The organism is Stenotrophomonas capsici (assembly GCF_034961085.1).
GTDB lineage: Bacteria > Pseudomonadota > Gammaproteobacteria > Xanthomonadales > Xanthomonadaceae > Stenotrophomonas > Stenotrophomonas capsici.
On the sequence record NZ_JAYFUH010000085.1, the window covers coordinates 1 to 56,166 of the forward strand.

General features: G+C 63.1%; 48 protein-coding genes, 9 tRNA genes and 1 other RNA gene. 35 read left to right on the forward strand and 23 right to left on the reverse strand.

Going from position 1 to position 56,166, the window contains the following annotated elements:
- Positions 1-137: 137 nt before the first annotated feature.
- From VA603_RS07190 to VA603_RS07250, 13 genes are all read left to right on the forward strand, one after another.
- Positions 138-213, forward strand: a tRNA-Lys gene (locus tag VA603_RS07190).
- A 110-nt stretch (positions 214-323) separates the two neighbouring features.
- Positions 324-399: transfer RNA gene (locus VA603_RS07195), tRNA-Lys, on the forward strand.
- 111 nt (positions 400-510) lie between these two features.
- A tRNA-Leu gene (locus VA603_RS07200) sits at positions 511-595 on the forward strand.
- 181 nt (positions 596-776) lie between these two features.
- Positions 777-2,072 carry a trigger factor gene (gene tig, locus VA603_RS07205; protein WP_323438372.1) on the forward strand — a complete coding sequence of 432 codons (1,296 nt, stop codon included), beginning with the start codon at positions 777-779 and terminating at the stop codon, positions 2,070-2,072.
- Positions 2,073-2,139: 67 nt separating this feature from the next.
- Positions 2,140-2,766 (forward strand): ATP-dependent Clp endopeptidase proteolytic subunit ClpP, encoded by a 627-nt coding sequence (gene clpP / locus VA603_RS07210; RefSeq protein ID WP_132862571.1) that lies wholly within the window; start codon positions 2,140-2,142, stop codon positions 2,764-2,766.
- Between the two features lie 127 nt (positions 2,767-2,893).
- Positions 2,894-4,183 (forward strand): ATP-dependent Clp protease ATP-binding subunit ClpX, encoded by a 1,290-nt coding sequence (gene clpX, locus VA603_RS07215; RefSeq protein WP_132862572.1) that lies wholly within the window; start codon positions 2,894-2,896, stop codon positions 4,181-4,183.
- 140 nt (positions 4,184-4,323) lie between these two features.
- Positions 4,324-6,777 carry an endopeptidase La gene (lon, locus tag VA603_RS07220; protein WP_192286547.1) on the forward strand — a complete coding sequence of 818 codons (2,454 nt, stop codon included), beginning with the start codon at positions 4,324-4,326 and terminating at the stop codon, positions 6,775-6,777.
- Positions 6,778-6,983: 206 nt separating this feature from the next.
- Positions 6,984-7,256, forward strand: coding sequence for an HU family DNA-binding protein (locus VA603_RS07225; protein WP_132862574.1), 273 nt, complete (start codon positions 6,984-6,986; stop codon positions 7,254-7,256).
- 12 nt (positions 7,257-7,268) lie between these two features.
- Positions 7,269-7,343 (forward strand) — tRNA-Val (locus tag VA603_RS07230).
- Positions 7,344-7,370: 27 nt separating this feature from the next.
- Positions 7,371-7,447, forward strand: a tRNA-Asp gene (locus VA603_RS07235).
- Positions 7,448-7,528: 81 nt separating this feature from the next.
- Positions 7,529-7,605, forward strand: a tRNA-Asp gene (locus VA603_RS07240).
- Between the two features lie 63 nt (positions 7,606-7,668).
- Positions 7,669-7,745, forward strand: a tRNA-Asp gene (locus VA603_RS07245).
- A gap of 130 nt (positions 7,746-7,875) precedes the next feature.
- Complete coding sequence (locus VA603_RS07250; RefSeq protein WP_192286546.1) at positions 7,876-9,846, forward strand: peptidyl-prolyl cis-trans isomerase; 1,971 nt, start codon at positions 7,876-7,878, stop codon at positions 9,844-9,846.
- Positions 9,847-10,090: 244 nt separating this feature from the next.
- On the opposite strand, the gene VA603_RS07255 is transcribed toward VA603_RS07250, so the two are convergent.
- Positions 10,091-11,278: a lytic transglycosylase domain-containing protein gene (locus VA603_RS07255; protein ID WP_132864877.1), complete on the reverse strand. Its 1,188-nt coding sequence runs from the start codon at positions 11,276-11,278 to the stop codon at positions 10,091-10,093.
- Positions 11,275-12,039, reverse strand: a complete 765-nt coding sequence (gene gloB, locus VA603_RS07260) for a hydroxyacylglutathione hydrolase (RefSeq protein WP_323438373.1) — start codon at positions 12,037-12,039, stop codon at positions 11,275-11,277. Before gloB ends, VA603_RS07255 begins: the two co-directional genes overlap by 4 nt.
- A gap of 200 nt (positions 12,040-12,239) precedes the next feature.
- Here gloB and VA603_RS07265 point away from each other — a divergent pair, with 200 nt between their 5' ends.
- The 3 genes from VA603_RS07265 to dnaQ are packed head-to-tail and all read left to right on the forward strand — an operon-like array spanning position 12,240 to position 13,908.
- Entirely contained in the window at positions 12,240-12,704 is a 465-nt protein-coding gene (locus VA603_RS07265) for a class I SAM-dependent methyltransferase (RefSeq protein WP_323438374.1), read from the forward strand.
- Between the two features lie 17 nt (positions 12,705-12,721).
- On the forward strand, positions 12,722-13,174 hold the full coding sequence (gene rnhA / locus VA603_RS07270; protein ID WP_132864874.1) for a ribonuclease HI: 453 nt from the start codon (positions 12,722-12,724) through the stop codon (positions 13,172-13,174).
- 8 nt (positions 13,175-13,182) lie between these two features.
- A complete protein-coding gene (gene dnaQ / locus VA603_RS07275; protein WP_323438375.1) occupies positions 13,183-13,908 on the forward strand; it encodes a DNA polymerase III subunit epsilon in 726 nt (241 codons plus the stop codon).
- A gap of 21 nt (positions 13,909-13,929) precedes the next feature.
- Here dnaQ and VA603_RS07280 read toward each other — a convergent pair whose 3' ends face one another.
- Complete coding sequence (locus tag VA603_RS07280) at positions 13,930-14,634, reverse strand: PP2C family protein-serine/threonine phosphatase (RefSeq protein ID WP_323438376.1); 705 nt, start codon at positions 14,632-14,634, stop codon at positions 13,930-13,932.
- Between the two features lie 201 nt (positions 14,635-14,835).
- On the opposite strand from VA603_RS07280, the gene VA603_RS07285 reads away from it, so the two are divergent.
- Positions 14,836-14,926 (forward strand) — tRNA-Ser (locus VA603_RS07285).
- 115 nt (positions 14,927-15,041) lie between these two features.
- Here VA603_RS07285 and VA603_RS07290 read toward each other — a convergent pair.
- Both VA603_RS07290 and VA603_RS07295 read right to left on the reverse strand, forming a co-directional pair.
- Positions 15,042-16,055 (reverse strand): glycoside hydrolase family 16 protein, encoded by a 1,014-nt coding sequence (locus tag VA603_RS07290; RefSeq protein ID WP_323438377.1) that lies wholly within the window; start codon positions 16,053-16,055, stop codon positions 15,042-15,044.
- Between the two features lie 32 nt (positions 16,056-16,087).
- The gene (locus tag VA603_RS07295) at positions 16,088-18,664 is read right to left on the reverse strand and encodes a glycoside hydrolase family 3 protein (protein WP_323438378.1); all 2,577 of its coding nucleotides are present in this window, start codon (positions 18,662-18,664) and stop codon (positions 16,088-16,090) included.
- A gap of 205 nt (positions 18,665-18,869) precedes the next feature.
- On the opposite strand from VA603_RS07295, the gene VA603_RS07300 reads away from it, so the two are divergent.
- The 4 genes from VA603_RS07300 (at position 18,870) to VA603_RS07315 (ending at position 25,283) form a co-directional block, all read left to right on the forward strand.
- The gene (locus tag VA603_RS07300; protein WP_323438379.1) at positions 18,870-19,937 is read left to right on the forward strand and encodes a LacI family DNA-binding transcriptional regulator; all 1,068 of its coding nucleotides are present in this window, start codon (positions 18,870-18,872) and stop codon (positions 19,935-19,937) included.
- A gap of 411 nt (positions 19,938-20,348) precedes the next feature.
- Positions 20,349-23,360: a TonB-dependent receptor gene (locus tag VA603_RS07305; protein WP_323438380.1), complete on the forward strand. Its 3,012-nt coding sequence runs from the start codon at positions 20,349-20,351 to the stop codon at positions 23,358-23,360.
- A 212-nt stretch (positions 23,361-23,572) separates the two neighbouring features.
- Entirely contained in the window at positions 23,573-24,286 is a 714-nt protein-coding gene (locus tag VA603_RS07310) for a SapC family protein (protein ID WP_323438381.1), read from the forward strand.
- The gene (locus tag VA603_RS07315; protein WP_323438382.1) at positions 24,270-25,283 is read left to right on the forward strand and encodes a cupin-like domain-containing protein; all 1,014 of its coding nucleotides are present in this window, start codon (positions 24,270-24,272) and stop codon (positions 25,281-25,283) included. The genes VA603_RS07310 and VA603_RS07315 overlap by 17 nt, the downstream gene beginning before the upstream one ends.
- 115 nt (positions 25,284-25,398) lie before the next feature.
- Here the strand turns inward: VA603_RS07315 and VA603_RS07320 are convergent, their stop codons facing one another.
- Positions 25,399-26,859 (reverse strand): MFS transporter, encoded by a 1,461-nt coding sequence (locus VA603_RS07320; protein WP_323438383.1) that lies wholly within the window; start codon positions 26,857-26,859, stop codon positions 25,399-25,401.
- Between the two features lie 659 nt (positions 26,860-27,518).
- Between VA603_RS07320 and VA603_RS07325 the strand changes: the two genes are divergently transcribed.
- Positions 27,519-27,917 (forward strand): DUF6165 family protein, encoded by a 399-nt coding sequence (locus VA603_RS07325; RefSeq protein WP_323438384.1) that lies wholly within the window; start codon positions 27,519-27,521, stop codon positions 27,915-27,917.
- A gap of 61 nt (positions 27,918-27,978) precedes the next feature.
- Here VA603_RS07325 and VA603_RS07330 read toward each other — a convergent pair whose 3' ends face one another.
- A complete protein-coding gene (locus VA603_RS07330; protein WP_323438385.1) occupies positions 27,979-29,025 on the reverse strand; it encodes a glycosyltransferase family 9 protein in 1,047 nt (348 codons plus the stop codon).
- A gap of 22 nt (positions 29,026-29,047) precedes the next feature.
- Here VA603_RS07330 and VA603_RS07335 point away from each other — a divergent pair, with 22 nt between their 5' ends.
- Genes VA603_RS07335 through VA603_RS07345 form a run of 3 tightly spaced genes read left to right on the forward strand, consistent with a single transcriptional unit; the run spans position 29,048 to position 30,949 of the window.
- Entirely contained in the window at positions 29,048-29,797 is a 750-nt protein-coding gene (locus VA603_RS07335; RefSeq protein ID WP_323438496.1) for a 3-deoxy-D-manno-octulosonic acid kinase, read from the forward strand.
- Position 29,798: 1 nt separating this feature from the next.
- Positions 29,799-30,566: an MBL fold metallo-hydrolase gene (locus tag VA603_RS07340; protein ID WP_323438386.1), complete on the forward strand. Its 768-nt coding sequence runs from the start codon at positions 29,799-29,801 to the stop codon at positions 30,564-30,566.
- Complete coding sequence (locus VA603_RS07345) at positions 30,563-30,949, forward strand: nuclear transport factor 2 family protein (RefSeq protein WP_425603676.1); 387 nt, start codon at positions 30,563-30,565, stop codon at positions 30,947-30,949. The genes VA603_RS07340 and VA603_RS07345 overlap by 4 nt, the downstream gene beginning before the upstream one ends.
- Before the next feature lie 27 nt (positions 30,950-30,976).
- On the opposite strand, the gene ffs is transcribed toward VA603_RS07345, so the two are convergent.
- An RNA gene (gene ffs, locus VA603_RS07350) (signal recognition particle sRNA small type) lies at positions 30,977-31,073 on the reverse strand.
- A 311-nt stretch (positions 31,074-31,384) separates the two neighbouring features.
- On the opposite strand from ffs, the gene VA603_RS07355 reads away from it, so the two are divergent.
- Positions 31,385-31,702 (forward strand): DMT family transporter, encoded by a 318-nt coding sequence (locus VA603_RS07355; protein WP_132864811.1) that lies wholly within the window; start codon positions 31,385-31,387, stop codon positions 31,700-31,702.
- Between the two features lie 6 nt (positions 31,703-31,708).
- On the opposite strand, the gene VA603_RS07360 is transcribed toward VA603_RS07355, so the two are convergent.
- Together VA603_RS07360 and VA603_RS07365 are read right to left on the reverse strand one after the other, a co-directional pair.
- Complete coding sequence (locus VA603_RS07360) at positions 31,709-32,197, reverse strand: GNAT family N-acetyltransferase (protein WP_323438388.1); 489 nt, start codon at positions 32,195-32,197, stop codon at positions 31,709-31,711.
- Entirely contained in the window at positions 32,194-34,557 is a 2,364-nt protein-coding gene (locus VA603_RS07365) for a GH92 family glycosyl hydrolase (RefSeq protein WP_323438389.1), read from the reverse strand. The genes VA603_RS07360 and VA603_RS07365 overlap by 4 nt, the downstream gene beginning before the upstream one ends.
- Before the next feature lie 264 nt (positions 34,558-34,821).
- Here VA603_RS07365 and VA603_RS07370 point away from each other — a divergent pair, with 264 nt between their 5' ends.
- The 3 genes from VA603_RS07370 (at position 34,822) to VA603_RS07380 (ending at position 36,950) form a co-directional block, all read left to right on the forward strand.
- A complete protein-coding gene (locus VA603_RS07370; RefSeq protein ID WP_323438390.1) occupies positions 34,822-35,076 on the forward strand; it encodes a hypothetical protein in 255 nt (84 codons plus the stop codon).
- Between the two features lie 349 nt (positions 35,077-35,425).
- A complete protein-coding gene (locus VA603_RS07375; RefSeq protein ID WP_323438391.1) occupies positions 35,426-36,175 on the forward strand; it encodes a DUF5343 domain-containing protein in 750 nt (249 codons plus the stop codon).
- A 496-nt stretch (positions 36,176-36,671) separates the two neighbouring features.
- On the forward strand, positions 36,672-36,950 hold the full coding sequence (locus VA603_RS07380; protein ID WP_323438392.1) for a DUF6953 family protein: 279 nt from the start codon (positions 36,672-36,674) through the stop codon (positions 36,948-36,950).
- 54 nt (positions 36,951-37,004) lie between these two features.
- On the opposite strand, the gene VA603_RS07385 is transcribed toward VA603_RS07380, so the two are convergent.
- From VA603_RS07385 to VA603_RS07405, 4 genes are all read right to left on the reverse strand, one after another.
- Entirely contained in the window at positions 37,005-37,508 is a 504-nt protein-coding gene (locus VA603_RS07385) for a hypothetical protein (protein ID WP_323438393.1), read from the reverse strand.
- Positions 37,509-38,873: 1,365 nt separating this feature from the next.
- Positions 38,874-39,212 carry a hypothetical protein gene (locus VA603_RS07395; protein ID WP_323438394.1) on the reverse strand — a complete coding sequence of 113 codons (339 nt, stop codon included), beginning with the start codon at positions 39,210-39,212 and terminating at the stop codon, positions 38,874-38,876.
- Positions 39,209-39,520 (reverse strand): hypothetical protein, encoded by a 312-nt coding sequence (locus VA603_RS07400; RefSeq protein WP_323438395.1) that lies wholly within the window; start codon positions 39,518-39,520, stop codon positions 39,209-39,211. The genes VA603_RS07395 and VA603_RS07400 overlap by 4 nt, the downstream gene beginning before the upstream one ends.
- 68 nt (positions 39,521-39,588) lie before the next feature.
- Positions 39,589-40,362, reverse strand: coding sequence for a hypothetical protein (locus VA603_RS07405; protein ID WP_323438396.1), 774 nt, complete (start codon positions 40,360-40,362; stop codon positions 39,589-39,591).
- Between the two features lie 111 nt (positions 40,363-40,473).
- On the opposite strand from VA603_RS07405, the gene VA603_RS07410 reads away from it, so the two are divergent.
- The 3 genes from VA603_RS07410 to VA603_RS07420 all read left to right on the forward strand — a co-directional run bounded on the left by VA603_RS07410 (position 40,474) and on the right by VA603_RS07420 (position 42,190).
- On the forward strand, positions 40,474-40,815 hold the full coding sequence (locus tag VA603_RS07410) for a helix-turn-helix domain-containing protein (protein ID WP_323438397.1): 342 nt from the start codon (positions 40,474-40,476) through the stop codon (positions 40,813-40,815).
- Positions 40,812-41,063 (forward strand): hypothetical protein, encoded by a 252-nt coding sequence (locus VA603_RS07415; RefSeq protein ID WP_323438398.1) that lies wholly within the window; start codon positions 40,812-40,814, stop codon positions 41,061-41,063. Before VA603_RS07410 ends, VA603_RS07415 begins: the two co-directional genes overlap by 4 nt.
- A gap of 71 nt (positions 41,064-41,134) precedes the next feature.
- Positions 41,135-42,190, forward strand: a complete 1,056-nt coding sequence (locus tag VA603_RS07420) for a DUF3800 domain-containing protein (protein ID WP_323438399.1) — start codon at positions 41,135-41,137, stop codon at positions 42,188-42,190.
- On the opposite strand, the gene VA603_RS07425 is transcribed toward VA603_RS07420, so the two are convergent.
- On the reverse strand, positions 42,187-43,677 hold the full coding sequence (locus VA603_RS07425; RefSeq protein WP_323438400.1) for a hypothetical protein: 1,491 nt from the start codon (positions 43,675-43,677) through the stop codon (positions 42,187-42,189). The genes VA603_RS07420 and VA603_RS07425 overlap by 4 nt on opposite strands.
- Before the next feature lie 198 nt (positions 43,678-43,875).
- Here VA603_RS07425 and VA603_RS07430 point away from each other — a divergent pair, with 198 nt between their 5' ends.
- Positions 43,876-44,022 carry a hypothetical protein gene (locus VA603_RS07430; protein ID WP_323438401.1) on the forward strand — a complete coding sequence of 49 codons (147 nt, stop codon included), beginning with the start codon at positions 43,876-43,878 and terminating at the stop codon, positions 44,020-44,022.
- A gap of 451 nt (positions 44,023-44,473) precedes the next feature.
- On the forward strand, positions 44,474-45,412 hold the full coding sequence (locus VA603_RS07435; protein WP_323438402.1) for a hypothetical protein: 939 nt from the start codon (positions 44,474-44,476) through the stop codon (positions 45,410-45,412).
- A gap of 523 nt (positions 45,413-45,935) precedes the next feature.
- Here the strand turns inward: VA603_RS07435 and VA603_RS07440 are convergent.
- Genes VA603_RS07440 through VA603_RS07455 form a run of 4 tightly spaced genes read right to left on the reverse strand, consistent with a single transcriptional unit; the run spans position 45,936 to position 49,930 of the window.
- Positions 45,936-47,294, reverse strand: coding sequence for a 5-methylcytosine restriction system specificity protein McrC (locus VA603_RS07440; protein ID WP_323438403.1), 1,359 nt, complete (start codon positions 47,292-47,294; stop codon positions 45,936-45,938).
- Complete coding sequence (locus VA603_RS07445) at positions 47,291-48,292, reverse strand: McrB family protein (RefSeq protein WP_323438404.1); 1,002 nt, start codon at positions 48,290-48,292, stop codon at positions 47,291-47,293. The genes VA603_RS07440 and VA603_RS07445 overlap by 4 nt, the downstream gene beginning before the upstream one ends.
- Entirely contained in the window at positions 48,289-48,846 is a 558-nt protein-coding gene (locus tag VA603_RS07450) for a hypothetical protein (RefSeq protein ID WP_323438405.1), read from the reverse strand. The genes VA603_RS07445 and VA603_RS07450 overlap by 4 nt, the downstream gene beginning before the upstream one ends.
- On the reverse strand, positions 48,791-49,930 hold the full coding sequence (locus VA603_RS07455; protein WP_323438406.1) for a site-specific DNA-methyltransferase: 1,140 nt from the start codon (positions 49,928-49,930) through the stop codon (positions 48,791-48,793). The genes VA603_RS07450 and VA603_RS07455 overlap by 56 nt, the downstream gene beginning before the upstream one ends.
- A 406-nt stretch (positions 49,931-50,336) precedes the next feature.
- On the opposite strand from VA603_RS07455, the gene VA603_RS07460 reads away from it, so the two are divergent.
- Positions 50,337-51,869, forward strand: coding sequence for a MobA/MobL family protein (locus VA603_RS07460; RefSeq protein WP_323438407.1), 1,533 nt, complete (start codon positions 50,337-50,339; stop codon positions 51,867-51,869).
- Between the two features lie 104 nt (positions 51,870-51,973).
- Here VA603_RS07460 and VA603_RS07465 read toward each other — a convergent pair whose 3' ends face one another.
- The 4 genes from VA603_RS07465 to VA603_RS07480 all read right to left on the reverse strand — a co-directional run bounded on the left by VA603_RS07465 (position 51,974) and on the right by VA603_RS07480 (position 56,165).
- Positions 51,974-53,128, reverse strand: a complete 1,155-nt coding sequence (locus VA603_RS07465; protein ID WP_323438408.1) for a phospholipase D family protein — start codon at positions 53,126-53,128, stop codon at positions 51,974-51,976.
- Between the two features lie 584 nt (positions 53,129-53,712).
- Complete coding sequence (locus VA603_RS07470; protein WP_323438409.1) at positions 53,713-54,480, reverse strand: NYN domain-containing protein; 768 nt, start codon at positions 54,478-54,480, stop codon at positions 53,713-53,715.
- Positions 54,480-55,988 (reverse strand): site-specific integrase, encoded by a 1,509-nt coding sequence (locus VA603_RS07475; RefSeq protein WP_323438410.1) that lies wholly within the window; start codon positions 55,986-55,988, stop codon positions 54,480-54,482. The genes VA603_RS07470 and VA603_RS07475 overlap by 1 nt, the downstream gene beginning before the upstream one ends.
- An 84-nt stretch (positions 55,989-56,072) precedes the next feature.
- Positions 56,073-56,165 (reverse strand) — tRNA-Ser (locus VA603_RS07480).
- Position 56,166: the final 1 nt, after the last annotated feature.

Sequence of the window (56,166 nt, forward strand, 5' to 3'; positions counted from 1 at the left end):
TTAGAGTACCGGATTGTGATTCCGGTGGTCGGGGGTTCGAATCCCCTCAGCCACCCCACTGAATGAAGAAGCACCGAAGTGAAATTCGGGGTTTCAAAAAAAAGAAGGATGCGTTAAGATTCGCCTCCTGATTTTCAGGGCTGTTAGCTCAGTTGGTAGAGCAGTTGACTCTTAATCAATAGGTCCAAGGTTCGAATCCTTGACAGCCCACCATTTTGAAAGGCCACCGGAGCGATCCGGTGGCTTTTTCTTTAAGTGTAAGCCCCGTGTTTTCGGGCTGGTGCGAAAAACACCGCTGGTGTACAATTCGCGCCGAAGTTTCAGGGCTGTTAGCTCAGTTGGTAGAGCAGTTGACTCTTAATCAATAGGTCCAAGGTTCGAATCCTTGACAGCCCACCAAATTGAAGCCATCGGAGCAATCCGGTGGCTTTTTTCTTGCCGGTTGCCGCGTTCGTCCCGGCTTCCGCTTTCGGGGTTGGCCTGCAACAATGGCGCCCCTGAACCGGCCTTGCGAAAGTGGCGGAATTGGTAGACGCCCTGGATTTAGGTTCCAGTGCCGCAAGGCGTGGGGGTTCGAGTCCCCCCTTTCGCACCATTGCCCGGTTCACCGCGCCCACCGCCGGGCGCGCTTCCTGCCGCCCTGAATGGCCCCCCACTGCTGGCGGTGCCGGCCGTTATCGGCCAAACTAGAGGGCTGCGGCGGAAATCCGCCGCCTGGGATCGTTTCAACCACCACATCGTGCCGGGGGCCGTCGCCACCGGTGGCAGGAGTCAACATGCAAGCTTCGATCGAATCCACCGGCAACCTGGAACGCCGCCTGAGCTTCTCGCTGCCGGCCGAACGTCTGCAGACCCACATCAACGGGCGTCTGGGCGAAATCGCGCGTACCGCGCGTATCAAGGGCTTCCGCCCGGGCAAGGTGCCGGCCAAGGTGATCGAGCAGCGTTTCGGGCCGCAGGTGCGCGCCGAGGCGATGGACGGCCTGCTGCGTGAAACCTTCGACGCCGCCCTGCGCGAGCACGAGCTGCGCATCGCCGGCAACCCGCGCATCGACAAGGCCGGCGAAGGCGAGTTCGACTTCGTGGCCACCGTCGAGCTGATCCCGGATTTCGGTGACGTCGACGTGACCAAGCTGACCGTGGTCCGCCACACCGCCGAGATCACCGACGCCGACATCGACCAGATGATCGAGAACCTGCGCCAGCAGCGCCGTACCTGGAAGCCGGTCACCCGTGGCGCCCAGGAAGGTGACCTGGTCGGCCTGGAAACCTGGTCGCAGGCCGGTGACGAGCGCCTGCCGGCCGAAGGCACCGAGAAGGGCACCATCATCATCGGCCAGGGCATGATGTTCGACCAGATCGAGAAGGGCCTTGTCGGCCTGGCCAAGGGCGAGGAAAAGGTCCTGGACGTCGAGTTCCCGGCTGACTGGCGCGTGCCGGCGCTGGCCGGCAAGTCGGTCAATGTCACGGTCAAGGCCGTGGAAGTGTCCGAGCAGGACGTGCCGGAAGTGGACGCCACCTTCATCAAGAGCTTCGGCGTGAAGAACGGCGACCTGGAGCAGTTCCGCAAGGACATCCGCTCCAACCTGGAGCGCGAGCTCAAGGGCGCGCTGATGAACCGCCTGCGCCGCGAAGTCGGCGAGCAGCTGATCGCCGCCTATTCCTCGGTCGAGCTGCCGCCGCGCTTGGTCGAGGGTGAAGCCCGCTCGATGCTGGCCCAGCAGATCGATGCCATCCGCCGCCAGGGCGGCAACCCGGGCGATGTCCCGGCCGATGCCCATGAAGGCTTCAAGGATGCGGCTGGCAAGCGCGTGCTGGTCGGCCTGCTGGTCGGCGAGGTGGCCCGCAGGAACGAGCTGCGCCTGGACCCGAAGCGCCTGAACGAAACCATGCGCCTGATCGCCTCGACCTACGAAGAGCCGGAACAGGTCATTGAGATGTACCGTAATGATCCCCAGCTTATGGCTGGCCTGCAGAACCGCGTGATGGAAGAGCAGGTCATCGACTGGATCGCCGAGCGTGCCCAGCACACCGAGCAGGCGCTGTCGTTCCAGGAAGCCATCCGCCAGTAAACCGGCGGGCGTTCCGTCCCCGCGCTCCGGCGCGGGGGTTACTTCTCAAGAATAGGTGCCTCACGAAATGGACAACCGAGCCAAAGCCCTGAACATGGTTCCGATGGTGGTCGAGCAGACCAGCCGTGGCGAGCGCGCCTATGACATCTATTCGCGCCTGCTCAAGGAGCGCCTGATTTTCCTGGTCGGCCCGATCGACGACCACATGGCGAACCTGGTGGTGGCGCAGTTGCTGTTCCTGGAAGCGGAAAACCCGGAAAAGGACATCAGCATCTACATCAATTCGCCCGGTGGCGTGGTCACCGCCGGCATGGCGATCTACGACACCATGCAGTACATCAAGCCGGACGTGAGCACCATCTGCGTCGGCCAGGCCGCCTCGATGGGCGCGTTGCTGCTGGCGGCCGGTGCGGCCGGCAAGCGTTATGCGCTGCCGAACTCGCGGGTGATGATCCACCAGCCGCTGGGCGGCTTCCAGGGCCAGGCTACGGACATCGACATCCATGCCCGTGAAATCCTGACCCTGCGTTCGCGCCTGAACGAGGTGCTGGCCAAGCACACCGGCCAGTCGCTGGAGACCATCGCGCGCGACACCGAGCGCGACAACTTCAAGAGCGCGGCCGACTCGGTGGCCTATGGTCTGGTCGACCAGGTGCTGGAGCGTCGTCCGGACGAGTCGATCCAGGCCGGGTAACGGTGCAAGTGGCCGAAAATACGGCTTTTTTTGCAGGGTCGGAACTGGACTGGCGTCCATCCGGCCCTGTGCTATTCTCGAAATCGAACCCCCTGTTCAGAGGGGGAAGCAACTGGGTAAGCGAAGCATGAGCGAAGACCGGCAAGGTCGTTCCGGGGACAGCAGCGGCAAGATTCTGTACTGCTCGTTCTGCGGCAAGAGTCAGCACGAGGTACGCAAGCTGATCGCGGGCCCGAGCGTGTTCATCTGCGATGAATGCGTGGAGCTGTGCAACGACATCATCCGCGAGGAGCTTGAGGAAAAGGCGCAGTCGGCACGCAGCTCGCTGCCCAAGCCGCGCGAGATCCTCGAAGTGCTCGACCAGTACGTCATTGGCCAGAACCGTGCCAAGCGCACGCTGGCGGTGGCCGTGTACAACCATTACAAGCGCATCGAGAGCCGTCAGAAGAGCGACGACGTCGAGCTGTCCAAGTCCAACATCCTGCTGGTCGGCCCGACCGGTTCGGGCAAGACGCTGCTGGCCGAAACGCTGGCGCGCCTGCTCAACGTGCCGTTCACCATGGCCGATGCCACCACGCTGACCGAAGCCGGCTACGTGGGCGAGGACGTGGAAAACATCATCCAGAAGCTGCTGCAGAAGTGCGACTACGACGTCGAGAAGGCGCAGCAGGGCATCGTCTACATCGATGAAATCGACAAGATCTCGCGCAAGAGCGAGAACCCGTCGATCACCCGCGACGTGTCCGGCGAAGGCGTGCAGCAGGCGCTGCTGAAGCTGATCGAAGGCACCGTGGCCAGCGTCCCGCCGCAGGGGGGCCGCAAGCACCCGCAGCAGGAATTCCTGCAGGTGGATACCAAGAACATCCTGTTCATCTGCGGCGGCGCGTTCGCCGGGCTGGACAAGGTGATCCAGCAGCGTTCCTCGGAAACCAGCAGCATCGGCTTTGGTGCCAAGGTCAAGAGCGCCGAGCGCAAGCAGGAAGTGGGCAAGGTGCTGGCCGAAGTCGAACCGGAAGACCTGATCAAGTTCGGCCTGATCCCGGAGTTCGTCGGCCGCCTGCCGGTCGTGGCAACCCTGGAGGAGCTGGACGAGCCGGCCCTGATCAAGATCCTGACCGAGCCCAAGAACGCCATCACCAAGCAGTTCAAGAAGCTGTTCGAGATGGAGAACGTCGAGCTGGAGTTCCGTCCGGACGCGTTGTCGGCCATCGCCAAGAAGGCGCTCAAGCGCAAGACCGGTGCCCGTGGCCTGCGTACCATCGTCGAGTCGGTCCTGCTGGACACCATGTACGACCTGCCGTCGCAGGAAAACGTCAGCAAGGTGGTGGTGGACGAGTCGGTCATCGAGAACAAGTCCGAGCCGTACATCATCTACCAGACCCCGCCGGCACCGGCCAAGGCCGCGTCCGGCGACTGAGCCAGTCTCAGAGGGGGCTGAACCGGGATTCTGTGGTTCAGCTGCGGGATTTTCCGCCTCTTGCAACCCCCAGCCGATGGCCCCATAACGGGGCCATCGGCTTTTTTATTCAGCCTTCCCCGAATTCAGTGGAGCCCGCCATGGCGCAGTCCCAACTCGAAGTCCTCGACCTGCCGGTCCTGCCGCTACGCGACGTGGTGGTGTTCCCGCACATGGTCATTCCGCTGTTCGTCGGACGCGACAAGTCCATGCAGGCGCTGGAACGCGCCATGGAGGCGGACAAGCGCATCCTGCTGCTGGCCCAGAAGTCGGCCGAGACCGACGACCCGGCGGCAGCGGACCTGTACACCGTCGGCACGCTGGCCCAGGTGCTGCAGTTGCTGAAGCTGCCCGACGGCACCATCAAGGTGCTGGTCGAGGGCCTGTCGCGCGTGAGCGTGGACAAGGTCTACGAGCAGGACGGCGCGCTGCAGGGCCACGGCGTGGAGCTGGAGTCGGACGAGTCGCGCGAGCCGCGCGAGATCGAGGCGATCGCCCGCTCGCTGATGTCGCTGTTCGAGCAGTACGTCAAGACCAACCGCAAGCTGCCACCGGAGCTGCTGCAGACGCTGGCCGGCATCGAGGAGCCGGCGCGCCTGGCCGACACGATCGCCGCCCACATCGGCGTGCGCCTGGCCGACAAGCAGAAGCTGCTGGAAACGCTGCAGGTCGGTGACCGGCTGGAAATGCTGGTCGGCCTGGTCGATGGCGAGATCGACGTGCAGCAGCTGGAGAAGCGCATCCGCGGCCGCGTGAAGTCGCAGATGGAGAAGAGCCAGCGCGAGTACTACCTCAACGAGCAGATGAAGGCCATCCAGAAGGAACTGGGTGACTTGGACGACGCGCCGGGCGAGCTGGACGAGCTGGCCCGCAAGATCGCCGAGGCCGGCATGCCCAAGGCCGTCGAGGCCAAGGCGAAGAACGAGCTCAACAAGCTCAAACAGATGTCGCCGATGTCGGCCGAAGCGGCCGTCGTGCGCAACTACCTGGAATGGCTGCTGGGCGTGCCGTGGAAGAAGCGCACCAAGGTGCGCAAGGACCTGAAGGTCGCCCAGGACACGCTCGACGCCGACCATTACGGCTTGGACAAGGTCAAGGACCGCATCCTTGAATACCTTGCCGTGCAGTCGCGCGTGAAGCAGATGAAGGGGCCGATCCTGTGCCTGGTCGGGCCGCCGGGCGTGGGCAAGACCTCGCTGGGCCAGTCCATCGCCAAGGCCACCAACCGCAAGTTCGTGCGCATGTCGCTGGGCGGCGTGCGCGACGAGGCCGAGATCCGCGGCCACCGTCGTACCTACGTCGGTTCGATGCCGGGCCGCATCGTGCAGAACCTCAACAAGGTCGGCAGCAAGAACCCGCTGTTCGTGCTCGACGAGATCGACAAGATGTCGATGGATTTCCGTGGCGACCCGTCCTCGGCGTTGCTGGAAGTGCTCGACCCCGAGCAGAACAACGCCTTCAACGACCACTACCTGGAAGTGGACCTGGACCTGAGCGAAGTGATGTTCGTGGCGACCTCGAACTCGCTCAACATCCCAGGCCCGCTGCTGGATCGCATGGAGGTCATCCGCATCCCCGGCTACACCGAGGATGAGAAGCTCAACATCGCCACCCGTTACTTGGTGCCCAAGCAGCTCAAGGCCAACGGCCTGAAGACCGAGGAACTGTCGGTCGAGGAAGACGCCATCCGCGACATCGTGCGTTATTACACGCGCGAATCCGGCGTGCGTAACCTCGAGCGTGAGATCGCCAAGATCTGCCGCAAGGTGGTCAAGGAGATCGCGCTGGCGGGCCCGCAGGTGGAGAAGAAGGCCAGGAAGGGCGCCAAGAAGGCCAAGGCGCTGGTCGTGGTCGACGGCAAGAACCTGGACAAGTACCTGGGCGTGCGTCGCTTCGACTTCGGCCGCGCCGAGGAAGCCAACGAGATCGGCCTGGTCACCGGCCTGGCCTGGACGGAGGTCGGCGGCGACCTGCTGCAGATCGAGTCCACCCTGATCCCGGGCAAGGGCGCGGTGACGCTGACCGGCCAGCTCGGCAACGTGATGAAGGAATCGGCGACCGCGGCGCTGTCGGTGGTGCGTGCGCGTGCCCAGGCGCTGGGCATCGACGTGGACTTCCTGCAGAAGCACGACGTGCACCTGCACGTGCCCGACGGTGCCACCCCGAAGGACGGCCCGAGCGCCGGCATCGCGATGGTCACCTCGCTGGTGTCGACCCTGACCAAGGTGCCGGTCAAGGCCGAGGTGGCGATGACCGGCGAGATCACCCTGCGCGGGCGCGTCACCGCCATCGGTGGCCTGAAGGAAAAGCTGCTGGCCGCGCTGCGCGGTGGCGTGCGCACGGTGATCATCCCCGATGAGAACCGTAAGGACCTGGCGGACATCCCGGCCAACGTCACCCGCGATCTGAAGATCGTCCCGGTGAAGTGGATCGACGAGGTGCTGGACATCGCATTGGAGTCGCCGCTGGCGCCGAAGAAGACGCGTAAAACTGCGCAGCGTGTCACTGTCCGTGGCAAGTCCAAGGCAGCTCCGAGTGCGCGCGTCAAGCATTGAAATGTGAACGCAAAACCCCCCGAAACCCGCGCCGTTATTGGCTTTTCAGCTTGCGTGGGTAGGGGGGCGCTGGTATAAAAGTGCCACTCGCGCACACGCTGTTCTGCGATGTGGTGTGAATGCAGGATCTCCGGTCGTTGCCTTGCCATAGCGGCAGCGACCCACCCAACTATTCCGCGGATTTGCCGCAAAGGGAGTTTTACAGAATGAACAAGACCGAATTGATTGATGGCGTTGCCGCTGCTGCTGACCTGTCCAAGGCCGAGGCTGGCCGTGCAGTTGACGCTGTCATCGCCGAGATCACCAAGGCCCTGAAGAAGGGCGATGCCGTGACTCTGGTGGGCTTCGGTACGTTCCAGGTTCGCGAGCGCGCCGAGCGCACCGGCCGCAATCCGAAGACCGGCGAAGAGATCAAGATCGCCGCTGCAAAAAATCCTGCCTTCAAGGCTGGTAAAGCCCTGAAGGACGCTGTAAACTAAGCGGCTCACCGGGGGTGCTTAGCTCAGTGGTAGAGCGTCTCCCTTACAAGGAGAGGGTCGGGGGTTCGAAACCCTCAGCACCCACCAATAAGCACCAACGAAAAGTTTGAAAGTGGAGCGGTAGTTCAGCTGGTTAGAATGCTGGCCTGTCACGCCGGAGGTCGCGGGTTCGAGTCCCGTCCGCTCCGCCACTTCATACCGGCCCCTGAGCGATCGGGGGCCTTGTTTTCTCGAAACCACTTTGGTTGAAGGAAAACTAAAAAAGTTAATGCGGAGCGGTAGTTCAGCTGGTTAGAATGCTGGCCTGTCACGCCGGAGGTCGCGGGTTCGAGTCCCGTCCGCTCCGCCATTAATCAAGTCGCTCCTTGGAGCGCGCATCGTCGGGTTTCCGGCGGTGGACGAGTCAAAACGTGGAGCGGTAGTTCAGCTGGTTAGAATGCTGGCCTGTCACGCCGGAGGTCGCGGGTTCGAGTCCCGTCCGCTCCGCCAGTTGTCTCAAAAGCCCTCGGCGCAAGCCGGGGGCTTTTTCTTTGGCCGCCCGCCTGCGGAGGGCTTGTTTGGGAGTCAAGGGGGAAGCGGGTTACACTGCCCGGCTCGCCAATAGGCCCTGATTTTTCCCATGCTGCAGAAACTTCGCGACAAGACCTCAGGCTGGATCGTTACCGTGATCATGGGCCTGCTGATGATCCCGTTCCTGTTCGTGATCGACAACAGCTACCTCGGTGGCGTCGGCGCACAGAACGTGGCCAAGGTATCGGCACCGCCGTCGTGGTGGCGCTCGGCGCCGTCGTGGTGGCCGATGTCGTTCCTGTGGAACCACCACGAGATCAGCGTCGAGGACTTCCGGACGCGTTTCGAACAGGCGCGCATGCAGGCGCGCGAAATGCAGGGCGACAACTTCGACCCGCGTGAGTTCGAGACCACCGAAAGCAAGCGCGCCGTGCTCGATCAGCTGATCGACGAGCAGGTGGTGCGTTTGGCCGCCGAAGATGCGCATATCGTCGTCGGTGACGCCGCAGTGCGCGATTACATCAACAGCATCGACGCGTTCAAGCGCGACGGCAAGTTCGATGGCGACCAGTACCGACTGACCCTGGCGCAGGGCAACCCGCCGCGCACGCCGGCGATGTTCGAGCAGCTGGTGCGTACCAGCCTGCAGCAGTCGATCATTCCCAATGCGTTGGCGCAGTCGGGGTTCACCACCAAGGGCGAAAGCGAGCGCCTGTTGAAGCTGCTGGGTGAAACCCGTGACACCGAGTTCGCGCTGCTGCCGGCCCCGGAGGCCGACACCGCCGCGGTCAGCGATGCCGAGATCAAGCAGTGGTACGACACCCATCCCAAGCAGTTCCTGCAGCCGGAGACGGTGTCGCTGGAATACGTGGAGCTCAACGCGGCGGCGATGCCGCCAGCTGCTGCTGCGGACGAGGCGACGCTGCGCAAGCGCTATGAGGACGAGAAGGCACGTTTCGTGTCGGCGGACCAGCGTTTGGCTTCGCACATCCTGATCAGCGCCGGCAGCGACGAGGCGTCGCAGAAGGCCGCCGAGGCGAAGGCCACCCAGCTGGCCGCCGAGGCCAAGCAGCCGGGGGCTGATTTCGCCGCACTGGCCAAGGCCAATTCGCAGGATCCCGGTTCCAAGGACACTGGTGGTGACCTGGGTTGGGTCGAGAAGGGCGTGATGGTCAAGCCGTTCGAAGATGCGCTGTTCGCGATGAAGGCGGGCGACGTGGTCGGGCCGGTGAAGACCGAGTTCGGCTACCACGTGCTGAAGCTGCGCGAGATCAAGGGTGGCGAAGGCCGTCCGTTCGAGGAAGTGCGTGACCAGTTGGCGGCCGAGCAGCTGCAGGCCGACACCGAGCGTGCGTTCAACGACCTGAGCGGTCGCCTGGTGGACCTGGTCTACAAGAATCCGACCGCGCTGGAGCCGGCGGCCAAGGAAGTGGGGCTGCCGGTGCAGACCCTTGCGCCGTTCAGTCGCGCCACCGCCAGCGGCATCGCCACCAATCCGGCGGTGCTGAAGGCGGCGTTCTCCGATGCGTTGGTCGAGGATGGCACTGTCAGCGATCCGATCGAGCTGGCACCGAACCACAGCGTGATGATCCGCGTTACCGCGCATACGCCGGAGCAGGCCATTCCGCTGGACAAGGCGCGTGACCAGGTGATCGCTGCGGTGCGCGAGCACCGCGTCGAGGAGGCTTCGAACAAGGCCGCCGATGCACTGCTGGCCAAGTTGAACGGCGGGCAGACCCTGCAGGCGCTGGCCGAGGCGGAGAAGCTGCAGCTGATGCCGATCCCCGGCCTGCCGCGCAACGCGCCGATGCCCAGCGCTGTCGCCAACCGTGCCGTGTTCAGCGCTGCGCCGCCGACTGCCGACAAGCCCAGCTACGGCAAGGTCGCGCTCGAGGATGGTCGCTATGCGTTGTTCGCGGTGACCAAGGTGACCCCGGGCAACCCCGCCGAAGTGCCGGAACAGCAGCAGGCCATGCTCAAGCAGCAGCTCAGCCAGATTGATGGTGCCGCTGCGGCCAAGGCCTACGTCGATGGCATGCGCAAGCGCTTCAAGGTGCAGGTGCAGGAATCACAGCTCTGATTCCCTGAAGGGATGAAGACGAAAAGCCCGGCCAATGGCCGGGCTTTTTTGTGGGGCCTGCACGCCTGTCGCAGGAGCGGCTTCAACCGCGAAGCCGCCGCGACTACCGAGGCGGGTAAACGCATTGCCGTGTCCGCAAGGCGCTGCTTTCGATCAGGGATGATCCGCTTCGCGCCCAAGGGCGCGAAGCCGGACAAAAGAACGCCCGGCGTTGCCGGGCGTTCTGCAATCGGAGGGGCGCGGCTTATCGCGCTTCTTCGTAACGCAGCACCATGCCGGGCTTGAGGACGGCACGCGCATCGAGGTTGTTGAACGACAACAAGGCCTTGACCGGGATCCCGTAGCGACGGGCGATCGACCAGGCCGATTCGCCATTGCGGACCGTGTGGCGGCGTGCGCTGCTGCTGGCCGAAGCAACCGCGCGCGGAGCGGCCGGCGCGTTGCGTGCTGGTGTTGCGGCGGGCGCAGGTTCGGCGGCGGCGAGCACCGGGACGTCCACGGCGCCGCCCGCCAGGGCCGGCGCAAGCACGGTGGTGCCGGAGCGGGCGGCGGTCAGGGCCGGGTTGAGGCGGGCGATGCGGGCCGGGTCCAGCGCGTTCTGCGCCGACCAGGCCGCCAGCGAGGTGTTGGCTGGCAGGGTGTGCCCCTTGAGGATCGGAACCGGCCGATCCAGGGCGGCCATCAGGTCGGGTTCGCCTTCGGCCTGCTCCAGCACGCAGGCCAGCGCATGCAGCTTCTCGACGTAGGAATAGGTGATCGGGGACAGGCCGGGCAGGGCGCTGGCGTCGGCATTCTGTGCGTTCATGCCGCCGCGGCGCAGGGCCTGCAGGATGCGGTACTCACCGGCGTTGTAGGCCATCACCGCAAGCTCCCAGTCCCCGGCGAACATGCCGTGCAGGGTTTTCAGGTAGCGGACCGCGGCACGGGTGGAGTCCACCGCCGAGAGGCGACCGTCGTAGCCGCCCTCCATCGGCACGCGGTGGTTGCGCGCGGTGGTGGCGATGAACTGCCACAGGCCGGCCGGACCGCTGCTGTTGCGGGCGCCCGGGCGGTAACCGCTCTCGACGAACGGGATCAGGGCGAACTCGGTGGGCAGGCCGGCGCTGCGCAGTTCATCGACCACGTAGCCGAACAGCGGCAGGGCGTCGTCGTCGATGTTGCCCAGCCGGCTCGGCGCATGCGCGAACTGCTTGCGCCAGCGCGGGCTGGTGGCTTCGGCATCGCATTGCGGTGCGGCCAGGCCTTCGCGGAAGTTGCTGAAGATCTCGCGGCCGTTGCGGGTGGTGGCAGGCGGCAGGGAGTTCGGGTCCAGCGGCAGGGCCGCAGCGGTGGCCAGGTTCTGGCTCAGGCCGGCGGGGAGCGACTGGGCGCTGGCGGCGGCGCTGGCGCCGAGCAACAGCCCGAGCACCAGGGAGAGGCTGCCCCGCTTCACGCGCGGAAACCGTCTTTCCAGCGCCGCAATCCGGCGAATACGTCCACCTCGTCGGCCGGGAACTGGCCCAGGTGGGCGGCGACGGCGTCACGGATGACGGCTTCGCCCGTGCGCAGGAAGGGATTGCATTGCAGTTCGTTGGCCAGTACGGCGGGAACGGTGGGACGGGAACGGCTGCGCATGTCCAAGGCTTCCTGTTGACGGCGTTGCAATGCCGCGTTGGTGGGATCGACATGCCGCGCGAACACGGCATTGGCCAGCGTGTACTCATGCCCGCAGCAGACCCATGTCTGCGGGGGCAGGGCGGCCAGGCGCTTGAGCGAGGCCAGCATCTGGGCGGGCGTACCTTCGAACATGCGCCCACAGCCCAGGCTGAACAGCATGTCGCCACAGAACAGGTGGTTGTGGCCGAAGTACGCGATGTGGCTTCGGGTGTGGCCGGGTACTGCCATCACCGAGAGGTCGAAGCCGGTCAATTGTACCCGGTCGCCATCGGCCACCTGTTCATGTTCCAGGCCGATGCGTTCATCCACGGGGCCGAACACCCTCAGGCGCGGCCACTGCCGGCGCAGTTCGGCCACCCCGCCGATGTGGTCGTCGTGGTGATGGGTGAGCAGGACGGCGGCAGGCTGCATGCCCTGGGCGGCAGCCTCCAGCACCGGCCCGGCCTCGCCCGGGTCGACGAAAACAGCGCGATCGTCGGGCGTTTGCAGCGCCCAGATGTAGTTGTCCTGGAATGCAGGCAGGGCGGTCAGTCGCATAGAATTGGAAAATGCCTGCCGCCCCGTCCCCCCGTCAAGCTGCAGTCTCGCCCTGGTTTGAGATGGCCGGGGCGCAGGCGATGCGGGATTGGGAGCACCGGCACCTGCACGAACGCCTGCAATCCGTGCCCGCGCAACCGTGGTTGTGGCTTTCACCCAGTGCGGCGTGGATGCCCGGAAGCGGCCCGGCCGGACGTGGAATGCGGCTTTACCGTGCCGATGGGCGGCATCAGTGGCAGGGCGAGTTGCGTTGTGGTTTGCCGCTGCCGCTGCCAGCTGAAACGTTCAACGCGATCGTGATCCAGCATGCGGCGCCGGAGGAGCTGGACCTGCTGTTGGCCGAATGCGCGCGCGTGCTGATGCCGGGCGGCCGATTGTGGATGACCCTGCTCAACCGCTACAGCCCGTACCGGGCACATTGGCAGTGGCAGGGCGCGCGGCCGGCCTCGATGGCGCGCAGCCGCGTGCTGCTCAAACGGCATGGCATCCGTTGCCAGACCGTGCAGTATTACGGGCCGCTGTGGAGCCAGGCCGCCGATGCCCCGGGCAGCGGGCTGCCGGCCTTGCGCGCCTTGTGCGTGCTGGAGGCGGAGAAGCGCACCGAGGCGCTGATCGGGCCGATCAAGGCCAGCCGTGCAGGCTGGTCGCGGCCGGTCGTGACCTGAACAACTTACGGAACTACATGAAGTCAATCGAAATACATACCGACGGCGCCTGCCTCGGCAACCCGGGGCCGGGCGGTTGGGCGGCCCTGCTGCGCTACAAGGCGCACGAGCGCGAACTGAGCGGCGGCGAAGCGCACACCACCAACAACCGGATGGAGCTGATGGCGGCCATCGCCGGGCTGGAGGCACTCAGCGAGCCGTGCAACATCATGCTGCAGACCGACTCGCAGTACGTGCGCCAGGGCATCACAGAGTGGATGCCGGGCTGGGTGCGGCGCAACTGGAAGACCGCCGGCGGCGACCCGGTGAAGAACCGCGACCTGTGGGAGCGCCTGCACACCGCCACCCAGCGGCACCAGATCGAGTGGCGCTGGGTGAAGGGCCACAACGGTGACCCGGACAACGAACGCGTGGACCAGCTGGCCCGCGATGCAGCAATCCGCGTGCGCGATGGCGCCGCAAGCAACTGAGGTAGGCCATGCGCCAGATCGTCCTTGATACCGAAACCACCGGCCTGGAATGGAAGAAGGGCAACCGCGTGGTCGAAATCGGCTGCGTGGAGCTGCTTGAACGCCGTCCCAGCGGCAACAACTTCCACCGGTACATGAAGCCGGACTGTGACTTCGAGGCAGGCGCAGCCGAGGTGACCGGGCTGAGCCTGGACTTCCTGGCCGACAAGCCGGGCTTCGACGAGATCGTCGATGAGTTCCTGGCCTATGTGGATGGCGCCGAGCTGATCATCCACAACGCCTCGTTCGACATGGGCTTCCTCGAGAACGAGATGCGCTTGCTTGGCCGGGGTCGGCTGAGCGAGCGGGTGACGGTGACCGATACGTTGGCGATGGCGCGCGAGCGCTTCCCGGGGCAGCGCAACTCGCTCGATGCCTTGTGCAAACGGCTGGGCGTGGACAACTCGCACCGCCAACTGCACGGCGGCCTGCTCGATGCGCAGATCCTGGCCGACGTCTACATCGCGTTGACCTCGGGCCAGGAAGAGATCGGCTTTGGCCAGCCGGAGGTGGAAGGTGCCCATGCCAGTGGCGTGGTGCAGACCTTCGACAGCGCGGTGTTGCTGCCGCGTCCCCTGGTGGTGGCAACCGCATCGGAGCTGGAAGCGCATGAGGCGCGACTGGCCAAGCTGCGCAAGAAGGGTGGCCACGCATGGTGGGACGGCGCGCGTGCGCCGGAGCCCGAGTCGACCTGATGGGCGATGCCGCTGCTGCGCTTAGTGGCAGCGGACCAGGATGGCGGTGACGTTGTCCGAGCCGCCGCCATCGAGCGCGGCGGCGATCAGCATGTCCACGCACTCCTGCGCGCTGCAGTCGGATTGGCCGAGGGTCTCGGCCAGGCTGCGGTCGTCCACTTCCTCGGTCAGGCCGTCACTGCACAGCAGTAGTTGCATGCCTGGGCGCAGTTCGCCGGTCATGGTGGCGACGTTGAGGTGGGCTGGATCAGTGACGCCGAGCGCCTGGGTGACGACATTGCGGTGTGGATGGGCGCGGGCCTGCTCGGCGGTGAGCGTGCCCTGGGCAATCAGCTCCTGCACGTAGCTGTGGTCCTGGCTGAGCTGGCCCAGCTTGCCGTCGCGCCACAGGTAGGCGCGGCTGTCGCCGACCCAGGCCACCTCGAAGCGGTTGCCCTGTACGCGCGCGGCCACGACGGTGGTGCCCATCGGCAGGCTGTCGTTGCGGCGGCGCGAGGTGCGGATGATCTCCTCGTCGGCGATGCGGATGGCCTGGGCCAACGCGGTGCCGTTGCGGACTTCGCGCACGATGGTCTCGCGTGCCAGCGCGCTGGCGACCTCGCCACAGGCATGCCCGCCCATGCCATCGGCGACCAGCCAGAGGCCCAGCTCGCCGTCACCGTAATAGGTGTCTTCATTGAGCTGGCGGCGCAGGCCGACGTGGCTGAGGTGTCCGAATTCGATCATGGGGGCCCGGAAGGGCACGGAGTGAGTAGAAGATTCGGCATCATCGCGTTCATGGAGGTGTACGGCAAGCGGCGCCGGGCGCGCGTCCAGCTGGGGGAAAGGTTGCCGCCGGCGGCGCGAAGGTGATCGATTGATGAAAAAGCGCTTGTCGGCATGGCCGAAGCCCCTTATCATTCGCAGCCCGGCTCGCCGGGACCATCTGGAGAGGTGGCAGAGTGGTTGAATGTACCTGACTCGAAATCAGGCAGGCGTTTATAGCGCCTCGGGGGTTCGAATCCCCCCCTCTCCGCCAGATACATGAAAAAAGCCGCCTCCGGGCGGCTTTTTTCATGGGCGATGCGGGAGCCGCTCCTGATGCTTGATGCGCTATCGACGGAAAGCCATGACGATTGCGGCGGCGGCTTTCCTCACGGCTGCGGGAACTGCCCGCCCTGTTCGGGTTTCACCAGTACCGCATCGGCGCCGATCGTTGCGCAGCCGAGTCCATCGGCACGTGCGGGCAGGCACTGGTAAACGCGCACATAGTCCACCAGCAGGGTCTGCGGGAAGGCGCTCTCATCGATGCCGCCGGCATTGACCTTGCCGGCCCAGTTGCCGCCTACGGCGAGGTTGAGCAGCAGGTGGAAGCGGGCGCTGGCATCGAATGGCGCACCTGCCTCGGGCGTGGGCTGGGCGGCATCGGCGCCAGGCTGGCTGTACCAGTGCTCGGCGCTCTGCGTGGCGTAATGCACGCCATCGACGTACCAGCGCATCTGCCCCTGTTCCCATTCCAGGGCGTAGACGTGGAAGTCGTCGGCGGGATTGGCGCCGCCGGGCAGCCGGTAACTGGTGCCGGCATGCACGTTGCCGGGGCTGCGGCCGCCGTAGTGCAGGGTGCCGTGCACGCGGGTTTCCACCGTGCCGGGGGCATCGGGGTCATCGCTGGCGGTGCCCAGGTTGACTGCTTCCATGATGTCGATCTCGCCCGACGCGGCCCATGCGCCGTAGCGGCCGTCGCTCGGCAACATCCAGATCGCCGGCCAGCTGCCCTGGCCGCGTGGCAGTTTGGCGCGGATCTCGAAGCGTCCGAAGGTCAATGCCTGGCGACCTCGCGTGCGCAGGCGCGCGGAGGTGTAGGGCAGGGTGGCGTGCGCTGCGGAGGCATCGTCCGGGCTGGCCGGGGCGCTGAAACGTTCCTTGCGCGCGACGATATGCAGCAGGCCGTCGGCGACATAGGCATTGGCCTGCGGGGCGTCATCACGACGGTCGGTGTAGCACTGCTGTTCGGCATTGCCGCCGCCCCAGCAGTTGACCTCCAGTTCCCACTTGTCCGGATCGATCCGGGGGGCGTCGAACTCGTCCTGCCAGACCAGCCCCCACTGACCGCCGGAGGCGGTCAGTGGGGCGCCAGCACTGGCCGGGGCGATGCTGGAGAGAAGCATCACCCCGGCCGTCACGAGCACGCGGCCGTGACTCACTGGATCGCGCACTCGGCCTTGTGGTCGAACTCGGTGCCCAGCATCACCTGGCTCATCGCCAGCTGCGTGCCGGCACCGGCGCGCAGTGCGAACGGCATGTCCAGCTTGGCGGTGTCGATGCCGGTGGCGGTCAGGCACTTCATCGGCACGGCCAGGCGAGTCCACTGGCCACGCGGCAGCTTGCCCAGCGCGTCACCGATGGCAACCTCGCCCTGGCAGCCTTCGCCGCAGGTGGCCAGCACCGAGGCCTTGCCGTTGCGCGGGGTGGCATCGAGCTTGAGCGTCATCACCACGAACACATCCGAGCCGGACTGGCGCGACAGGTCCACCGGCGCATTGGCACGGACTTCGATGGTGGCACCGTCGTTCTTCCACACGTACTGGCGGGCACCTTCCTGCACGTCGGTGTTGATCGCGGTCATCACCAGCGAGCCGTCGGCGGTGGTGGCGGCCGGGTGCACGATGTCCATCGCGCGGCCATCGCTGCCGACCAGGCGCACGGTCAGGCCGGTGGTGGCCACGCCACGCTCGAACCAGGTGTTGTTGGCGGCGGCGTTGGGGTCGATGCCCGGGTCTTCCGACAGCGGTGCCAGGTTGCCGCGGTCCTTATAGCTCAGGCCGAAGCCGTAGGCGAACAGCGGGTCGTAGCCGGCCTGGCCCACGTTGTTCTGGTACTGGTCGGCGCGACGCGGCCAGGAGAAGCTCAGCTTGCCGCTGAAATCATGCTGTTGCTTGTTCTTGCGATCACGCAGCAGCACGTCGGCGATGCCGGCGCCTTCGCTGCCCGGCAGCCAGGCCGCGACGAACGCATCGGCGGCGTTGATCTCGCGGTTCAACCACAGCGGGCGGCCGCTCAGGAACACCGCCACCACCGGGATGCCGTCGGCCTTCAGGCGCTGGATCAGCTCCAGGTCGCCGGACTTGCCGCCCTTGAACATCAGGTTCGGCAGGTCGCCCTGGAACTCGGCGTATGGCTCTTCGCCGAACACCACCACGGCCACGTCCGGCTTCTGGGTGTACTTGCCGTCCACGGCCAACTCGGCCTTGCCGCCGGCGGCTTCGACCTGGCCCTTGAGGCCGTCCCAGATCGAATCAGCGTTGGGGAAGTCCTCGCGCTTGGTGCCGTCACCCTGCCAGGTCAGCGTCCAGCCGCCGGTCTGCTTGCCGAGGTTGTCGGCGCCGTCACCGGCCACAAGCAGGCGGGTCTTGGGCGACAGCGGCAGCAGGCCGCCCTGGTTCTTCAGCAGTACCAGCGACTCACGCACGGCCTGACGTGCGACGGCACGGTGCTCGGGCGAGCCGAGCAGCTCGAACTTGCCGCCGAGCGCGCGCTCGGAGGGCTTGGGCTTCTCGAACAGGCCCATGCGGAACTTGACCAGCAGGATGCGGTGCACCGCATCGTCCAGGCGCGCCATCGGGATGGTGCCGTCCTTGACGTGGGCCAGGGTGGATTCGTACAGGCCCTTCCAGCTGTCCGGCGCCATCGCCATGTCCAGGCCGGCGTTGAAGGTCTGCGCGCAATCGGTGTTGGTGCAGCCGCGCACCTGGCCGTGGCCGTTCCAGTCGCCGACGATGAAGCCGCCGAAGTGCATGCGCTGCTTGAGCACGTCGGTCAGCAGCGGCTTGTGGCCGTGCAGCTTCTCGCCGTGGAAGCTGTTGAACGAGGCCATCACGCCCTGTGCGCCGGCGGCGATGCCGGGCACGTAGCCGGCGGCGTGGATGTCACGCAGCTGGGCTTCGGTGACGGTGGTGTTGCCCTGGTCCTTGCCATCGGTGGTGCCGCCGTCGCCGAGGAAGTGCTTGATGGTGCTCATCACCCGGGTGTCGCCGAGGAAGTCGGCGTCGCCGGCCTTGCCCTGCAGGCCTTCGACGAACACGCCGGCCAGCTTGGCGACCAGCTCCGGGTTCTCCGAATAACCTTCGTAGGAACGGCCCCAGCGGTCATCCTGCGGCACCGCCACGGTCGGGGCGAAGGTCCACTCCATGCCGGTGGTGCGGGTTTCGGCCGCGGTGATGCGGGCGATCTCGCGCAGCAGCTCCGGGTTGTGGGTCGCGCCCAGGCCGATGTTGTGCGGGAACAGCGTGGCGCCGACGATGTTGCTCTGGCCGTGCATCGCGTCGATGCCCCAGATGATCGGGATCGCCTTGCCGCCCTGGCTGGTGTCCATCGAGGCTTCCCAGAAGGCGTCGGACAGGTCCAGCCACGCCTTGGGCGGGGCGTTGTACTGCTTGCCCGGGTCGGAGCCGCCACCGGCCAGGATCGAGCCCAGGCGATACTTGCGCACCTCGTCCGGGGTGATCGAATCGATGTCACCCTGGATGATCTGGCCGACCTTTTCCTCCAGCGTCATCGTCGCCATCAAGGCGCTGACGCGCTGCTCCAGCGCTGCATCGGTGGCCAGCGGCCAGGCCGGCGCCGGCCAGTTGGCCGGGTTGATCTGGCCGGCGGCATCGGCCGAGGCCGGTGCCGCGCCGACGGCGGGGACGCCTGCGCAGATCAGCGCCAGCGAGGCGCACAGCAGCAGGGGGCGGAGACGGCGGCGGGAGGAAACACGGTGGGAATTGGGCTTCATGGGTAGCGGTATTCCTGAGCGGGATGACGTGAAGAGACGGGGTAATGGTGCAGGACACCATGACAGCGTTGTCAGGCAGGCCGCAGAATAGCGGGACTGCGTCGTGAACGCTTGCTGCACAGCGGCATCGCATGCGCTGCGGATAAAGTTGCAGTTGTACCCATGCGCCTGTGGCGCGGGAATCGCTCTGAAAACCGGGAAACCTATGACTGGTAAAAAACGTACGGCGGTCGAAGCCAAACAGGCGCCGGGAAGCGGCAGGCCTGGACGCGTGCGCATCGAGGACGTGGCCGCATCGGCGGGGGTCTCCATCAAGACCGTCTCGCGGGTGCTCAACAACGAGCCCAATGTTTCCGCGCGCACCCGTGCGCAGGTGGAGGCCGCGGTCGAGCAACTGCGCTATCGCCCGCTGCCTTCGGCGCGGGTGCTGGCGGGGCGGCGCTCGTACCTGGTGGCCATGCTGTTCGACAACCCGTCCTCCAACTACCTGATGGAGATCGAACTGGGCGTGCTCGATGCCTGCCAGGCCCAGCACTACAACCTGATGCTGGCGCCGCTGGTCTACAACGCCGACGACATCGTGGCCAAGGTCGAGTCGCTGATCATGCAGTCGCAGCTGGACGGCATCGTGCTGACCCCGCCGCTGACCGACGATGACGCGCTGCTGGCGCGCCTGGTGGACCTGGGGGTGCCGTACTCCAGCATCTCCGCGCGCGAACAGAACCGCCACGTCGGCGTGGTGGTGGACGAATTCGGCGCGGTGTGCGCGTTGATGGCGCACCTGGCCGGGCTGGGGCATACCCGCATCGCCCACATCAGTGGCCCGGCGGCGCACGGCGCAAGTACCTGGCGCCTGGCCGGCTACCGCGAAGGCCTGCGCCGCGCCGGTCTGCGCTACGACGCCAAGCTCGTGGTCAACGGCGAGTTCAGCTATGAATCCGGCTATGCCGGCGCCAACCAACTGCTGGATTCGGCCCAGCCGCCCACGGCGATCTTCGCCGGCAACGATGACATGGCCGCCGGCGTGATCTGTGCGATCAGCGAGCGCGGCCTCAGCGTGCCGGGTGATATTTCGGTCAGCGGCTTCGATGACACGCCCATCGCACGCCAGATCTACCCTTCATTGACCACGATCCGCCAGCCCACCCGCGAAATGGGGCGGGTGGCTGCCAGTGAGCTGTTGAAGGAGATCCGCGAGATGGGCAGCGGTGGCGTGGTGGACCTGGCCTATACGTTGCAGGTGCGGCGTTCGACCGGGCCAGCGTCGGGATAAGCGCTTTATCGTGGCGCGGCCCGCGTTGTGCGGGCAGCCGGAAACATGTTCCTTGAGCGGATGCCTGCCATGCAGGCATCCGTTTTTCTTTGCTATCAACCTGATTCGCTTGGCTTTGTCAGGGTTTAGCGCTACCCAGAAAATTTGTGCACTGGTTGTTGTTACCAGCGCATGTCAGCGCTGCCATTTTTGCGCCAGACGACCCTGTTCAAGGGGTTCGTTGATGCGTTGCAACATGCTGATTTCACCGGGTTTTCAATACCTTGGCTAATCCGTTTCAGCGGTATCCGTAGAGAATTTGACAACGCTGTCAGATTGCCCTCAAATCCAGCGCACAGCCACTCCGGCTGCGTACCACCCAACCACTCACTTCAATCCGAAACCACTTGAATCCCCGGGGAGGGAAGGTTCATGAGGCAGTCAAACTCCGTGCCTAAAAAGCGTCTGTTGACCTCAGCGTTGTTGCTTGTCATCGCCCCGCCAGTCCTCGCCCAGCAGGCAAGCGGTTCCCCGTCCGATACCCGTGCGCCGCAAGCCACGGACCTGGACGCCATCACTGTTACCGGTATCCGCGGCAGCTTGCAGTCGTCGATGAACCTCAAGCGCGACTCCGCCGGCGTTGTCGACGGCATCGTCTCCGAGGACATCGGCAAGTTCCCCGATACCAACCTGGCCGAATCGCTGCAGCGCATCTCCGGTGTGTCGATCGACCGCAGCAACGGCGAAGGTTCGCGCGTCACCGTCCGCGGCATCGGCCCGGACTACAACCTGGTGCTGTTGAATGGCCGGCAGATGCCGACCGTCACCGGTAGCCGTGCGTTCGATTTCGGCAACCTGGCTTCCGAGTCGGTGTCCGAGGTCGAGGTCTACAAGACCAGCCGCGCCGACAAGCCGGCCGGTGGCATGGGCGCCACCATCAACATCAAGACCGCCCGTCCGCTGGACAACCCGGGCACCCGCGCCAACGTTGGCCTGAAGGGCGTCTGGGATACCTCCGACGACGACCTGCCCAAGTCGGTCCGTGGCGACACAGTCACCCCGGAACTGTCGGGCATCTTCAGCACCACCTCGGCCGATGGCCGCTTCGGCATCGCCGTGACCGGCAGCTACCAGGAACGTGATTCGGGTTCGGCCACCGCGCACGTGCCGGGCGGCTGGCGTCCGTTCGTCGATACCCCGCACCCGAGCGGCATCGGTGGCGGCTCCAACCTGCCGCTGCCGGGCCAGCCGGGCTCGGAGAACATCGTCAACCGCCCGGGTCCGACCGATGTCTATTCGCTGCCGCAGAACCTAGAATATGCGATCAACCGCATCCAGCGCCAGCGTACCAACGGCCAGGTGACCCTGCAGTGGGCGCCGATGGACAACCTCACCGCCACGCTGGACTACACCTACACCCAGAACAAGGTGCAGACGCAGTCCAACAACATGTCGGTATGGCAGAACTACAACCCTGATTCGACCACCTGGACCAGTGGTTCGGGCTCCTCGCCGCTGAAGTACCACGAGTCCTACCCGTGGGTGACCGACTACGCCAACGGCGCGTCGGACGCTGCCACCAAGGTCAAGAGCGACTCGGTGGGCCTGAACGTGGCCTGGGACGTCTCCGACAACCTGAGCCTGGCCTTGGACTACCACCACTCGGTGGCGACCAACAAGCCGGACAGCCCGTACGGCTCGCGTAACGTGGTGGCCTCGCTGGGCCAGTTCCGCGTCGGCAACTCGATGGATTTCACCGGCAAGTTCCCGATCCTCAACATCGAGATGCTGGGCGGCGCCAAGGATCCGGACCCGAGCAAGATGATGGTCGCCGGCTCGATCTTCGGCGCCGACTACCAGCGTGCCAAGGTCGACCAGTTGCAGGGCAGCGGTGAGTTCCGCTTCGAGAACTACTCCAAGTTGAACTTCGGCTTCGCCACCACCGAGTACAAGAACACCTCGATGGGTACCAACGTGCAGTTGGATACCTGGGGTGGTGCCACCAACCCGGGTGACTACCCGGACGAAGTGTGGCCGCTGTACCACATGGGCAACTTCTTCAAGCGCTTCTCCGGCCACAACAGCCCGGCCTTCACCGACGGCTTCTTCCTGTACGACTTCAAGACCATGCGTGACCTGGCCGAGAAGGCGTGGGTTGCCGCCGGCAAGGGCGTGGCGCAGGACTACACGCCGCAGTTCGACTACAGCTTCGCCGGTACCCAGGTCCCGGGCAGCACGGCTAACCGCAGCAACTACGCCAACAGCGTGCGTGAGCGCTCCAAGAGCCTGTACCTGCAGTGGAGCAACACGTTCGACTGGGGCCTGCCGGTCAGCGTCGCCGGTGGCGTGCGTTGGGAGAAGACCGACGTGCTCGCCTCGGCACAGCAGTCGGCGCCCTCGGCGATCGACTGGATCTCGGAGAACGAGTTCGTCATCCGCTACGACGGTTCGCAGTTCCGTAACCTGGGTGGCAGCTACAACTACTTCCTGCCGAACTTGGACGTTGCCGTCGACCTGAACAGCAGCATGAAGCTGCGTGCCAGCGTCGGCAAGACGATTGGCCGTCCGCAGTGGGGCGACCTGAACCCGTCGCAGAACATCGGTGGCCAGGTCCGTTACGACGGCGGCAACGGTGGCTCGGGCAACCCGGCGCTGAAGCCGTTGGAGTCGCGTAACTTCGACCTGTCGTGGGAGTGGTACTACGCCGATTCCAGCTATGTGTCGGTGGGTTACTTCTACAAGAAGATCGACAACTTCATCGCCCGCCAGACCAGCACGGTCAAGGCCTATCCGGACCTGCACAGCCCGGCCGGCGGTGCGTACTGGAACGCTGCGATCAACCAGGGTGGCTGCGCCGCGACCAACCGCGTCTGTATCCGCGACTACATCTTTGCTCACTTCGATGGCCAGCCGGGCGTCAATGCCGCCGCGGGCTCCATCAAGGGCGTCGCCGGCGATCCGGTGACCGAGTTCAAGATGGAATACCCGGTCAACAACCGTTCCGATTCGCTTGACGGCTGGGAAGTCAACGTGCAGCACGTGTTCGGCGAGACCGGCTTCGGCCTGGCGGCGAACTACACCTGGGTGGATTCGGGCCTGAAGTACGACGTCACCAACGTCGATACCCAGTTCGCGATGACCGGGTTGAGCGATACGGCCAACTTCGTGGCGTTCTACGAGAAGGGCCCGTGGCAGGTGCGTGCGGCCTACAACTGGCGTGACAAGTTCCTCGCCGGCCTGGGCCAGACCCCGACCTACGTGTCGGCCTATGGCCAGGTGGACCTCAACGTCAGCTACCAGGTCACCGATGCACTGACCCTGTCGCTGGAAGCGATCAACCTGACCGACTCGTACTACCGCAGCTACGGCCGCAACGAGCACATGCTGCACAACATCACGCAGCTGGGCCCGCGCTACATGTTCGGCCTGCGCTACAAGTTCTAAGCAGTAGACGGCAGGACCTCCCACCGCCGCGGCGCCCCTGGCGTCGCGGCGGTTTACGTATGGGCGTATCCGTCGTCCGCGCGGCGCGCTACATTCCGTGACACACGCTGGCCAGCGGGCCGGCACCTTTTCGAGATGACGCTGCCCGGGCGCTTTCATCCTGCTGCGGCGGCATCGACCTCACCGGTTGCTACCGATTCCTGGACGCCGCAATGCCCAATCCCGTACTGCTCAACAACGTCGACCACCACGACCTGCGCGTCATCACCGCCAGCGGTCGCGGTCATGGCGACGAGGTTTCTTCCGTTCCCACGTTCCCGGCCGAGTTCCGCGACCTTCAGGCCTACTACCCGATTGCCTTCCACGTGGGCGACAACGGGCAGGTACAGCCGCTGGCATTGCTGGGGCTGCGCCAGGGCGAGAACCTGTTCCTCGAAGACGATCACTGGGACGCGCCGTACCTGCCGTTGGCAGTCCGCCGGCAGCCGTTCCTGATCGGCCTGAGCAACGGTGAGCCGCTGATCCACATCGACCTGGACCACCCGCGCGTCAGCCGTGAGGCCGGCGTCGGTGAAGCGCTGTTCCTGGAGTTTGGTGGCAATACGCCGTTCCTGGAGCACGCCGCCTCGGTGCTGCGCAGCCTGCACGACGGCCTGCATGAAAATCTCGCTTTCGGTCAGGTGCTGCAGCAGCACGCGCTGCTGGAGCCGTTCGTGCTCGACGTGCAATTGGACAATGGTGAGCAGCATCGCCTGGCCGGCCTGCATGCCATCGCCGAGGAGCGGCTCCATGCGCTCGATGGCAGCGTGTTGCAGGCATTGGCGCGCAATGGCTACCTGCAGGCGATCCACATGGCGATGGCCTCGCTCTCGCACCTGCGTGACCTGATCGACCGGGCGAACCGCCGTGATGCCGGCCAGCGCTGAGCCCATCGCCGAGCTGCACGGCGTCGACCCACGGGCGTTGCCCGAGGCGCTGCTGCACGCCGATCAACCCTGCGTGCTACGCGGGTTGACCGCGCACTGGCCGATCAGCCAGGCCGGCGCCGCGTCGGCCGATGCCGCGATCGACTACCTGCGCGGGTTCGCCGCCGATGTGCCGGCCGCGGTCACCGTGGTGCCGGCGGCGATGGACGGCCGCGTGGGCTATCGCGATGATCTGGGCGGGTTGGCCTTCGAGCACCGTCCTTCGTCGTTGCCGGCGCTGCTGGACGAACTGCAGCGGCAACGCGGCAGCAGCGACGAGCCCGTGTTGTACATGGGCTCGGTGGGCATCGATGGCAGCCTGCCGGGCTTCCGTGCCCACAACGACCTGGGCTTTGGCGCGCAGCAGCCCCTTGCCAGCATCTGGGTGGGCGGGCGCACCCGCATCCCGATCCACCAGGACCTGCCGGACAACATCGCCTGCGTGGTGGCCGGTCGTCGTCGCGTCACCCTGTTCCCGCCCGAACAGCTGCGCAACCTCTACATCGGCCCGATGGAACTGACCCCCGCCGGGCAGCCGATCAGCCTGGTCGATCCGGCCGCGCCGGACCTGCAACGCTACCCGCGTTATGCGCAGGCGCTGCAGCACGCGCAGGTGGCGGTGCTGGAGCCAGGCGATGCGGTGTTCATCCCGAGCATGTGGTGGCATTACATGGAGGCGCTGGAGGGCTTCAACGTGCTGGTGAACTACTGGTGGCGACAGTCGCCGGCGTGGATGGACAGCCCGATGAATGCCTTGATGCTGGCCATGCTGAGCGTGCGTGACCTGCCGCCGGCGCAGCGGGCGGTCTGGCGTGACGTCTTCGATCACTACATCTTCGACGCCGACGCCGATACCGCCGCGCATATCCCCGAGCCCGCGCGTGGCATGCAGGGGCCGATCGACCTGCGCGTGGCGCGTGAGCTGCGCGCCCGGCTGCTGCAGCGGCTCAATCGCTGACGGCCATCTTCAACGCGATGACGCTGCAATGAAAAAGGCCCCGGGCGTGATGCCCGGGGCCTTTGTTGTTCAGCGCTCCGTCGCAGGCCGCATGCCGCGGCCTACGGAAGGGCGCTCAGTGGCCGCCCTGGGCGGTCAGCCGGTCCAGGTCGATGCCCTGCTTCTTCAGGATGCCGACCGTGCGCAGCGCATAGAAGGCCAGGTAGGCGAAGCACAGCACGCCGACGATGAAGCTGTAATGGATGCCGATGCGGTCAGCCAACAGGCCCTGGGCGAAGCTGACCACGCCGCCGCCCATGATCATCATGATCAGCAGGCTGCTGCCCTGGTTGGTGTTGCGGCCCAGGCCGGTGATGGCCAGGGTGAACACGCACGGCCACATCGTGCTGCAGAACAGGCCGACGCTGATGAAGGCGATCACGCTGGTCATGCCACTGGTGAACATGCCCACCAGCAGCGCGGTGATGCCGCACAGGGCGAAGTACAGCAGCATGCGCGCCGGGTTACCCTTGCTGGCCAGGGTGGCCAGGATCATCAGCACGATCACGCCGGCGTAGCCGTAGAACTGCGAGATCTCATGCTTGGCGATGGCGTTGACGGCCAGGAACAGGCCAAAGGCGATGTACGGCAGCAGCAGGGTCAGCCAACGCTTGACGTTGTTGCCGACGTCGAACGCACCGGCCGCGCCGCTCCAGCGGCCGATCATCAGGCTGGCCCAGTACAGCGACACGAACGGCGCGATCATCGACACTTCCAGCCCCAGCCCGCCTTGTTCAACCGGCAGTTCCAGGTAGGCCGGCAGGTTGGCGATGGTCGAGACCTCGACGCCGACGTACAGGAAGATCGCGATCATGCCCAGCACCAGCTGCGGGTAGGAGAACGCGGAACGCTTCTGGATCAGCTTGCTGCTGTCCTGGGCTTCGTCGGCGGCCAGCGCGTCCAGGTCGATGCGGTTGGGCAGCGGCGAGAACTTCAGCAGCAACGCCACCAGCACGAACACGCCACCGAGCACCAGGTAGGGCGTCTTGACGCTTTCGATGCTGGCCTCGGTATTGCCCGAGGCCACGCTGCCGAAGATCGCGAAGCTCACCAGCAGCGGCCCGATGGTGGTGCCGAAGTTGTTGATGCCCCCGGCCAGGGTCAGGCGCTGCGCACCGGTGGCCGGGTCGCCCATCACGATCGCCAGCGGGTTGGCCGCGATCTGCTGCAGCGAGAAGCCCAGGCCGACGATGAACAGGCCCGACAGCATCAGCCCGAACGAACCGAGGTTGGCGGCCGGGTAGAACAGCAGCGTGCCCACGGCCGAGATCAGCAGGCCCAGGCTGATGCCGTTCTTGTAGCCGATGCGGTTGAGCACGTCGGCGCCGATCAGCTTGGAGGTGAAGAAGTAGAACAGCGAGCCCACCGTGTAGGCGACGTAGAACGCCAGCGCCACGTACTGGCTCTGCGCCTGGGTCAGGTGGAAGGCGTTCTTGAACACCGGGATCAGGATGTCGTTGCTGGCGGCGACGAAGCCCCAGAAGAAGAACACCGTGATGAGTACGGCAAACTGCGACCAACGGGTTTTTTGGCTCATAGGGTTGTCATCGCTGCAGATGTGGGCAGTACCCCGGCGTGCCGATACTCCCGGGGGAGCAACCGACGTGGCCGGATCAATGGGCATGAAGCGCGGCAGGCGACGCGCGTTGGCTCCGTGTAACGGCGCAACGCCTGCAGCAGGATGTGGACGCGGTGCATGCGGGACGGAATGCCGGGGCGGCTATGGCGATGGCAGGCGTCGTAGGCGTTGCGCCCGCGCTGTCTGTCGTCTTGGTTTCCCCCGCATGCGGTCACGGCATGTGCCGGTCCGGACCAGCAGGGGAAGGTTTTACCGACCCACTGACAACGCTGTCAATGAAGATTTTCACTCGTTACCGAGTTCGCTGGTTGCAGGTGCCGTAAACACTGGGTCGGCACGGTTTTACGCTGCATTGCAGCACCTTTCTGCGTCGTTCCGCATGCCTGCGGAAGGGGCGTTGTGCGCCGTCGACGGTCGTTGCGATGCCCGCGATCCTGCTGCGTGGCAATGGCGGGCGGTACGTCAACGCGGTGGCGCAGCGATCCCATCGAGCGGGTGCGTGGACATCATGCAGCAGTTTGGCTGGCGCCGGGAGGCGAGTCCTGCAACATGGTCGACGGCGGGCGTGGACGGGAGTGACTCGGCTACACTGTGCGCCACGTTGTGCAGGTGCCCCCATGTCTGAAATCCTGGTCCCCGTTTCCTTTGGCGAGTTGCTCGACAAGATCTCGATCCTGCAGATCAAGTCCGAGCGGATGAGCGATCCGGCCAAACTGGTCAATGTGCGCAATGAGCTGGCGGCGCTGGACCGCACCTGGTCGGCCCACCCGGCCGCAGCGCAGGACGTGGCCGCGCTGCGGGGCGAGCTCAAGGCGGTCAACGAGCGCTTGTGGGACATCGAGGACGACATCCGCCTGAAGGAGAAGGCGCAGTCCTTCGACGACGGCTTCGTGCAGTTGGCACGCAGCGTCTACATCGAGAACGACGAGCGCGCCCGCATCAAGAAGGCGATCAACCTGGCGCTGGGCTCCAGCTACGTGGAAGAGAAGTCCTACCAGGACTACCGCGCCGGCTGAGCTGGAGGAAGCCGCGCCAAATGAAAAGGCCGCCCTGGGGGCGGCCTTTTCGTTGCGCGGATCAGTGGCCGTGGTCGCTGCGGTAACGCTCGAAGGCAGCGATGGCGTCCTCGACGGTGATCAGTGACATCACCTCGTCGAACTCGATCTTGGTGCCCCATTTCAGCGCGCTGGCCGGCTTGTGCAGGTAGCGACGGGCGGCGTCGTCGTAACGGTCCACGCAGTAGCGGCGGTCCGAATAGGGGCCGCTGCGTGCCGGATTGCTGGCCGCATGCAGGCCCAACACCTTGGTGCCGACCGCATTGGCGATATGCATCGGCCCTGAGTCCGGGGTGACCAGCAGGTTGGCGCGGGCGAGCAGGGCGGGCAGCTGCTTGAGCGTGTCCTTGCCGACCAGGTCCAGGGCCGGGTGCTGCATCGCAGCGAGGATGGCGTCGGTGGTGTCGCGCTCCAGGTCGCTGCGGCCGCCACACAGCACCACCCGCCAACCTTGGGCAGCGGCGTGGTCGGCCAGCGCGGCGTAGCGCTCGGCGTACCAGTTGCGGCGCTGGTGGCTGGAGCAGGGCGAGATCATCAGCACCTGGCGGCCATCGTCCTGCCATTGCGCGGCGGCCCACGCATGGGCGTCGGCCGGCGTGGCCAGGTCCCAGCTGACCTCGGTCTGCTTCAGGCCCAGCGGCTCGCAGAAGCTGCCGATCGCATCGAGCACATGGATGCCGGGGCGGTCGGGGATGCGTTCGTTGATGAAAAGCCCGTGCAGGTCCTTCGAACGTGACTTGTCGTAGCCGATGCGGCGCCGGGCCGGGATGAAGGCCGACAGCACGTTGGCACGCAGCGCCACCTGCATCTGCAGCAGGGCCTCGAAGCGCCCCTCTGGCAATTCGCGACGCAGCGCACGCATTCCAGCCAGGCTGGTGTTCTTGTCGTAGACGTGGAAATGCACGCCCGGCAGCCCGTCGAGCAGCTTGTGGCCGGCCTTGTCGATCACCCAGTGCAGTGGCGTGCCCGGCAGGCCCTGCTGCAGGGTGCGTACCAGCGGCACCACATGGGTCACGTCTCCCAGCGCCGAGAGGCGCAAGAGGCACAGCGGGGAGGACGTTGCAGGCATGGTGTTGTTAGACTCGCTAAGAATGGTCGCATTCGACGCCACTGAAGCTCTGACGCCGTGCCGCGAAGGTCGTGGATACGGTGCCATTCTGTTCGACCGCCAACGCCTGCGGCAAGCCGAGCCTTCGCTGTTTTCCCCGGCACATTGGGGTGACAAGGCGCGGCCCGTGGGTGAAGGTGGTCGCGGTGGGGCGTGGTTCGTCGATGCCCCGTTCGGGCATTGCGTGCTGCGCAACTACCTGCGCGGTGGCGTGGCGGCCAGGTTCAGCCGCGACCGCTACCTCTGGCAGGGTGCCGACCGCACCCGCAGCTTCGCCGAGTTCCGGCTGATGCGGAAGCTGGTCGCGCAGAAGCTGCCGGTGCCCAAGCCGCTGGCCGCGTTCTACATGCGCGAAGGCGTGCGCTACCGGGCCGCGATCCTGATGGAACGGCTGGAGGACGTGCGCTCGCTGGCCGACCGTGCACAGGTGGCCGGGCGTGGTGCGCCGTGGGAAGAGACCGGTCGCCTGATCGCCCGTTTCCATCGGGCCGGGCTGGACCACGCCGACCTCAATGCCCACAACATCCTGTTCGATGCCAATGGCCGTGGCTGGTTGATTGATTTCGACCGTGGCGTGCTGCGCATCCCGGCCACGCGCTGGCGGGAGCGCAACCTCAAGCGGCTGCTGCGCTCGCTGCTCAAGCTGCGCGGTGAACGCAGTCGCGAAGATGTCGAGAAGGACTACGCACGGCTGCGCCGTGCCTACGATCTGGCCTGGAACCGGGGCGTGTGAGATGAGTTGGGCCGTACGTTTCCTGGGCGTCGGCAATGCCTCAGCCGTGGAGCTGGGCTCGCCGATGGCGGTGATCGAGCGCGATGGCCAGCCCTGGCTGACCATCGATTGCGGCGGCGAGGGGCTGACCGCCTACCGCGCGCACTACGGCGCGCTGCCGGATGCGTTGTTCATCACCCACGTCCACCTGGACCACGTGGCCGGCTTCGAGCGGTTGTTCGTGGATGCCTTCTTCAACCGGCAGCGGCGCGGCAAGGTGCGTGTGTACGTGCCGGCCACGGTGGTGCCGCTGCTGCACAAGCGCATCGGCGATTACCCGAACGTGCTGGCCGAGGGCGGCGCCAACTTCTGGGATGCGTTCCAGCTGATCGTGGTCGGGGACGCGTTCTGGCACCAGGGCGTGCGGCTGGAGGCATTCCCGGTGCGCCACCACTGGCCGGAAACCGCCTATGGCCTGCGCCTTCCCGGCGCGCTGGTGTGGAGCGGCGACACCCGGCCGATCCCGGAAATGCTGGCCCGGTATGCCGGCGACAACGAATTGATCGCCCACGACTGCGGGCTGCACGGCAACCCCTCTCACACCGGCGTGGACGACCTGGAGCGGGAGTACGACGCGGCCACGCAGGCACGCATGGTGCTGTACCACTACGCCAGCGCCGCCGATGGCCAGGCCCTGCGCGCACGCGGGCATCGGGTGGCGGAGCCGGGTGAGTGCTTTGCACTGGCCGATTGCAGCGGTCCGCAGGTCGATCCTGCGACCTTGCCCTGAGCATGCACGGCCTGTCCGCGTCTGCGGCGTTGGCCACCGAGCTGGAAATGCTGGAGCGGGCGCTGCACACCGCCGAGGTGCGGGCTGACCGGCAACGGCTGGAAGCCTTGCTGGATGACGATTTCAGTGAAATCGACCGGTCCGGCCGCTGCTACACGCGCACGCAGATGCTGCGGCACCTGCCCGCCGAAGGCGTGCAGGTGGATATCGAGGCGAAGGGCTTCGTGGTGGCGCTGCTGGCGCCGGATCTTGCCCAGGTGCGTTACCGCAGCCGGTATCGCCACGCCGGGCAGGCGGACGCGTGGGCGGAGCGCAGTTCGTTGTGGCGGCGGCAGGGTTCACGCTGGCGGCTGTGCTTCCACCAGGCCACGCCGGCGCCCTGAGCGCGGCAACCCCGCAAAAAGGCGGTGGCCCCGCCGGCTGACCTCGGCGCCCGCGTCGATCGATACCGTTGCTGCCTTCCGGCCCTGGCGGGATTTTCGACCTAGCGTCGCGAGGGGCCGACGGGGCCACCATAGAGACGGTTTGGCCGCGCAATGCGCGGCCATTCGCAATCCAGAAAGTGTTGGGGCGATGGGATCATCAGCCGCCGCAGCTCACGGACCGGACACAAACTGGAGCAGGTCCTGTCGTGCGCGGCGATTGTAGCCCATGCCGGGGCTGCGCGGCCAGATCCGTGTAAACCCGATGTAACCCGTGACGCCGCGTTGACGGCCATTGCCGGCCGGCTTGGCTAGAATGCGCCCCACAACGGAGGACGACCTCCCCCATCGCGGGAACCCATCCAGGACGGCCTGGCCCCTTCAAGGAGCCCTGTCATGGCTTGGATCTATCTGTTGGTCGCGGGTCTGCTGGAAATCGTCTGGGCATTGGCGATGAAGCAATCCCATGGTTTCACCCGCCTGGTCCCCAGCGTCATCACCCTCGTCGGCATGATCGCCAGCTTCTGGTTGCTGGCCGCGGCCATGCGCACCCTGCCGCTGGGCACGGCGTACACCATCTGGACCGGTATCGGCGCGGTCGGTGCATTCGTCATTGGCATCACCTTCCTGGGCGAGCAGGTCAGCGCGATGCGTATCGGCGCGGCGGTGTTGATCGTCAGCGGCCTGGTGCTGATGAAGTTGTCCAGCAGCTGAGGCGGCTCAGCGCTCGTCCAGCAGCAGGACCATGTCCACCGCGTCTAGGCCGGGGCCGTGACCATTGGCCACGCGGCCGGTCACGCGGAAGCCCAGCCCGGCGTAGAACGCCTCGGTGTGCTGGCTGGTGCTCAGGACCACCTGCCGCACCTGCGGGTGCTGGCGTGCCTGTTGCAGGCGCGCCAGCGCCAACTGCCGGCCCAGCCCTTGCCGCTGCCGTTGGCGCGCGACCATGCCCCAGCAGAAGCCCGCCGTGCCGTCCGGGCTGAGGGTCAGGCCACCGCAGGCCACGACCCGGCCCGCGGCTTCAATCACCAGATAGCCGTGTTCACCTGCCAGCGCGTCCAGGAAGCGCGCGAAGTCTGCACGCTCGCCGGGGGCGAAGTAGTCGGGCGTATTGCCGTCGAACAACGCCAGGCAGGCCGCAGCGTCGGCCGCGCGGTAAGCGCGCACGTCGTGGACAGGCGCGCGGGTGGTGGTGCCGGGTGGGTTCATCGAATCACCGGGCCGGACTGGGAATAGGGCGCGATGGCCGCCGCCGAAGGCCACTGCGTGTTCGGCTCGGCCTGCATGCGGAACTGCAGTTCGCCGCCGGCCAGGATCTCCTCATGGGTCAGGAATACGCGGTCCAATGGCTTGCCGTTGAGGGTGACGCCGCCCACATAGGTGTGCGCGTCATCCAGCCCATCGGCAACGATGCGGAACTGCTTGCCGTTGGGCAGGTTCAGCGTGGCGCGCGGCAGGAACGGACGGCCGAGGATGTACTGGTTGCTGCCCGGCGTGACCGGGTAGAAGCCCAGCGCGGTGAACACGTACCAGGCCGACATCTGGCCCAGGTCGTCATTGCCGGCCAGGCCATCGGGGCGCGCGGCGTACTGGCTGTCCATGATCTGCTTCAGGCGTGCCTGGCTGCGCCACGGCTGGCCGGCGTAGGCGTACAGGTAGGCGACGTGGTGGCTGGGTTCGTTGCCGTGCGCGTACCAGCCGATCAGGCCGGTGATGTCCTCCATGTGCGCGAAGATCGCCGGGTCCACCTTGGCCTCGAACACCGCGTCCAGCCGTTGCAGCAGGCGCTCGCGGCCGCCGTGCGCTGCCGCCAGCCCGGCCACATCCTGCGGCACGTACCACGAGTACTGCCAGGCATTGCCTTCGGTGTAATCGCTGCCGTAGCCGCTGGCACTGGGATCGAACGGCTCGCGGAAGCTGCCGTCGCGCTGGCGTGCACGCATGAAGCCGGTGGCCGGGTCGAAGGCGTGCTTCCAGTTGGCCGCGCGCCGGCTGAACTCGCCGGCCACCGCGTCCTTGCCCATCGCCTGCGCCACCTGCGCGATGCTCCAGTCGTCATAGGCGTATTCAAGTGTCTTGCTGGCCGCTTCGCCTTCCTCGTCGATCGGCACGTAGCCCAGTTCGCGGTACTGCGCGATGCCGTCGTACGGGCCGTAGTTGGCGCTGGCGACCATGGCCTGCAGGGCTTCATCGGTGTCGTAGCCGCGGATGCCCTTCATGTAGGCATCGGCGATCACCGGCACCGCGTGGTAGCCGATCATGCACCACGTCTCCAGGCCGTGGAACGACCACACCGGCAGCACGCCGTACGGGCTCTCGCGGCGCGAGGCGAGCAGTGAGTTGACGAAGTCGTTGGTGCGCTGCGGTGGCTGCAGCAACGTCGTCAGCGGATGCAGGGCACGGTAGGTGTCCCACAGCGAGAAGGTCGAGTAGTTCGTCCAACCCTTTGCCTGGTGCACGGCATTGTCCGGCCCGCGGTAGCGGCCATCGCTGTCCATGAACAGCGTCGGGCCGAGCAGGGTGTGGTACAGCGCGGTGTAGAAGCGGGTGCGCTGCGCGGCGTCGCCCTGGGCATCGACCGCGCCCAACGCGGTGCTCCATTGCTGTCTGGCTGCCGCGCGCATGCCATCGAAGTCCCAGCCCGGTGCTTCGGCATCGAGGTTGGCGATGGCGTTGTCCTCGCTGACCGGCGAGATGGACACCTTGACCAGCAGCGGTGTGCCGGCATTCGGCGCCACGTCGAAAGCGGCGACCAGTTGCCGCCCTTCGATCTGCGCGCGCTGCGCCGGGTTCTTCTCCGCCGGCGGCGGGAAGCCCTTGTAGGCCACGTCCTGCTCGGTGTCATGCAACTGATGGCCGGCAAGCGGCTGCGAAAAACGCAGCGCGAAGTATAGCTGCCGGCCCGGCGCCCAGCCGCGGGTTTCGCGGAAGCCGGTGACCGTGCCATCGGGGCGCACGCGGATGCGCGACCACAGGATCTTGCCCGGGTAGTCGTACATGCTGGTGCGCAGGTCCACCAGCACGTGCGCAGGCTGGCCGGCCGGGAAGCTGTAGCGGTGCATGCCCACGCGCGTGCTGGCGGTGAGTTCGGCGCGCACCTTGTAGTCGTCCAGCGTCACTGCGTAGTAACCCGGCTGTGCGGTCTCGCTGTCATGGTTGAAGCGCGAGGTATAGCCGCTGCCCGGCTGATCCGGGTTGCCGCGTTCAAGCCTGAGCGCGCCGGTGGTTGGCATCAGCAGCAGGTCGCCGAGGTCGGAATGGCCGGTGCCGGAGAAATGCGTGTGCGAGAAGCCGACGATGGTGCTGTCGTCGTAACGGTAGCCTGCGGCCCAGCCGTAGCCGTCCTTGCGCGACTGGATGCGGGTATCCGGTGAGAGCTGGACCATGCCGTAGGGAACGGTGGCGCCGGGATAGGTATGCCCTTCGCCCCCGGTGCCGATGAACGGGTCGACGGCGGCGTAGGCCGATTGGCCGGCATCAGGAGCTGCGGCGCGGGACAGCGAAGGCGCAGCGGTGAATGCACCCGCAAGGGTTGCCAGTGCCAACAGGGTTCCGCCGAGCTTCTTCATCCTGCACCTTTTTAGATCGGTCTAAATTGAAAAACTAGCATGCCAAAGTTGGAACGACATCTGGCGGTGCATCACGCAGGGGTGCCGTGAACTTTGAGGAGCTCTAGAGCGTTTTCGGGGGGACGTCGGTCGGGAATGACGCCGTAGGCGACGGTGACGGGGCGACCGCGCCGGGGGAAGCTGCCTCACGACAGGCGACCGCGACGCGGGAGGCGATGGCCCGCCTATGGGCCGATCCCGACCACCGCGCGCATATCCGCGCAGATGAAGGCTCGATGGGCGGACCCGGCCTATCGGGAGCGCGCGCGGGGCTTCAACCGCGACGAACGCACCTACCGCTGGCAGCGCGTCGCGTCCGGGCGGATCGTCTCCCGGACCAGGCTCGAAATGCGCGAGGAACACGGCCTCCGGCCCGATTCGCTGGACGGCCTCGTGGCCGGACGTATCCAGACCTCACGGGGCTGGCGGCTTGCGCCGCGGTCTCTGCTGGGCGAAGCGCCGCGGTACGCATTTCCGTAACGCATACGAGTTGCAGGGGACGTAGCAGGGCGCATACTGACACCGCATATAGCCTCGCATGACGCGCGGCATAGACGACGAAGCCACCGCTTCCAGAGAAGGGATCGGTAAGCAGGGCTTTCCCGAAGCATTTTCCTGACGTAGTTTTTGTCTCAATATTTGAGACAAAGTAATGCATCAACTTGTGGATAAGTCCATGTGATCTTTATGAATCAAATAGTTGTTGTACAGTAATTACAGAGAAAATTCAGCATAAGTTGGTCTAGGCCTAGTTTCGCAACAGCCGTTGCATGCCGCGTCAGGAAGGTGTGCGCTGCGCCAAAATCCACCCGCACCTGCGGAGGCGCTCGTGAACGACAAGGCAATCAAGCCCCCTTATACCTCCTACAAGAGCTTCGAGACGCTCATCGGAGAGCTGCGTTCCCACGAGGTGCTCCCGGACGTGATTGACCGTAGTCTGGGATTGCTTCGGAAGCGATCCGGGTCGGAGCAGGCGGCGCTCATCGCGGCCCTGAAGTGGTTCAAGCTGATCGACAACGACGGCGCGCGCACTGAGCAGCTCGACAAGTATCTTGCTGCCGATGAGGCCGCGGCGAAGGCCATGCTCAAGACGATGATCGAGCAAAGCTACTCCGCAGTGACTGACGGCACATTCAATCTGAAGTCGGCCACGACTCAGCAGATGACCGACAAATTCCGCGAGTACGAAATCTCGGGCTCAACGCTGAGCAAGTGCATCAGCTTCTTTTTGGCTGCCACTCGGGATGCGGGGATTCAAGTCAGCCCGCACGTCAAGGCGCCCACAATTTCCCCGGCTGCAAAGCGCAAAGCGAAGCCTAGCATCACGCCCCCGGCCGAACCTGCCCAGCAAGAACACGTCCATAGCAAGCCGAAACATCACCAGAAGCCGCATGACGACTCGATGATCAGCATTCCGATCCCGATTGCCGGGAAGGACGGCGCGATCATCTTGCCGAAGGGCATGACGGACCGTCAGTGGAACTCCGTGGTGAAGATGATCGAGTTCATCATCAACAACTACAGGGAGACGATGGCCGAGGAAGCGGGGGCGGCGGACGCCACGAAGGAGCCGTCATGACATTAGATCGTGGCCGCCCGCTGACTACCGCCGTGGGTGGCCCAGACAAAGCAACGCCCCAACTCAAGTTCCCGGTCGCGAAACAGGCTTGAGTTGAGGCGCTAGGTAGGCAAAACGCTGGTGCGGTTGGTTCGGAGTTGGAAACACCCCGGCAAGGGTGCCTACAACGGTGTTCCGAACCTCCGTACCGGCATCACGGCATGGCAGTTGAGGGTGTCCCTCTGCCGATTCCGCGGCCCGTACAACACAGGGAGTATACCCCCTGGGACCCGGAATTCCGATATCGCCCTCACAAACCCGGCTTGCAGGAGGACTTATGTCCCACGCCAAGACGGTGCATGTGTGCGCGTATACCCGGGTCCGTAAGGGCCGTCTGGAGTACGTCTGCCAGCATTGGCGCAGCCCTCCGGGCTAAGCGCAGCACCCGGGAGGCGCCCTTCGGGGCGCCCTCCGTCCCTCTTGGGCGAGGACACCTCTACAGGCCATCGGAGGTGATATGACCCCTTCGGAAGATGAAAAGGCCGTGGCGCGTTGGATGCTCGATCAGTACCGGCGGCAGAACCGCTTGGTGCAATCGTCCGCTGCGCGCGGCATCCGCATGACCTTCGGCGAGCATCACGTCTACAAGAACCGCCAGCGAAACTGGGGAATCAACAAGGGCATCCTTGAGGAGTTCCGCAAGCTGACGCCTGACGACGTGGTGTGGAGTCGGAGTTCGCAGACGTGGCGGCAACGCCGCGAGTCTGATCCGCCTGACAAGCGGATGGTTCGTTAAATCAAGGGGGTTGCCAACGGCAGCCCTCTTTCTTGGTCGTGTTGGAGCCTGTTGTCAGTCTGCTTTTCGCTTCAAGTCTGCCTTCGCTTCAGCGACGAACTCCTTCATGTGATCGTCGGCAATCGACCATGACATGTCGAGGTGTTCATACCATGATTCCTGCCTTGGCATGTTCTCAGATGCATCTTTGTATCGGCTCAGAATCTCCAGCGCTTTGGGCGAGAGGATGAAGCTGCCGATGTCCGCGGAGCGCAGAATCTCGTCCCGGGCTTCCGCAGCGGCGGTATTGAGTTGAGCTTTGCGGGCATCATCGAACGCAATATCCAACTCTTCCGCGCGCAGATATTCGTAGTCGAATCGCTTCGCTTTATGAAAGGCGTCGATTACGCGCTCGTAGGCCGCGGCTTTCTTTTCCCACCATCGCTCCGAGCGGAACTTGTTGCGTGTCAGCCAGACGGCTATCCACGCTGCGAACAAGGCGAGCAGCAGGCCAGCGGCGAGTTCTAGGATCACGCCGACATAGACGGGAAGGCCAAGACTTTCGGCTAATTTATCCATAGGGGGTACGCTACAGTTCGTCTCGCGCCTATGTCGAGACAACAAAAAGGCCACCCCTTCGGGTGGCCTTTTCACCCATCTAGCCCAGCACATCAGGCGTAGTAGGTCTTTTAGTAGGGTAGCTTCGGAACTGCTTGGCCGGAGCCACTACCTATTGGATAACTGGCGGAGAGAGGGGGATCGGATCAACTCCAACCTAACCTCTTGACCCTGCAGCAGTTCGCAAACCGGACGTGTGTCCTGTGTTGTGTCCCTTACTCTAACAGGTCGAGTGATCTTCAACCACTACTCATAGCGTCTCGCCCTGGCGGGTAAGTGGCGACAGATAGAATCGGACAGGTGTGGACGTTGCGTTATCTGCGCAGATGGCAAGAACTCTCTGCGCGCTATTGACCTAACGATATGCCAAAAAGAAAGCCCGCCGAGAGGCGGGCTTTCAAGCTATCATCTGTCCGTGGGGGGAGGCTTACGCCAACAAGTCCCTCGGCTAGTGGGATCAGAATAGGGCGCGAAGGAGCGCATGTCAAGCAATGACCAACATCGACCCTCAGACTGTTCAGGCTGTAAAGGCGGCTCTCTCTGCGGCCCGGATAAGCACTTATGAACGGTCCGCTGGAGCCAACGGGGACGCACTCAGCCTGTATTCGTGGAACACCAGCGTCTCAGGTGCCTTGTTAGGGCCTCTTCATGTTTGTGAGGTTGTAGTGAGAAACGCCGTTGCTGATGCCTTGGCTCGTGTTTACGGTGACCGGTGGCCTTGGTCTCCCTCATTCGAACAGAGTCTGCCTAATCCAACTGTGGGGTATAGCCCGCGGAGAGACCTATTCAGTGCTAGGCGCTCCGCTACGACTACTGGCAAAGTCATTCCGGAGCTTAAGTTTGTTTTCTGGCAGAAAATGTTCACTAGCAGGCATGATTTGAGGTTATGGGGACCTCATATGTTGGATGTTTTTCCCAATCTCAATCATACACAAGACATCGCCGTGTCACGCAGCATGATCTACTCCAACCTAGAGCAAGTGAGGGGGTTGAGAAATCGTATCGCCCATCACGAGCCTATTTTTGCGCGGAATCTTAGCGATGACTATCGAAAAGTCGCCGAGCTCATCGGTTATCGCTGTCCATTAACTGCCGCTTGGATTGATGCTGGACAGCAAGCCTCCGCAATGATTGCTGCCGGGCCCTAATGAATGATGATTGTGAGTTTGACTGACCGACAATAACCTATTTTTGCAAATCGAGTGGCATTGATCCGCCTGTGCGATCTCGCCCAGCTAGGGCCGGCGAAACTTACTCTTTTCGCAGATCATGTGCCAGGGAGGGGCCGCCCGCAGCGGCCCTTTTGATTCAATGAAGACAACCCGCCTATAGGCCAAGCTGAGCGTAAAGCACGAAGAGGAACATCGGCAGTCCACTCAGCACAGCAAACGCCCCAAGCGCACCCAGCATGGTCAGGACGGTCATGACCCACCACTGCCACCAAGCGAAGCCCCTGTCCCTAGCCTGGGCTACGCGGGCCTCTGCCGGGTAGAGCCGAGCCGCCTTCCGGCTTGCGCGTCGGGCCATGAGCGGCCCAACGACGAACCCGAAAGGTCCAGTGAGGAGCAGGGCACCCGAATACCACCAGAAAAATCGGTCCCGTGGCGTCGTGAGATTGCGGCGGGCGGGCACCGGTTGGTCAAGCAGGGGAGGGGGCACGCTCATTTGGCGTAGGCCCTCCAGCTCCCTGACTCCTTCGCATACCTAAGGTTCTTGCTGACCGGAATGAGCACCTGGCGGCCGCCGATATCGATGGAGACTTTCCCCTTGGTGTCGCAGCGGTAGCCCCCCACGTCTTGGGCCTCGACGCATCCGGTCAGTTCGAAGTCGCGGATGTCGCCAACCCGTCCAGCCCCGCTTTCCTCCAGAAGGGTGGCGAGTGCCCTTTCGGCATCGTTAGTAGACGGCGGGCCACCGCAAGCAGTGAGGATAAGTGCAATGGCCAAGCCGGCCAGGGGAAACCTTGCGTTCATGGGTCAATCCTTGAGGGTGATGATGGGGCGGCGGTAGGCCGCCCCGGACGGGTAGAGAAAGAGGGGGCTTACCGGTCTCGATTGCCTTCCGGCTTGAACCCCGCGATCCACATCCGGCTGTCCTTGAACGGAGTCAGCATCCCCGACGCGCCCGGGTGCAGGTCGGCGGTTTGGATGAAGGCAGCGACCCACGCCACCCTCAGGGCCACGTCGACGGCCTTGTCGGACACGCTGGGGCGAGAGACGTTGACCACGAACGGCTGGCTAGCCGGGTTGGGGCCTGTGGACCGGCTGGCCCCGGTGTTGGGCTTGGCGGCAGGCACCCGAACGCCCATCAAGGTATCCCTGCCTTTCCACAGCGCGGCGCTGTTGAGCTCGGCGGTGTCGCCCAAGTCGTCGGTCTCCGTCAGGGCTGCATCAGCGCAGGTCCGGAAGGTCTCCGTGGTCGAGTCCGTAGCGCTAGTCCAAATCCGGGCCTCCACGGTCCAGCACGGCAGGGTGGTGCCCCATTCAAGGTAGGTCAAAGCGACCCGGGGCCACTCCAATCGGCCCTGCTGGGCGAGCCGGTGGTTATCGGATTTGAAGAGCCCGGGCAGCTTCCCTGCACCGCTGACCGGGGCGTAGATGGGCTGGTGGTTATTAGCTTGTCCAGCGGCAGCCCCGGTGGGCTTCACTCCAATCATCTGGCCGCCAGCGTCCTTCAAGCTCTTCCCCAGCTGCCTGAAGAAGCCGGGCTGTTGCGCCTGCTGGGTGGACTGGGTGGCTTCCTGGGCCGATGCAATCTGGCCACTCAGCGACAGCGCGGCTGCCAGAGCGGCGGCCATCCTTGTGGTGTCCTTCATTAGGTGCCCCTGTAGACCGCCACGCCGGCGGCATTTACGATAATCGCAGATGTGCAATCGGGTTCCAACAGTCAGACTTGGGAGGAGTTCAGCTTTGGTGCAAGAATCCGGATGCAGCCCAAAACGCCTACGACGGTCTATGGCAAGCGCCTGCGAAGCGCCAGGCTCGCCAAGCGTTGGACACAGGCCCAGCTGGCGGAGCGGATTGGAATGGTGGACTCCGTCTCGGGGGCGACCCGAGTGAGCCGCTACGAAACGGGTCAACATGACCCTGACCCCGCGACCTCTCAGGCATTGGCTAAAGCGCTAGGTCTTCCGGTCGCTTACTTCCATGCAACCTCAGATACGCTGGCCGAAGTGATTTTGTTGGTGTCCAAGCTGCCGGTCGCCAAGCAGAAGGAAGCCCTCCAGCGCCTGAAGGACATGTTGGCTAAGTCGGAGGAAGGGCGTTGAAGAAGGTTATCTGGAAGCTGATGATCTTCTTCGCTTCATGCGGTTCGCTGCTTTCAGGCTTCTTTTGGTTCATGTCCGCCAGAATCCAGCGCGAGTTGATGGATGCTCCCGGTGCTCCCGAGCAGTTCTCAAAGACGATGTTGGTCTTGTCAGCTGACATGAACTACTGGGCTGCCCTTGATGCTTTTTGCACAGGCGCGGCACTGGTCTTGTCCGCCATGTTTGAAGATTCGAACAGCAGCGATTGAGGCTTCTGCCGGGTCTTGAACCTCGACCATCAGGCAGCTTTCTATCCAAACGCGTCCATGGAAGAGACCGCATGTTTATCTACGTCGATGAATCCGGCACGTTCCTTTCTGCTGAGAAGAGCAACAGTTGGTGCGTCGTTGCTGGGTATGTCGTCCCAGAGGTGGCCAGGAAGCGGGTAGAGCAGTCGCTGGCACTGCTCAAACGGCGCTTGGGGCGCGGTATCCAAGATGAGGTCAAACTGAAAGACCTGTCAGAAGCCAACCTGACGCGCTTCCTGGGTGAGCTTGGTAAGCTCGAAGCAACACTCTTCGTCTCTGCGATTGACCTGGGCCATCAAGACCCCGAAGTGGTGGTGGCGCATCAAGCAAAGCAGGTCGAGAGCGTGAGAGCCAATCGTCCAAACATGCTCTATGAAGAGGGACGTGCTTCCATCGATGATCTGTCGGACAGGCTGGAACGTCTCTCTCCACAGCTCTACACCCAGATGGTGGCGCAAATCAGCCTGCTGGATCAGGTCTTTCGGGTAGCGACGCTTTACTACGTCCAACGCTTGCCGGCGACACTAAGCAGCTTCAAATGGCGCATGGATGAGAAGAACTCGGTTCGACCGATTTTCGAGCAGACGATTACTCATATGACCCCGGGCATCATCCAGGCAAAGTCTTTTCGAGACCCCGGTGTCTTCGTGGAGGGCTTCGACTACTCCCACTTCGATAGGAACTTTAGAAGCGCCCCCCAGGACATTCCAGCCTACCTCCAAGAAGCGGTTGATCATACGATCAAGTCTGCGGTGAACTTGGGAGAGGTCATGCAAGATTCCACGTTCGTTCGCTCGCACGATGTTCCTGGCATTCAAGTGGCCGACCTGTTGGCGTCGGCCTGGCGCAGGGTGCTGAGGGGGGAGTTTGAGGACAACGAGGGCGTCGCGCGCCTTCTGGGGATGCTGACGGTTGAGGGGCAAACGCCGAATCCCTCCATCCACCTGATGACATTGGGCGAAGAGCAGTTGGCGGAAGGGACAGCGTATCGCGCGGCCCTGAATGCAAAACGGACCTGTAGGCCAATGGTCTACAAGAGAGCGGCCAAGGGCCGCAATAGCCCTAAGGCAAAGCCTTCAGAGGGTTAAGAGATGGAGGCCCTGGGGAATCGTGCTCTGAGCCTTCCCATGAAGTCGTGCCACTCCCGTTCAAACATTGAGGATGCTGCTCCCCCGTTGGAGAGCTTGGCCTCCTTCAAGAACTGCGGAAAGAGGTAGCCTTTGAAGCGTTGAGTCGACTTTTCCGTAAAGATGCGCAGTCCGTGCTGGCTGATCGAATCCACCAGTTGCGGAAGCGCGGCATAGCCTACGACGGCAAAGGGGTAGCGCTCTTGGATGCCGGCTTCCATGCCCCGTTCCTCGAGCTCGCTTTCCACCAGGGTCGAAAGCGCGTCAACGGACTTGTCGCCAAACAGCACCCAGTCTTCCAGGGTGACAACTAGGCAATAAATCGGTCCGTCTAGCACTTGGATGCCTGCTCGGCCCGACGTTGCATCAAGAATATTGCGATAGTTCTGGACGACTGCGTTGGCCAAACGCTTCAGGCCGGCCTCCAGATCGCCCGGGTTAGCCGCAAGCTTTGCCGGGATGGGAATGCGCATGGTCTTGCATTCCACGAACACGGTGGCGTAGGTATCCGTCAGCAGCCAGTCACTGCCTTGGTGCTGTGCCCCATTCACTATGTATGGGGCGGGACGCTCAGCCGCCGTTTCGCCCTGGATGAGGCCAAAGCAATCCCCTACCACCTCCTCAAATGCATCGCCGTAAGCTTGGGCGAAGCCGGTAGCGTCCGCGAGGTCATAAAAGAGCCCGGCGAGTAAGCGCTTCCCCAACAACTGTGGTCGCGGACAGGCAAGGTGATCTGGTGCGTCGGCGCGGAGCTGGATGAGCGGCCTTACGACAATGGGGTTGGGTGTGTAGTCCCACGAAGAATCATACCTGACGTCCAGCTTGCACCGGTCGCGTAATAGCCTGGGCGTGCCAGTGATTGCTGCCACTCGGGCTGCGACCACCGCGGGACTCAGTCCAAGCTTGGCGAGCTGCGGAGCCAAGGGCACTTCGTAGCTGCTCATGAAGAGCGCTTGGGTAGCTCCGGCCAGCAAGAAGTAGTCCTCCGATGTCAGTCCCAGTGCCTTGAAAACAACGCTTGAAAGGCGACCCCGCTTGTAAAGTGACCAGTAGCGTCCAAAGTAGGCGGGTCCAAAGCGATCGAAATGAGGCAGCTGTTGGTGGCCGATTCGGTGCATGGTTGTCCAGATGTCCAGATCACACCTTGCCTTGAAATTGCTGTAGCTACGGATGGCGTTGTGCAGCGTGCCTAGGTCTTGCCAGTTTCGCAGTGAACGGCGAGCGCCTTTTGAGGCTCCTGCGTGCTGAAGCACTTCTCTCAGGTAGAGATCTAGGTAGAACTCGAAGGTGTAGGCCTTGACCTGGTTCGGCAGCCCCGGCCGAGAGTGCTCATACTCGATAGGAAGTTGGTGCCCATAACCCACATGCAGGCTATAGGCCCAGATATGAACCATGGAGTCTCGCAGACCAAAGCTGGCAGCGATCTTTGCGAGTTGATCGTAGGTCACGCTGAGGCCTCGTCCGATGAGGAGGCCCATTATCAACCCTAACGCAGGCATGGCGGACGCCCGTACTGTTTAAATGATATAACCTAACTAAACCCGCTTTTTAAGCTGAACGATAAATAACTTGGGTATAGGGTTGTTTGTTTATCCCTGAGTTTTTCTTATGCACGGCTTGCCACTACATGGTGGTGGGGAGATGGCATGGCGAAGAACGAACAGACGGGCCCGAAAGCAGCGAAGGCTTCTAGTGATGTGTTGCGTGACGGTCGAACTGGAAGCAAGTCGAAGACGGCGGCGGGCTCTGCCCTCAGCCAAACCCCCGACAAAGGAAAGAAGGGCAAGAATTAAGCCGTAGCGAAGTCAGCGCCGCAGGGTGCTTGCTTCCTCCCAACCTATAACCCCTACGTGAGGCCATTGAGCTAAGCTCTGGCAAGGGAAGGCGTTGGAGAGCAAGTGACCATCTTCCGGGTTTACGACATCGTGTGGGACGTGGATGGGGCGTCGGCGGCGCTTCCGTCCGAAGTCGAGATCGCCTGCGCTGACAGAGAGTCCCTGCCGGACGCTCTATCCGACGCCTACGGGTGGCTGGTCAAGGACTTTAAAGTGGGCCGGCAAACTAGGGCAGAAGACTAACCCTAGACGGCACGTCGGGGACCGCCTAGCCACCAGACGGCGAAGCAACTCGATCGGTTCCATCGGTTCACCGCCCCCTTGCGCACTGACCCAACGCCCAGCTCAGCTCGATTCGGCTAAGCTGGCGATATTGGTTGTCCCGCCAGCCGTAATTAAGGAAGACTCGATGGGTGTCCTAAACGTTTGTTGTTATCCAACCTCCATTGCTCTCAAGGCTGCTGATCATGCATATGTGCCTTGTGGAGACGGTGCGTATGCGTGGGGATGTTGGGGAGGAAATAGCGGTGGAACTGTAGTTCGTTCTGGGACGGGCAGCACCGCGCGTGCAGAGGCTATAGCCGGTGACAAGGGCCGAGCAGGCATAACTCACTACCTTATAAATGGCGTATGCCACCAGTCTGCGAACAGAATTCTCCTGCCAGCACGCATCACTGCTAACAATGCTCGTGGTCACCTGCTATCGGTTTCTATCTTCGGGCTGTTTGGGCGCCCCTCAGCGGGTCTCGGTCTCTTCCTGGCACCTTTGTATTTACATGGTTCGACGTCGGGTGATCTAGATGCGTGCATTTACCAAGGAACTGCGGCTTCCTCCAATGCCCCGCCAGAGCAGGCCTTCATTGAAGCGAGCATCGCTCTTTACGATAAAACATACCCGGAATTGCTGGTTAAAAGTTCTGATGGAGCTGGTGGCAGTCACCAGGCTCCGGACCAACAGGTGGGTGAGAATCAAGTCCAAAGAACGGCTGAGTTTAACATTGAGAATTTCAAGCTATTTGTTAAATACCGCGCGGTAGCTAGAGGCCAGATGTTCAGCACCATTCAGTTCCATAAGATGATGGTTGCCCGTGAAGAATTTGAGCGATCGAGAGAAGTCATCGAGATTGAATTTGGTGAAATTGGCTCCGGCGGGTGGCAAGATTTCGTGAGGAAGTTTGATGATCTAACTCTGCATTTTCAGGACCGCCTAGCTCAGATCTTGCCGCCTCAGGACTACGAAGCTCTACTTGACATTTCTCAAGAGCGTCGCATGGTTCTCTCAGACCCCGAAATCGTTGAGAGCGTATATGCACCAGGTTCCAAACCAAGAGGGCCCGGCCGGAGATAGGCCTGAATACGGGCGGCGTTTGACCCAGGCCGAATACGATGAACGCGCAGCTGCTATTCACGAAGGGCTTGCGCCAATCCCTAGCAAGGCCGAGCAGCGCGCAGTGCGGCGCGCCGAGCTGGACTTGGTGATTGACTACGCATTGGGGGTAGGCGTTCCTCAAGGGCGGAGGGATGATATCTGGCGAGTCCAAGAAGAGCTCCATGCGCGCAATATTGCTCACTTGCTTGCGGGGTTTTTGGTCTGCCCGGCTGATCCGTCTCGCTACATGGTTCGGGCGAGGGTGCGAAAGCTATCCAGGATTCTTGACCGTCAGAGCGTGTGCGCTTTCCTCGGGCTGAGTGCGCGAGACTACGACGCTCTCGTGTAACTAAATCACATGGTTGATGTAGGTGAGCACGGCGGGCGACGGGCCCCTGGTGTCAATGCGTGGATGCGCAGCCGGGGAAACCTTGGCTGCGATATTGCCGCGTTTTACGCCGCCCATTGGGCTCTAGTAGGCTAGGGCCTGTTTGCATGTTTGCTATGTTCCCGTGCGTAGGTGCGGAGCGACACGATCCATAAGCTGTTCAGTCGCCCTCCCAAGCTCCCCGGTCAGGTCAGTTGTATTCAGGTCTATCGCCAAAACCGAAACATTGACCTTGCCAACTTTTCCGATTGCGATCACAGATGGCTTGCCCTGTGGACGCTGTGGAACGGCGATGATCGCGTGGCGAGCCCCATATACGCCTGCATACGTGACGACCTGTTCCACATCTGATCGGTCCGGCACCTTGCCGCCATACGGTCGGTATTTGACGTCCATCACTGCGATTGTTTTCTTGTTGTGCGTGATCACGATGTCGGGCTTCACCTCGATATTGCGCGCATCTCGCAGCTTCGGATGCCGGTAGAGCCTGCGCTGATGTCCTTCTGCGTCATTGATGTTGCCGTCAAAGACGCCTAAGCCATGCGCCGCAAGTAGCTCGGTAAGGCGTGACCTTAGGAAGCACTCGAAGGTGTCCTCCAGGTTGACGACCACGGGGTTCAGTCGAAGCGCACCTCGCTCCGTAGGATCAATCCCAGCACCGGAAAAAATGGCTATGGCGAGGGCTGAGGCCTCGGCATACTCGGGTCGTCTGGCACACTTTTGCCCCATGGGCGTAAGCGCAATCTCTTTCAACCGTCGGTCATTGATGTGGACGCGTGAGAAGATGGTCTTGGCTTCAGCCAGTGCAGAGCACATGGCCGGGGCGCCTTTAGCTCTGCCAAGGCGCCGGTAGGCAAGGTAAAGATGGGAGAGAGTCGCAAGAACGACCCGATTTGCCGGGGTGTCAACGGTCCGTTTCCAGGCGCGCGAGACAGACACGGTCGGGTTGTGAGTGATGAGCTGTTGGAGTCGAGTTTGGATTGGCAGTGGGGTGCCAACCAACGTCACGCCAGTAGAAGTCTCCGGCGTGAAGTCGAAGTCCAATCCGTTTAGCCGAATAAGCTTGGCGAGATGTATTAGCCTTCCCGCAAGTAGGTCGGTCAGGTTGCTCGGCCGAAGCTCCCCTTGCCCATACCCGTAGTAGCCGAGTGGAATAGTGCGCTGCTTCCCTGACGCAACATGGGACAGAAGCTCGTGCATGACACTTATAGGAACGCGGGGCCGGACTTGGATGGCCACGTGTTCGTTCAGGGGAATAAACCCCACCCAAGAGGTTGCACGTAATTTGAGACGTCCACCATCCAGGGAGATCGCCAAATAGCCCGCCTTTTCAACCCCCGGATCAAGAACGAGCTTGTCCCCCCTGAAAATCCGGTCCGGCGCAATTTGGATTTCGCCGTGCTCAAAAACGGTATAAACCTCCGCGCCTCGTGATGCGTGCGGGAGGTCCGTTCTCGGGAGGTTGGGGTTCATTCGGATTCTTTATTTGACCCAACTTCGTCCGCAGGTCCTGGCACAGCCGGCCGGTTGGCTTTACGGGCCTTCCACGCGGTCTCGATTCGGGTGGCCTCAGGAGGATCCAAGCGAGTAACCCGTTTGATGTGGGGCCATATTTGGAACTTCCAGAGTCGGTCCAGCGAAGCGTCGTCTTTCACTCTTGAAAAGTAAGCGTGACCAACATGAATCATGCTGTTGCTGGAGCCTTGCAGTAAGCCGAAAAGCGCTCTGCAAAGTTCCTTGGTCTCTACGTCCGCTCCATTGCTATCCAAGATGCCTAAGAGTTCTTCTGCATTGGGCAACACCTCAATGTGCGCAAATCGGCGCTCCAGTGCGATGTCAAGTTCATCCACGGAGATGTCCCAAGGGTTCATTGTAGCGATGATGAACAAATTCCCCGGAATCTCGGCGATCTCCCCGGAGGCAAGATAAAATGGCCTGTCGCGCAGCGACATTTCAAGGTAGGTCAATGCTTCCCCCAACACCCGGGGAACATCGGCGCGGCTGATCTCGTCAATCACTAGGACATAGCTGTTTTCTTGGTCTTCTTTGGCTGCTTGCGCAATGGTGAGCAGATGCCTGTTAGCCCGCACAAAGCCGCCGGCGCCATCGGGCTCCCAGCCCTGCACGAAGTCCTCGTATTGATATCCGGTATGGAACTGGACAGACCTGATGCGATCCGGTGAGCCTGCAAGACGCGCTGCGATTTTTTGGGCATACCAGCTCTTGCCGGTCCCAGGCGGGCCACTTAGGATTACTCCTCCATAGCCGTCCATCTTGGCCTCGCTGACCGACAACCATAGAGGGTGCTCATCCGAGATTGCGTCTATGGTGATTTCGGACTCGGTTGATGGCGGTTGGTCCGCTGGCGAGGCCTTCGGGTCACCTTGTGCCGGTATCCCAAGTTCCTCCCTACTGTAGCGTTTATCTGGTTCGACCGATTGTTTCATTTGGATCGGCTGCGGAGCGTTCATCGAAACAGAGCCCCTTTGTAGAAAAATGGGGTGGAGTAGTTAGACGTCACCTCTTCTTCAGAGAGTCCAAACTCACGCTGGGTAAGGTCTTTGATGCCCTCGTAGCTCGCAATTTCAGGGGCCACTAAGTAGTCCCTGTAGAGAAACACGCCGAGCGCGTCGAGGGAAATCGGCCGGCCGTTCAAAAGATGCTGAAGTGCCAATGACTCATGCTTGGGAAGGAGGCTGAACGTGACTGGCGTCACATCATTGTCGTAGCTGGCTACCTTCATCAGGGGGGCTACACCCCTCAGGGAGCTAGGAGCGTAGGACCCCGCCACGTTTTTATTGTTCGTGGGACCGCCAAAAGGTTTGATGTACGGCACATCTTCCGACATGCCATTCGCACGTAGGAATCGGTCGAAAAAGCTCTTGAAGTTAACTCTCAAGTCTTCAGTTCGACCATCCGTCTGCGCGGCTTCACGGATGGCCAGGTAGCCCAGGAAGTGCGTGTGAACTTTACTTCCCTCGAGCTGCTCCCAAGCGGCGCGAACCGCTTCCCTCTTCAGCCTCATTGTCGGTGCCACTGGCGCTCCATACGGCTCGGTCCGTTAATGGAGCAAAGTCTACACCGATCGCCGATCTCTGCATTCGCGCTGCGACACGCAGGGTGGTCCCTGTTCCCTTGAATGGGTCCAGAACCATTCCCGGACGGAATCCGGCGTTGCAACCACAGTCTGTCCAGCCTGTGGTCCGCTTCTTGGCAAAGGTGAACTCCCTGAAGTAGCCTCCCAAGGCGAGCTTCGCCTCGGCCGCCAGGATTTGGACGCTAGCGGTATTTCGGCCTGTCCCTGTTTGGACCTTGAGCGCCTTCCCTGCGTCCGAGATGCCGGTGGCTTGGATGGCTGCGATGTGGGCAGCCGTCAGCCTGTGCTTCTTAGCAAGTTCCATCGCCCTTAATGCTTGAGGTCGAGTGGGATCGAGCTCGGCAGTTCTGGCGATGATCCGCTCCCTCGGCTTTCCGCAGGCTTTGCAAACCATGAGCGGGCAAGCAAGTGTCAAAGCGCGCTCAACCAGCTCCTCGGGGAATGGCGCAAGATGACTTCCCATGCTTCTTTGGAGGGCAATGTTCCATACGTCGCCTTGTGTGCTTCCGTTCCCAAACTGTTCTGAGTAGCCGAAGGCATCGTAGTAGTAGTCGGCATCCTTAGTGAAGTGAAGGATATATTCATGCCGATTCGCCAGCCGATTCTTTGCTGGCTCGGGCATGCCGCCTTCCTTCGCCCATATGATTCGGTTTCTAAGGATCCAGCCATCATCAGCAGCAGCCGCTTCAACGCGGCCGGGGACGCCTGCCAGAGATTTGTTGTGGTAGGTATCGCCGAGGTTCACAAATACAGAGCCGTGGGGGGCAAGTAGGCGTCGCCACTCCCGCAGGCAGTCAACGATGGTGGCCGCAAAAGCCTTAGGGGTCGGCTCTTGGCCAATCTGGCCGGCGAAGCTGTAATCGCGTTTCTTCCAATACGGAGGGGACGTGACGACCACATCGATCGTGGCTGGCTCTAGGGGAATATCCCGAGCATCTGCCTGAATCTCGCAATAGGTCGGCAAGCTATCTTTCTGCTTACCGGGGGACTCGGGATTTTTTTTGACTGCCATACATGTCTCGAACGATGAAATGCGTGATCGCGCCACAGCAATGGTCCCGATCATTGATGCCTGAGCCCTCACGCCCTGAAAGGGTGTAGATAGCATGTCTATGCCTACTTTGTAGCACAGCGATTCGACGTCGTAGACCCCTGTGTTAGCTTGCCAAAGCAGGCTCTCAGAGGCTGAGATTGAGAAATCTGAACAAGGATCTCGACCTTGGGCGCGGCATGCTATCACCCGCCTGTGATCCCGCAAGTGGCCCTGTGTCTCCAAGCTGATAGCAAGGGCGAATAGCGCACTTAGGCATCCTGACGGATGCGTGCGCCAAGGGCTTCGCCCCTGGGACCCCAAGCCGCTTTGCGACTTGCCAAAAGCAAAAGATGTTCCATAAAGACCCTTGTTTCCAAGGAGTTTTATGGCCATCTTTCACGCCGCAATCAAGGTCTTTAGCCGAGGCAAAGGCCAATCCGCTGTCGCCGCAGCCGCCTATCGAGGTGGCTTGCTGCTGTCCGATGTCATCACCGGGCAGCAGCATGACTATCGCCGCAGGAGCGGCGTCGTTGAGACTTTCTGCCTCGCACCTCCAGATGCACCCGACTGGGCGCTGGTGCCCGGCGAGCTCTGGGCCGTCGCGGAGGCCGCTGAGCGTCGTAAGGACGCTACGGTGGCTCACGAGTTCGAGCTGTCGTTGCCGTACGAGTTGACCGACGAGCAGCGCGCACACTTGGCGTTTTCCATTGCCGAGGCGTTGGTGGACCGCTACCAGTTCGCCATCCAAGCCAGCATTCACTCGCCTGGGACCCCGGACGGGCTCAACCATCACGTGCACCTGCTTGCCAGCACCAGGCGCATTGGGCCCGATGGGTTTGGCGAGAAAACGCGCGAGCTCGATGGCGGCGTGTCGGGGAAAGTGCAGGTTCAATGGGTCCGGGAGATGGTCGCTGAAACGACCAATGCACATCTTGAAGCAGCTGGCCTGACGGTCACGATTGACCACCGCAGCTTGGCAGAGCAGGCTCGGGCGGCTTCGGACCGGGGGGACGAACTCCAGGCCGTGGCCCTATCGAGAGAGCCCACGAAACACCTCGGTAAGGCGGCGGCGGCTTTGGCCCGCAAAGGCATGGGCAGCCGGCTGGTGTCAGAGAACGCCGCCATTGAGGTCGGCAACGCCGAACATCTGGACCATCTCACTATCCAGGCGGGCCGCGAGGGCAGGGCCGTCCCCATGTCGGCGTCGGTCGGTCATGCTCAAGGTGGCCGACCGTCCTCCATGCAGGGCTTGGCTCCTGGATTGGAGATTCGAGGCGTGTCCGGGATGCGGCTGTCGCAGGTCCTGGGCCGCCAGCAAGAATCAGCCGAAGGCCAGCGCCCGGTCAGTCTCGCAGAGCGCGTGGCTCAGGCCCTGCGCGACCTACAGGACATCGCGCGCGCCAGGGCAGACCTGTCGACCCAGCGTGTCCGTGCCGGGCTTGAATGGACTCAAGCCGAACTCGCGCGGGCTGGGGAGACGGTCCCCTTGCGGCAGTGGATTACCACGGCGGTTCTCCAGGTCCGGGCACTGCGAGCGGCAATCCTGGGGCGTGCCTTGCGATTGGTGTCGCTGGGCAGGGCCGAGCGCCTACATCACCTGGCTCAGCACGAATGGGAGCGCTTCAACACCGACTACCCCATGGGAACCAATGGCTACTCGCGGCCCGAATGGACCCAGCGGCGTGAGCGCCGCCTGTCTGCGCTGGAGCAGCGGACCAAAGAGCTGGAGAAGGCGCGCTCGCGTGGGTCAGCTGAAGCTCTGGTAGAGGTGGATGCAGACATCCTTCGCAAGGCAGAGGAGTTGGAGGCGATGCCGTCACCGTCGCCGTCACAGATCGTTCTTGAGCGCCAGGAAGCTCCGTCAGCTTTGGACTTCCCTGCGCCGGCCTTCAAACCCAAGCCGCCATCCCTCCATTGAACGAAAGAGCCCCGCGAATGCGGGGCTGGTTGTCATGACTGTGTCCGTAGACCTTTTTCGGCGAATACCCTGGCGCGGTAAGGGCTCATGGTATTGCGTGCAAGTCACCCCCGCGGATTATATTCCGATGAGTCCCAGATCAGCAGATCAAGCTCGGCCAGATTTTTCGCGATGTAGCTAGGGTTTGCGCGGAGGGCCGTCCTAAGCTTCTTCGCGAGATCTATGTATTTCGAGCCTTCGCTGGATCCACTCGGAGCGCTGAGTTGATGCTTGACCAAGAAGGCCCGAACCGGATTGTTGAGGACGGGGTAAGAGTTAGGGAATCGAAGGCAGAGCATTTCCGACAGGAAAGCTCGGCGTGCTGGGTTGGCGCGATCATGAAGGCGGTCTATCTCTCGCCTGACGACATCATCACGGTCTCGCTTGGAGGCGTCTTCAATGGCAATGAAGGCTTGGGCTATCTCCTTAAAGTCTGCCGCCATTCCCAGTCTCTCCCATCCTCTTCCTTGCAATCGATTGCCAAGCTCGAAGCTCCAGTGGCTCGGCAGTAGTTCATAAAACTCTTTGTTCTTTATTTCGCCTTTCGCAGTTCGCCTGAAAAGGGCCATGAGTCCTTTTTTGTGCTTCTCGAAGGCCTTCATCTGGTTCTGGCGTTCTTGGACGCGTTCCGCGGCGTTCGCGGGCCAAGGGAGCTTGAAGACCACGGTAGGGGCCTCGTCGGCGAAGGATGCCTTGTTCTCATCGCTGCCGATTTTGGGCGGACGGACTGCTTCCGTGTAGAGCTCCAGCCAGTCCTCTGAAACAGGGATGGATGATTCCTCGATCCAGTCTATCCAAGCTCTGACATCATTGAACTCACTGGCGGAAATCGATACGAGGATGTTCGCTTCCACATTGCTGTTGAAGGCTGCTTTGCTTAGGTTCGAAGAACCGATGATCATGAACGCGTCACCGCTCAGGTCCTTCCATATGACTGACTTCGGATGAAATCCGCGGATTCCATCGGCAACCAGGAACTCGGCCTTTCTCGATGGGGCTAGCCACCTCAGGACCTTCCGACAGGCATCTTTTCGCGTAATGCCGAAGTCCTTTCCAACGATGAATCGGAATCGCTTGCATTCGGGAGATATCTTTAAAGCGTCGTCCCACTCGGTCAGGTATGCGGAGACCACATACAGCTCCACCGCTTCTCGGAATGCCTTGGTGTAGCGATGACCGAGCTGACTTTTCTGCTTGCTCTGATGTAAGAACAGTTCCATGTTTTCCCTTTGCTAGTGTCCTGTAGCGTCCTGTCGTTCTCCCTCGCATGGGTTTCCCGTCCGAATTTCACGGGAGGGATGGGCCGCTCTCTCGCTTCGGCGATTGCTGCTGTGCCGTGACTGGCTGGAGGCCGCGAGCCTTCCGCCAGTCTTCCTGCGAGGGGAAGGTGGGCGGCAGCTGTGCGCGGTCAACCGTCGAGGCGCGTGGAGATGGTCGACTGGCCGGGCTGGGTATGTAGGTTTGATGGGCCTGGCCGTGGGGTGAGCCAGCGAACCTTCGCATGAGCAGCGCGGCGACATCAATGGCGTGTTGAACGTCGATTTCTCTGGCGTTGACGTCGCGCGTGTCGCTCTGGGCTATGAGGGTCGGGAGCAGGCGGCTGGCGATACGAAGCTCAACATTTGCGGGCATAGGATTTCTGAGGTTCCAGGTGTGAAAAGTCTTCACATCGAAGCACTGGCTGCAAGATTGGCAAGGGGAGGAATCTGCGCTGGTTCACAGATCTTGAAGTTGCTTTCCAATGCCTAGGAATCGAAAGCCGAGTAGCAAAAGCCGAGTGGCAAAAGCCGAGTGGCAAAAGCAGTCACACATCGGCCGATTCGATTTGAGGTGCCAGCTTAACCAGCCAGTGTCCGCCGGGCGCTTGTGAGGCTGTCAGGAGGTCATACGTCCTGATCATGTTCAGGAGACCGGAGTGGCCATAGGCGTTCGGGGAGAAAGATGGGTCAGTCCGTTTCAGATAGTGGCCCAGCGTTCCTAGCACCACTTCCCCGTCCGTGGTCCCATCGGCTAGCAAGGAGACCGCGTCGACCAAAAAGCGAGGGCGGCGTTTGGGAAGCGGCTTGGGTGCCTCCACTTTGCCGTGGGAGTCCTTGGGGGCCGGGGCAGGCGATTCGTCGCAGGGTGCATTCGACTCTGCTGGTTGCCACTCGAAAAACTGGTCGCAGGCGTTGCGCAACGCCTCTGGCGTCTTGGCTTCGCCGACGATACAAACCGTGGCTCCTCGCTCTCGAAGCTTGCGGCAAAGGTAGGCGAAGTCAGAGTCACTGGTCACCAGGCAAAAGGTGTCTGCGCGCTCGTCGAACATTGCCTCTAAGGCATCAAGCGCCAACGCAATGTCCGCTGTGTTCTTGCCTGCGGCGTATTGATATTGGAGGCATGGAGTAAACGCTTGCCGGACGAGCGTTTCCTGCCAGCGCTTGGTAAGCGTTGAGTGGTTGCCGTAGCCCCTCCGAACGACAACCCGCCCGAACTGCGCGGCCATGAGAAGGGCGTGGTCCACAATCTCCGGATTGACGTTGTCGCAGTCCAGAAGAACTGCGACGCGTGATTCATGCGGAACGATGCTCATCAACGAGCTTTCCTTTGCTTGTGGGAGCCGGGCTCCACGGTCAAGAGAGCGCGAAGCGCAGGCAGGTTGAGCTCGTAAGAAAGCACAGCCAGCCCCGGCGAGACGCCTTTAAGGCCTTTCAGCTTTTCCCGGACCGTGAAGGTCCGGCTGTAGGTGGCATGGTGCTCGTCGTCCAGCTCATGGCCCACCAGTTGGGCCCGGAGCTCGGAGACCACGCCAGCGCCTTGGAGCTCCTGAATCAGCGTTTTTCGGAGGGAGTGGAAGCCACGCTTGGCTTCCGGCCAGTTTGCCCCGACCTGCTCCAGGTGTCGGCCGAATGCCTTGGTGATCCAGTTGCCCGCGCCGTTTTTGGCGTTCGCCTTGGCGGCGGGGAAGAGCCTTGGTGCCTTCTGGGCTCGAAGGCTGCCTACCCAGTCCAAGAAGCCCAGCTCAATGAGGTCGGGACGCACGGGGATGGTGCGCAGGCTGACCTCGGTCTTGACCTTCTGGTGCTCCCCCTCGTCAGAAATGCGAATGCAGTGCAGTCCGTCGACCGTCAAGACATCCTCGACCAAGAGCTGGCCGACCTCTGAGGCCCGGGCACCCGTGTAGAGGCCCAGCAACGAGGCCCAGCGGGCGGACAGCGCCAGCTCTTCGAACGCGGCCGGTGCGAACAGCGCTTGGACCTGATGACTATCATAGGCCTTGAAGCTGAATCGCTTCCTAGCCCGCTTCTCGCGGGTGGAGTAGGTGACATGGCCTGCGGCCGGGTTGTCCCCCTTGGGATAGTGGCCGGAGGCCATGGCCCATTCGAAAAACCCTCCGCGGCCGCCGACATAACTTTGCTTGTTCGTCAGGGTGGGCGTCGCCGAGCCCCCGTCCCGCATGAACTGATACCACCGAGCCAGGTCGGACCGGGTGACCGAGTGGAGTTTGGCCTTTTCCCCCAGGAAGGACACCAGTGCCTCGATGGCGGTCTTTTTAATGGTGAACGTTTTGGGGAGGCAGCCGGGCTGGATGCTGGCCAGCCAAGCGTCGCGGGCCTTGCCCAGGGTGATGGTCTCCACGGCAGGCTTGGTCACGCGACGGGCCACGGGCATGGGCGGCACGCCCTGACGGATCAACTCGCTCAGCTCACTGGGCTGAGAGGCAGAGAGCTCCATCATCTGCTGATAGAGCCTGACATCGTCCGGCGTGTCGATTTGCCAGTGCTCGGTCACCGTCCCGTCTGCTGCCTTGGTCCGGTTCAAAATCAACTGCTGTAGCGGGTCGCCACCGGTCATGCGCCTGAGCAGCGCGTCGATGTCCTCTTCCTTGATTCCCATGCGTTGCTCCCTCAACACGTCGAAGGCTTGAGCATAGCGCGCCGCCAGTTGCAGGGCGCGCAACTGGGCCACGGCCAGCTCGGACGTGCGCAGGGTGCGCTTGAAGATGCGTCGGCCAAGGATGGCCTGGAGATCGGTGGGAACCCGTTGCCGGAAAGACCAGAGGCCAGTGGGCGAGCGAACAAGATGGTGTGGGATGCGCATCGTCAGATGTGTCCCGATTTGTGTCCCGTCGAGGGTCACCCCAGAAAAGCAAAAACCCCTGCGTAAACAGGGGTTTGCGTAATCTGGCGGAGAGAGGGGGATTCGAACCCCCGAAGCGCGGTTTAGACGCTTACACACTTTCCAGGCGTGCTCCTTCAACCACTCGGACACCTCTCCG

What these genes read in the sequence shown, in the direction of transcription:
- tig (WP_323438372.1), top strand. Translation starts at nt 777, where the DNA reads ATGCAAGCTTCGATCGAATCCACCGGCAACCTGGAACGCCGCCTGAGC.
- clpP (WP_132862571.1), top strand. Translation starts at nt 2,140, where the DNA reads ATGGACAACCGAGCCAAAGCCCTGAACATGGTTCCGATGGTGGTCGAG.
- clpX (WP_132862572.1), top strand. Translation starts at nt 2,894, where the DNA reads ATGAGCGAAGACCGGCAAGGTCGTTCCGGGGACAGCAGCGGCAAGATT.
- lon (WP_192286547.1), top strand. Translation starts at nt 4,324, where the DNA reads ATGGCGCAGTCCCAACTCGAAGTCCTCGACCTGCCGGTCCTGCCGCTA.
- VA603_RS07225 (WP_132862574.1), top strand. Translation starts at nt 6,984, where the DNA reads ATGAACAAGACCGAATTGATTGATGGCGTTGCCGCTGCTGCTGACCTG.
- VA603_RS07250 (WP_192286546.1), top strand. Translation starts at nt 7,876, where the DNA reads ATGCTGCAGAAACTTCGCGACAAGACCTCAGGCTGGATCGTTACCGTG.
- gloB (WP_323438373.1), bottom strand. Translation starts at nt 12,039, where the DNA reads ATGCGACTGACCGCCCTGCCTGCATTCCAGGACAACTACATCTGGGCG.
- VA603_RS07265 (WP_323438374.1), top strand. Translation starts at nt 12,240, where the DNA reads ATGCGGCTTTACCGTGCCGATGGGCGGCATCAGTGGCAGGGCGAGTTG.
- rnhA (WP_132864874.1), top strand. Translation starts at nt 12,722, where the DNA reads ATGAAGTCAATCGAAATACATACCGACGGCGCCTGCCTCGGCAACCCG.
- dnaQ (WP_323438375.1), top strand. Translation starts at nt 13,183, where the DNA reads ATGCGCCAGATCGTCCTTGATACCGAAACCACCGGCCTGGAATGGAAG.
- VA603_RS07280 (WP_323438376.1), bottom strand. Translation starts at nt 14,634, where the DNA reads ATGATCGAATTCGGACACCTCAGCCACGTCGGCCTGCGCCGCCAGCTC.
- VA603_RS07290 (WP_323438377.1), bottom strand. Translation starts at nt 16,055, where the DNA reads ATGCTTCTCTCCAGCATCGCCCCGGCCAGTGCTGGCGCCCCACTGACC.
- VA603_RS07295 (WP_323438378.1), bottom strand. Translation starts at nt 18,664, where the DNA reads ATGAAGCCCAATTCCCACCGTGTTTCCTCCCGCCGCCGTCTCCGCCCC.
- VA603_RS07300 (WP_323438379.1), top strand. Translation starts at nt 18,870, where the DNA reads ATGACTGGTAAAAAACGTACGGCGGTCGAAGCCAAACAGGCGCCGGGA.
- VA603_RS07305 (WP_323438380.1), top strand. Translation starts at nt 20,349, where the DNA reads ATGAGGCAGTCAAACTCCGTGCCTAAAAAGCGTCTGTTGACCTCAGCG.
- VA603_RS07310 (WP_323438381.1), top strand. Translation starts at nt 23,573, where the DNA reads ATGCCCAATCCCGTACTGCTCAACAACGTCGACCACCACGACCTGCGC.
- VA603_RS07315 (WP_323438382.1), top strand. Translation starts at nt 24,270, where the DNA reads ATGCCGGCCAGCGCTGAGCCCATCGCCGAGCTGCACGGCGTCGACCCA.
- VA603_RS07320 (WP_323438383.1), bottom strand. Translation starts at nt 26,859, where the DNA reads ATGAGCCAAAAAACCCGTTGGTCGCAGTTTGCCGTACTCATCACGGTG.
- VA603_RS07325 (WP_323438384.1), top strand. Translation starts at nt 27,519, where the DNA reads ATGTCTGAAATCCTGGTCCCCGTTTCCTTTGGCGAGTTGCTCGACAAG.
- VA603_RS07330 (WP_323438385.1), bottom strand. Translation starts at nt 29,025, where the DNA reads ATGCCTGCAACGTCCTCCCCGCTGTGCCTCTTGCGCCTCTCGGCGCTG.
- VA603_RS07335 (WP_323438496.1), top strand. Translation starts at nt 29,048, where the DNA reads ATGGTCGCATTCGACGCCACTGAAGCTCTGACGCCGTGCCGCGAAGGT.
- VA603_RS07340 (WP_323438386.1), top strand. Translation starts at nt 29,799, where the DNA reads ATGAGTTGGGCCGTACGTTTCCTGGGCGTCGGCAATGCCTCAGCCGTG.
- VA603_RS07355 (WP_132864811.1), top strand. Translation starts at nt 31,385, where the DNA reads ATGGCTTGGATCTATCTGTTGGTCGCGGGTCTGCTGGAAATCGTCTGG.
- VA603_RS07360 (WP_323438388.1), bottom strand. Translation starts at nt 32,197, where the DNA reads ATGAACCCACCCGGCACCACCACCCGCGCGCCTGTCCACGACGTGCGC.
- VA603_RS07365 (WP_323438389.1), bottom strand. Translation starts at nt 34,557, where the DNA reads ATGAAGAAGCTCGGCGGAACCCTGTTGGCACTGGCAACCCTTGCGGGT.
- VA603_RS07370 (WP_323438390.1), top strand. Translation starts at nt 34,822, where the DNA reads ATGAAGGCTCGATGGGCGGACCCGGCCTATCGGGAGCGCGCGCGGGGC.
- VA603_RS07380 (WP_323438392.1), top strand. Translation starts at nt 36,672, where the DNA reads ATGACCCCTTCGGAAGATGAAAAGGCCGTGGCGCGTTGGATGCTCGAT.
- VA603_RS07385 (WP_323438393.1), bottom strand. Translation starts at nt 37,508, where the DNA reads ATGGATAAATTAGCCGAAAGTCTTGGCCTTCCCGTCTATGTCGGCGTG.
- VA603_RS07395 (WP_323438394.1), bottom strand. Translation starts at nt 39,212, where the DNA reads ATGAGCGTGCCCCCTCCCCTGCTTGACCAACCGGTGCCCGCCCGCCGC.
- VA603_RS07400 (WP_323438395.1), bottom strand. Translation starts at nt 39,520, where the DNA reads ATGAACGCAAGGTTTCCCCTGGCCGGCTTGGCCATTGCACTTATCCTC.
- VA603_RS07405 (WP_323438396.1), bottom strand. Translation starts at nt 40,362, where the DNA reads ATGAAGGACACCACAAGGATGGCCGCCGCTCTGGCAGCCGCGCTGTCG.
- VA603_RS07410 (WP_323438397.1), top strand. Translation starts at nt 40,474, where the DNA reads ATGCAGCCCAAAACGCCTACGACGGTCTATGGCAAGCGCCTGCGAAGC.
- VA603_RS07420 (WP_323438399.1), top strand. Translation starts at nt 41,135, where the DNA reads ATGTTTATCTACGTCGATGAATCCGGCACGTTCCTTTCTGCTGAGAAG.
- VA603_RS07430 (WP_323438401.1), top strand. Translation starts at nt 43,876, where the DNA reads ATGGCGAAGAACGAACAGACGGGCCCGAAAGCAGCGAAGGCTTCTAGT.
- VA603_RS07435 (WP_323438402.1), top strand. Translation starts at nt 44,474, where the DNA reads ATGGGTGTCCTAAACGTTTGTTGTTATCCAACCTCCATTGCTCTCAAG.
- VA603_RS07440 (WP_323438403.1), bottom strand. Translation starts at nt 47,294, where the DNA reads ATGAACCCCAACCTCCCGAGAACGGACCTCCCGCACGCATCACGAGGC.
- VA603_RS07445 (WP_323438404.1), bottom strand. Translation starts at nt 48,292, where the DNA reads ATGAACGCTCCGCAGCCGATCCAAATGAAACAATCGGTCGAACCAGAT.
- VA603_RS07450 (WP_323438405.1), bottom strand. Translation starts at nt 48,846, where the DNA reads ATGAGGCTGAAGAGGGAAGCGGTTCGCGCCGCTTGGGAGCAGCTCGAG.
- VA603_RS07455 (WP_323438406.1), bottom strand. Translation starts at nt 49,930, where the DNA reads ATGGCAGTCAAAAAAAATCCCGAGTCCCCCGGTAAGCAGAAAGATAGC.
- VA603_RS07460 (WP_323438407.1), top strand. Translation starts at nt 50,337, where the DNA reads ATGGCCATCTTTCACGCCGCAATCAAGGTCTTTAGCCGAGGCAAAGGC.
- VA603_RS07465 (WP_323438408.1), bottom strand. Translation starts at nt 53,128, where the DNA reads ATGGAACTGTTCTTACATCAGAGCAAGCAGAAAAGTCAGCTCGGTCAT.
- VA603_RS07470 (WP_323438409.1), bottom strand. Translation starts at nt 54,480, where the DNA reads ATGAGCATCGTTCCGCATGAATCACGCGTCGCAGTTCTTCTGGACTGC.
- VA603_RS07475 (WP_323438410.1), bottom strand. Translation starts at nt 55,988, where the DNA reads ATGCGCATCCCACACCATCTTGTTCGCTCGCCCACTGGCCTCTGGTCT.